At 49.4% G+C, this 57,671-nt stretch carries 49 protein-coding genes, 1 pseudogene and 2 riboswitches (2 of these 52 cut by a window edge); of the genes and pseudogenes, 26 read left to right on the top strand and 24 right to left on the bottom strand.

All coding sequences use genetic code 11. The features are described 5' to 3' along the window. Together ligD and ku are read right to left on the bottom strand one after the other, a co-directional pair. A protein-coding gene (ligD, locus tag B160_RS0117010) for a DNA ligase D (RefSeq protein ID WP_018629128.1) crosses the window boundary here: on the bottom strand, positions 1-1,854 show its 5' portion. 693 nt of this gene lie to the left of the window's left edge; the window shows 1,854 of its 2,547 coding nt (coding positions 1-1,854); its start codon is at positions 1,852-1,854; its stop codon lies beyond the left edge, outside the window. Between the two features lie 28 nt (positions 1,855-1,882). Further along, positions 1,883-2,659: a non-homologous end joining protein Ku gene (gene ku / locus B160_RS0117005; RefSeq protein WP_018629127.1), complete on the bottom strand. Its 777-nt coding sequence runs from the start codon at positions 2,657-2,659 to the stop codon at positions 1,883-1,885. A gap of 159 nt (positions 2,660-2,818) precedes the next feature. Between ku and B160_RS0117000 the strand changes: the two genes are divergently transcribed. After that, positions 2,819-2,998: a hypothetical protein gene (locus B160_RS0117000; RefSeq protein WP_018629126.1), complete on the top strand. Its 180-nt coding sequence runs from the start codon at positions 2,819-2,821 to the stop codon at positions 2,996-2,998. Between the two features lie 141 nt (positions 2,999-3,139). Here the strand turns inward: B160_RS0117000 and B160_RS0116995 are convergent, their stop codons facing one another. Next, on the bottom strand, positions 3,140-3,523 hold the full coding sequence (locus B160_RS0116995) for a YciE/YciF ferroxidase family protein (RefSeq protein WP_018629125.1): 384 nt from the start codon (positions 3,521-3,523) through the stop codon (positions 3,140-3,142). Between the two features lie 156 nt (positions 3,524-3,679). Here B160_RS0116995 and B160_RS0116990 point away from each other — a divergent pair, with 156 nt between their 5' ends. Together B160_RS0116990 and B160_RS29445 are read left to right on the top strand one after the other, a co-directional pair. After that, complete coding sequence (locus tag B160_RS0116990) at positions 3,680-4,165, top strand: CinA family protein (RefSeq protein WP_018629123.1); 486 nt, start codon at positions 3,680-3,682, stop codon at positions 4,163-4,165. A gap of 48 nt (positions 4,166-4,213) precedes the next feature. Next, positions 4,214-4,684 carry a low affinity iron permease family protein gene (locus tag B160_RS29445; protein ID WP_018629122.1) on the top strand — a complete coding sequence of 157 codons (471 nt, stop codon included), beginning with the start codon at positions 4,214-4,216 and terminating at the stop codon, positions 4,682-4,684. Between the two features lie 17 nt (positions 4,685-4,701). Here the strand turns inward: B160_RS29445 and B160_RS0116980 are convergent, their stop codons facing one another. Next, positions 4,702-4,899: a DUF6496 domain-containing protein gene (locus tag B160_RS0116980; protein WP_018629121.1), complete on the bottom strand. Its 198-nt coding sequence runs from the start codon at positions 4,897-4,899 to the stop codon at positions 4,702-4,704. Positions 4,900-5,381: 482 nt separating this feature from the next. Between B160_RS0116980 and B160_RS30750 the strand changes: the two genes are divergently transcribed. Next, positions 5,382-6,776, top strand: coding sequence for an ATP-binding protein (locus tag B160_RS30750; protein WP_018629119.1), 1,395 nt, complete (start codon positions 5,382-5,384; stop codon positions 6,774-6,776). Positions 6,777-6,790: 14 nt separating this feature from the next. On the opposite strand, the gene B160_RS0116965 is transcribed toward B160_RS30750, so the two are convergent. Further along, on the bottom strand, positions 6,791-7,210 hold the full coding sequence (locus B160_RS0116965; RefSeq protein ID WP_245562237.1) for a response regulator: 420 nt from the start codon (positions 7,208-7,210) through the stop codon (positions 6,791-6,793). Positions 7,211-7,330: 120 nt separating this feature from the next. Here B160_RS0116965 and B160_RS0116960 point away from each other — a divergent pair, with 120 nt between their 5' ends. Then, complete coding sequence (locus B160_RS0116960; protein WP_018629117.1) at positions 7,331-8,707, top strand: sigma-54-dependent transcriptional regulator; 1,377 nt, start codon at positions 7,331-7,333, stop codon at positions 8,705-8,707. Positions 8,708-8,717: 10 nt separating this feature from the next. On the opposite strand, the gene B160_RS0116955 is transcribed toward B160_RS0116960, so the two are convergent. Both B160_RS0116955 and B160_RS0116950 read right to left on the bottom strand, forming a co-directional pair. Then, the gene (locus B160_RS0116955) at positions 8,718-11,063 is read right to left on the bottom strand and encodes a phosphoketolase family protein (protein ID WP_018629116.1); all 2,346 of its coding nucleotides are present in this window, start codon (positions 11,061-11,063) and stop codon (positions 8,718-8,720) included. 1 nt (position 11,064) lies between these two features. Continuing rightward, positions 11,065-12,312: an acetate/propionate family kinase gene (locus B160_RS0116950; RefSeq protein WP_157558119.1), complete on the bottom strand. Its 1,248-nt coding sequence runs from the start codon at positions 12,310-12,312 to the stop codon at positions 11,065-11,067. A 211-nt stretch (positions 12,313-12,523) separates the two neighbouring features. Between B160_RS0116950 and B160_RS0116940 the strand changes: the two genes are divergently transcribed. Continuing rightward, positions 12,524-13,420, top strand: coding sequence for an alpha/beta fold hydrolase (locus B160_RS0116940; protein WP_018629113.1), 897 nt, complete (start codon positions 12,524-12,526; stop codon positions 13,418-13,420). 14 nt (positions 13,421-13,434) lie between these two features. Beyond that, complete coding sequence (locus B160_RS29435) at positions 13,435-13,614, top strand: hypothetical protein (RefSeq protein WP_018629112.1); 180 nt, start codon at positions 13,435-13,437, stop codon at positions 13,612-13,614. A 113-nt stretch (positions 13,615-13,727) separates the two neighbouring features. Here B160_RS29435 and B160_RS0116930 read toward each other — a convergent pair whose 3' ends face one another. After that, the gene (locus tag B160_RS0116930; protein WP_018629111.1) at positions 13,728-14,297 is read right to left on the bottom strand and encodes a DUF4142 domain-containing protein; all 570 of its coding nucleotides are present in this window, start codon (positions 14,295-14,297) and stop codon (positions 13,728-13,730) included. A gap of 438 nt (positions 14,298-14,735) precedes the next feature. On the opposite strand from B160_RS0116930, the gene B160_RS0116920 reads away from it, so the two are divergent. Beyond that, positions 14,736-14,939 (top strand): dodecin family protein, encoded by a 204-nt coding sequence (locus tag B160_RS0116920; protein WP_018629109.1) that lies wholly within the window; start codon positions 14,736-14,738, stop codon positions 14,937-14,939. A gap of 304 nt (positions 14,940-15,243) precedes the next feature. Here B160_RS0116920 and B160_RS0116915 read toward each other — a convergent pair whose 3' ends face one another. The 4 genes from B160_RS0116915 to B160_RS0116890 all read right to left on the bottom strand — a co-directional run bounded on the left by B160_RS0116915 (position 15,244) and on the right by B160_RS0116890 (position 17,206). Beyond that, entirely contained in the window at positions 15,244-15,699 is a 456-nt protein-coding gene (locus tag B160_RS0116915) for a PA2169 family four-helix-bundle protein (protein WP_018629108.1), read from the bottom strand. A 452-nt stretch (positions 15,700-16,151) separates the two neighbouring features. Continuing rightward, positions 16,152-16,589 (bottom strand): cold-shock protein, encoded by a 438-nt coding sequence (locus B160_RS0116900; RefSeq protein ID WP_018629105.1) that lies wholly within the window; start codon positions 16,587-16,589, stop codon positions 16,152-16,154. A 44-nt stretch (positions 16,590-16,633) separates the two neighbouring features. Then, complete coding sequence (locus tag B160_RS0116895) at positions 16,634-16,891, bottom strand: hypothetical protein (protein ID WP_018629104.1); 258 nt, start codon at positions 16,889-16,891, stop codon at positions 16,634-16,636. Between the two features lie 42 nt (positions 16,892-16,933). Continuing rightward, on the bottom strand, positions 16,934-17,206 hold the full coding sequence (locus B160_RS0116890) for an RNA recognition motif domain-containing protein (protein ID WP_018629103.1): 273 nt from the start codon (positions 17,204-17,206) through the stop codon (positions 16,934-16,936). Positions 17,207-17,546: 340 nt separating this feature from the next. Here B160_RS0116890 and B160_RS0116880 point away from each other — a divergent pair, with 340 nt between their 5' ends. After that, a complete protein-coding gene (locus B160_RS0116880) occupies positions 17,547-17,822 on the top strand; it encodes a hypothetical protein (protein WP_018629101.1) in 276 nt (91 codons plus the stop codon). A 26-nt stretch (positions 17,823-17,848) separates the two neighbouring features. Then, entirely contained in the window at positions 17,849-18,097 is a 249-nt protein-coding gene (locus B160_RS0116875; protein WP_018629100.1) for a hypothetical protein, read from the top strand. Positions 18,098-18,263: 166 nt separating this feature from the next. On the opposite strand, the gene B160_RS0116870 is transcribed toward B160_RS0116875, so the two are convergent. Further along, the gene (locus B160_RS0116870) at positions 18,264-19,334 is read right to left on the bottom strand and encodes a 3-oxoacyl-ACP synthase III family protein (RefSeq protein WP_018629099.1); all 1,071 of its coding nucleotides are present in this window, start codon (positions 19,332-19,334) and stop codon (positions 18,264-18,266) included. 647 nt (positions 19,335-19,981) lie between these two features. On the opposite strand from B160_RS0116870, the gene B160_RS0116860 reads away from it, so the two are divergent. Together B160_RS0116860 and B160_RS0116855 are read left to right on the top strand one after the other, a co-directional pair. Further along, positions 19,982-21,037 carry a fatty acid desaturase family protein gene (locus tag B160_RS0116860; protein ID WP_018629097.1) on the top strand — a complete coding sequence of 352 codons (1,056 nt, stop codon included), beginning with the start codon at positions 19,982-19,984 and terminating at the stop codon, positions 21,035-21,037. 309 nt (positions 21,038-21,346) lie between these two features. Beyond that, positions 21,347-21,604, top strand: coding sequence for a hypothetical protein (locus B160_RS0116855; protein WP_018629096.1), 258 nt, complete (start codon positions 21,347-21,349; stop codon positions 21,602-21,604). Positions 21,605-21,641: 37 nt separating this feature from the next. On the opposite strand, the gene B160_RS0116850 is transcribed toward B160_RS0116855, so the two are convergent. Both B160_RS0116850 and B160_RS0116835 read right to left on the bottom strand, forming a co-directional pair. After that, positions 21,642-22,880: a DEAD/DEAH box helicase gene (locus tag B160_RS0116850; protein WP_018629095.1), complete on the bottom strand. Its 1,239-nt coding sequence runs from the start codon at positions 22,878-22,880 to the stop codon at positions 21,642-21,644. Positions 22,881-23,610: 730 nt separating this feature from the next. Further along, positions 23,611-23,796, bottom strand: coding sequence for a hypothetical protein (locus B160_RS0116835; RefSeq protein WP_018629092.1), 186 nt, complete (start codon positions 23,794-23,796; stop codon positions 23,611-23,613). A 170-nt stretch (positions 23,797-23,966) separates the two neighbouring features. Here B160_RS0116835 and B160_RS31745 point away from each other — a divergent pair, with 170 nt between their 5' ends. The 4 genes from B160_RS31745 to B160_RS29420 all read left to right on the top strand — a co-directional run bounded on the left by B160_RS31745 (position 23,967) and on the right by B160_RS29420 (position 27,418). Next, the gene (locus B160_RS31745; protein ID WP_157558118.1) at positions 23,967-24,152 is read left to right on the top strand and encodes an SRPBCC family protein; all 186 of its coding nucleotides are present in this window, start codon (positions 23,967-23,969) and stop codon (positions 24,150-24,152) included. A gap of 565 nt (positions 24,153-24,717) precedes the next feature. Then, entirely contained in the window at positions 24,718-25,815 is a 1,098-nt protein-coding gene (locus B160_RS0116825) for a class I SAM-dependent methyltransferase (RefSeq protein ID WP_018629090.1), read from the top strand. 306 nt (positions 25,816-26,121) lie between these two features. After that, entirely contained in the window at positions 26,122-26,355 is a 234-nt protein-coding gene (locus tag B160_RS29425) for a hypothetical protein (RefSeq protein ID WP_018629089.1), read from the top strand. A gap of 616 nt (positions 26,356-26,971) precedes the next feature. Next, a complete protein-coding gene (locus B160_RS29420) occupies positions 26,972-27,418 on the top strand; it encodes a hypothetical protein (protein WP_018629087.1) in 447 nt (148 codons plus the stop codon). Between the two features lie 313 nt (positions 27,419-27,731). Then, positions 27,732-27,835, top strand: a riboswitch (TPP riboswitch). A 101-nt stretch (positions 27,836-27,936) separates the two neighbouring features. On the opposite strand, the gene B160_RS0116800 is transcribed toward B160_RS29420, so the two are convergent. Continuing rightward, positions 27,937-28,428 (bottom strand): hypothetical protein, encoded by a 492-nt coding sequence (locus B160_RS0116800; RefSeq protein WP_018629085.1) that lies wholly within the window; start codon positions 28,426-28,428, stop codon positions 27,937-27,939. Positions 28,429-29,043: 615 nt separating this feature from the next. Here B160_RS0116800 and B160_RS0116790 point away from each other — a divergent pair. Next, positions 29,044-29,904 (top strand): AraC family transcriptional regulator, encoded by an 861-nt coding sequence (locus tag B160_RS0116790; RefSeq protein WP_071597057.1) that lies wholly within the window; start codon positions 29,044-29,046, stop codon positions 29,902-29,904. A gap of 300 nt (positions 29,905-30,204) precedes the next feature. Here the strand turns inward: B160_RS0116790 and B160_RS32275 are convergent. Next, positions 30,205-30,510: pseudogene (locus tag B160_RS32275) on the bottom strand (DUF6266 family protein); the annotation flags it as partial. Positions 30,511-31,088: 578 nt separating this feature from the next. On the opposite strand from B160_RS32275, the gene B160_RS0116775 reads away from it, so the two are divergent. Next, positions 31,089-32,540 carry an alpha-L-fucosidase gene (locus B160_RS0116775; RefSeq protein ID WP_018629080.1) on the top strand — a complete coding sequence of 484 codons (1,452 nt, stop codon included), beginning with the start codon at positions 31,089-31,091 and terminating at the stop codon, positions 32,538-32,540. A 270-nt stretch (positions 32,541-32,810) separates the two neighbouring features. Here B160_RS0116775 and B160_RS0116765 read toward each other — a convergent pair whose 3' ends face one another. The 5 genes from B160_RS0116765 to B160_RS0116735 all read right to left on the bottom strand — a co-directional run bounded on the left by B160_RS0116765 (position 32,811) and on the right by B160_RS0116735 (position 37,534). After that, complete coding sequence (locus B160_RS0116765; RefSeq protein WP_157558117.1) at positions 32,811-35,168, bottom strand: PDZ domain-containing protein; 2,358 nt, start codon at positions 35,166-35,168, stop codon at positions 32,811-32,813. A gap of 141 nt (positions 35,169-35,309) precedes the next feature. Further along, complete coding sequence (locus B160_RS0116755) at positions 35,310-35,921, bottom strand: MarR family winged helix-turn-helix transcriptional regulator (protein ID WP_018629076.1); 612 nt, start codon at positions 35,919-35,921, stop codon at positions 35,310-35,312. A gap of 87 nt (positions 35,922-36,008) precedes the next feature. Further along, positions 36,009-36,593, bottom strand: coding sequence for a TVP38/TMEM64 family protein (locus B160_RS0116750; RefSeq protein WP_018629075.1), 585 nt, complete (start codon positions 36,591-36,593; stop codon positions 36,009-36,011). Further along, positions 36,580-37,116: a class I SAM-dependent methyltransferase gene (locus tag B160_RS0116745; protein WP_018629074.1), complete on the bottom strand. Its 537-nt coding sequence runs from the start codon at positions 37,114-37,116 to the stop codon at positions 36,580-36,582. The genes B160_RS0116750 and B160_RS0116745 overlap by 14 nt, the downstream gene beginning before the upstream one ends. A 157-nt stretch (positions 37,117-37,273) precedes the next feature. Next, entirely contained in the window at positions 37,274-37,534 is a 261-nt protein-coding gene (locus tag B160_RS0116735; protein ID WP_018629072.1) for a hypothetical protein, read from the bottom strand. Between the two features lie 403 nt (positions 37,535-37,937). Here B160_RS0116735 and B160_RS29415 point away from each other — a divergent pair, with 403 nt between their 5' ends. After that, the gene (locus B160_RS29415) at positions 37,938-39,476 is read left to right on the top strand and encodes a DNA recombination protein RmuC (protein ID WP_018629069.1); all 1,539 of its coding nucleotides are present in this window, start codon (positions 37,938-37,940) and stop codon (positions 39,474-39,476) included. A 250-nt stretch (positions 39,477-39,726) separates the two neighbouring features. Here the strand turns inward: B160_RS29415 and B160_RS0116715 are convergent, their stop codons facing one another. Then, positions 39,727-40,572 (bottom strand): universal stress protein, encoded by an 846-nt coding sequence (locus tag B160_RS0116715; RefSeq protein WP_018629068.1) that lies wholly within the window; start codon positions 40,570-40,572, stop codon positions 39,727-39,729. A 502-nt stretch (positions 40,573-41,074) separates the two neighbouring features. Between B160_RS0116715 and B160_RS0116705 the strand changes: the two genes are divergently transcribed. The 3 genes from B160_RS0116705 to B160_RS0116695 all read left to right on the top strand — a co-directional run bounded on the left by B160_RS0116705 (position 41,075) and on the right by B160_RS0116695 (position 45,707). Further along, a complete protein-coding gene (locus B160_RS0116705) occupies positions 41,075-42,100 on the top strand; it encodes a dipeptide epimerase (protein ID WP_018629066.1) in 1,026 nt (341 codons plus the stop codon). A 176-nt stretch (positions 42,101-42,276) separates the two neighbouring features. Continuing rightward, positions 42,277-44,241 (top strand): menaquinone biosynthesis decarboxylase, encoded by a 1,965-nt coding sequence (locus tag B160_RS0116700; protein ID WP_018629065.1) that lies wholly within the window; start codon positions 42,277-42,279, stop codon positions 44,239-44,241. Positions 44,242-44,315: 74 nt separating this feature from the next. Next, positions 44,316-44,390: riboswitch (Fluoride riboswitch) on the top strand. A 33-nt stretch (positions 44,391-44,423) separates the two neighbouring features. Further along, complete coding sequence (locus B160_RS0116695; RefSeq protein ID WP_018629064.1) at positions 44,424-45,707, top strand: voltage-gated chloride channel family protein; 1,284 nt, start codon at positions 44,424-44,426, stop codon at positions 45,705-45,707. A 171-nt stretch (positions 45,708-45,878) separates the two neighbouring features. Here the strand turns inward: B160_RS0116695 and B160_RS29410 are convergent, their stop codons facing one another. Continuing rightward, positions 45,879-49,859: a two-component regulator propeller domain-containing protein gene (locus B160_RS29410; protein ID WP_018629063.1), complete on the bottom strand. Its 3,981-nt coding sequence runs from the start codon at positions 49,857-49,859 to the stop codon at positions 45,879-45,881. Between the two features lie 421 nt (positions 49,860-50,280). Here B160_RS29410 and B160_RS0116680 point away from each other — a divergent pair, with 421 nt between their 5' ends. The 4 genes from B160_RS0116680 to B160_RS0116660 form a co-directional block, all read left to right on the top strand. Then, complete coding sequence (locus B160_RS0116680; RefSeq protein WP_018629061.1) at positions 50,281-53,619, top strand: SusC/RagA family TonB-linked outer membrane protein; 3,339 nt, start codon at positions 50,281-50,283, stop codon at positions 53,617-53,619. 129 nt (positions 53,620-53,748) lie between these two features. Continuing rightward, positions 53,749-55,533, top strand: a complete 1,785-nt coding sequence (locus tag B160_RS0116675) for a RagB/SusD family nutrient uptake outer membrane protein (RefSeq protein ID WP_211218088.1) — start codon at positions 53,749-53,751, stop codon at positions 55,531-55,533. A 428-nt stretch (positions 55,534-55,961) separates the two neighbouring features. Beyond that, complete coding sequence (locus B160_RS0116665; protein WP_018629058.1) at positions 55,962-57,560, top strand: right-handed parallel beta-helix repeat-containing protein; 1,599 nt, start codon at positions 55,962-55,964, stop codon at positions 57,558-57,560. Positions 57,561-57,594: 34 nt separating this feature from the next. Next, positions 57,595-57,671 carry the beginning of a glycoside hydrolase family 88 protein gene (locus tag B160_RS0116660; protein ID WP_018629057.1) on the top strand. 1,216 nt of this gene lie beyond the right edge of the window, so the window shows 77 of its 1,293 coding nt (coding positions 1-77); it begins with the start codon at positions 57,595-57,597; its stop codon lies off the right edge, out of view.

The following is a 57,671-nucleotide window of genomic DNA, read 5'->3' as shown; positions in this document are numbered from 1 at the left end:
TCCCGCGTCCTTTTGATAAAAGCTTTCTCCGGAAATACCATCCGGATAACGGTTCAGGCTTTCCGGCCGGTCTTTAAGGAAAGGCAGTATGACCGGTGCTATTTTATTGTAATAGTCGACCAGGTCGCCTTTGGTATATCCTTCCTCCGGCCAGTAGCGCTTTTGCTGATTGGTGAGCTTCACTTCCTTGCCATCTGCTTTTATCCGGTATTCGTTCGCTCCCGGGGCGGCTGCTTCCGGGTTTTCTTTTTGCTTTTTTGTGGTGGTTCTTGTCATCGCTTCTTCTTTTGGGGCGATCATGACTTCCGCTGCTGTTTTATCTTCCCGGAGCCCCTGGAAAACAGGCTGGCGAAAAATATGATCTTTTGTCAGTTCGGAAAACTTGATATTGCAAACAAGCTTTGGGCGTACCCATACGGCGGGCATATTGGTCCTGGGTGTTGTTTCAAAGGGCGACCGCGGAATGATAAGGGGCTGCATCCGCTCATACAGTTCCGTTAGTGATTGATCATCAAAGCCGGTACCCGTATGACCGGCATAGATCAGCTGGTCGCCTTTGTATCGCCCCAGGATCAGTGCACCGAATTTTTTGCGCCCGCCCCTCGGTTCGGTATAACCGGCAATAATGACCTCTTCAGTATGGTGGTGTTTTATCTTAAGCCAGGCGCCGCTTCTTCTTCCTTCGGTATAGGCACTTGCGGCCCGTTTGGCGATCATGCCTTCCAGGTTTTTCTTTTGGATGGCTTTAAAAAAACCTTTTCCGTCGGCTTCCACATGATCGCAATATTGTATCAGGCCGTTCTCCGTCAGCGCTTCTTTCAGCAATTCCTTTCTTTGCAGCAGCGGCAGCTCTTCGATATTGTGCCCGTTCAGGAATAACAGGTCAAACACATAATAGACCATCGGCGCTCCGGGATGGTCTCCATAGTGCTGGAGCGTCTGAAAATCAGGAGCCCCGGCCTCATTATAAGCTACAATTTCCCCGTCGAGGATCATCTCCTGTTCCTGCTGTTGCAATGCAGCTGCTATTTCCGGATATTTTCCGGCAAAATTGAGCCCGTTGCGCGAATAAAAGCGGAACTGCCCCCCGGTTTCGGCAATGGCGCGGTAACCGTCCCATTTGATCTCAAATATCCAGCCCCCGTCTGTAAAGGGCCGGGCGGCAAGGGTGGCCAGCATGGGTTTGATAAAATGTGCATATTTTTTTTCCGCGGCCAGGAAAGGTGCTCTTTTGCGGGAAACGGCTTTCTGCCGGCTGTTGTTCTTTGATCGTTTTTCAAGAACGGCGGTGGTTACCTTTGATTTTTTTTTTACATGCAGCTCTGCGTCATAAGGCGTATCGACTGCATGGGCATCTTTGTGTTTTATCAAAAGCCAGGCGTTATCTTCCGGGGTGTTTTTCATACGGACCAATGCAAATTCCCCTTTCAGCTTTCTGCCATGAAGGATGAATTTTACAGAACCGTTCTTTACGGCTTCCATTAAAACGGTCTTCTCTTTTTTTCGCGGCTGTTTTTCCAGTGCTTCGTAGGTGCCCTTGTCCCAGATCTCTACTTCGCCGGCCCCGTAATTCCCTTTGGGAATGCTGCCTTCAAAGAACTGGTAGTCGTAGGGATGGTCTTCAACCATCATGGCCAGCCGTTTATCTGCGGGATTCAGTGAGGGGCCTTTGGGCACCGCCCAGCTTTTGAGCACGCCCTTTATTTCCAGCCGGAGATCATAATGCAAACGGGTTGCGGCATGCCGCTGAATGACGAAATGTAACGCGTGTTTATCCGGAAGACGTTGTTTTCCCTCCGGTTCGGGCGTTTCTTTAAAGTTCCTTTTTTGCTGGTATTTTTTTAACGGTGCCACGTTTGCAGGGGTTAATGTTACAGGCCTTTCAGGAGACCTTTTTTGTTTTTGAGGCGGCCAGGCTGGCTTTCAGCTGCTCCATAAGATCCTTGGATTTGTTATACACTACTTTCATTTTTGGCTGACTGATCTTTTTGCCTTTTGCTTTTGCCTGGATGATCTTCATGAGCGCTGCAGTATAATGATCTTTGTACGCGCTGATATCAAATGTTTGTGACAGCTGGTTGATCAGCGCAGTGGCCATCTTTAGTTCCGATGGTTTGATGGTCCTGTGCGAAATGTTCAGGTCGCCGGTATCCCGGATCTCCTGTGCGTATCGGATGCGCTGAAAAAGCAGCAGGCCCTCATAAAAACGAAGCACACCCAGGGCTTCTTTGGTGCGCAGCACAAACGTTCCAACACCTGCCATCCCGGTTTTTTTCAGGGCTTCTGCTAATAACGTATAAGCGGCCTCACCGCCTTTCTGCGGCTCCAGGTAATAGGGGGTCTCAAAAAGGATACTATCGATCTCTTCCGTTTTTACAAACTGGTCTATTGTCAGCAACTTCGTTTTCTCGGGCATTGCCTTTTCAAAATCGGCCTTCTCCAGCACAATATATTTTCCCTCGTAGTCGTAGGCTTTTACAATATGCTCCCAGTCCACTTCCTTACCGGTGTTTTCATTTACCCTTTTGAACCGGATATTGCTGAGATCTTTTTTATCCAGCATGTCCAGGTCAAGACTGCTTTCTTCTGTGGCGGCATATAATTTTACGGGGATGTTTACAAGGCCAAAACCAATAGCGCCGGTCCATATTGCTTTCATATATTCTTGTTTTTAGATGATACGTATTTATCCGGATCTTCCTGCCCGGTACAAATAAATGATGCTGCGTTAAGAAGACTTCAAAAATCATGCACATCACAACCGGGCCTTATTGGCATCATTTTCCGTTTATTATAAAGTTCATCAAAAAGAAAGATCATGGAAAAAAAGCAGAAAAAAAAGGAAGAAACAATAAAGCCCGATCCGGAAACCCTGCACAATACCGATCCGCAGGAGCATATGGAAGGGCCGGTTTCCACACCCATGCAAAAGCTGGAAGAGGTATTTGAACCGGAACAAAAGAAAAAAGTGAAAAAACGCGCAAAAAAAAATCCATAGTGCTTTTCCGAAAAAGAGTGGGGCGTTTTTTCTACAGTTCCGTGTCAGTATTTCCGCAACGGCGCTGCCGGTACTCCGGTGTTGATCAATAGGCGGGGCTGATCAAAAAGTCTGTTTTACCGTGAATTGTGAAACCGGCATCTATTCGGCCATGGCTTGTTCGTTAACAAAGCTTTCTGCTATTTTAGTGAGGGCCAGGTCTGTTGCTTTTTCATTATCCAGCGTTTGTTGCAGCAGCTTTGCCACATCGGCATGACCCATCTGCTCGGCAAAGGCGTGCAGGGTTCCGTACGTTGCAATTTCATAGTGCTCTGCTTTTTGCGCTGCCAGGTCCTCGCTGTTGCTCGCCCTTTGCATTTTTGGAAGCGATTTTGCTAAATGTTTTTCGGCCCAGTAAATGTCTTTAAGCTCGTCTACAAAGAACCGGTGGAACTCGCTGTTCTTCATTTCGGGGGAAATGGCGGCGGAGTTCCTTTCTCTGCGTTTTTCAGTGGTCATTGCCTTACCTGATTTTGTTTGTGTCATGATCTTTGTTTTTTGGGAATGAGAAAATTTTATAAGACCGTATTGGTGGAGGCGATGAATGCCTCCCTGTTTTTATGAACGGCTGTTGTATGAATCAGAAAAAAATCAAGCCAAAGAGTGCCGGGCAACCGGTTGCTGGTTCAAATCTTTTATTTTATGATGAAGCAAGATCTTATCGAATGTGCGGCGCTTTTGCTGAAAGAAAAGCAAACGATCGCATTTGCCGAAAGCGCCACGGCGGGACGGCTCACTGCCGAATTTGCCCTATTGCCGGATGCAGGCAGTTTTTTGAAAGGCGGGTTTGTATGTTATGATGCATCAGTGAAAGAGGAGGTTTTAAGCGTGACGCCGGAGCTTGTGAAGCGATATACGCCCGAATCGGCCGAGGTAACTGCGGCCATCACCCGGGGGCTGATGCCGTTGATCCCCGCTGATATTCATGTGGGGGTCACCGGCCTAACCGCACCGGGAGGAAGCGAAACCCCGGAAAAACCGGTCGGTACAATGTTTGTTTGTGGAATGATGGCCGGTGTTACTGTTTTCTCTGAGCGGGTCGTATTTTCCGGGTCGCCGGAAAAGATCATCCTTCAAACCATTGCCTGTGTCGCAAAAAAGATCACGGACGCATTGCGCAACAGGTAAGGATACCGGACCCGGCCGCGCCGGTGGATTGTACTAAAAAACGGAATTATGAAAAAGAATAAAACGAATGTTTTTGAGCGGGTTGCGGCCCGCATTACCTTGTGGTCCGGAAGCTTTGTTGCCTTTGGATGTGCATGTGCCCTCGTATTGGTGTGGCTGATACTGGGCCCGGTGTTTCACTATTCCGACACCTGGCAGCTGGTGATCAACACAGGTACCACCATCATCACCTTCCTGATGGTGTTCCTCATTCAAAAGACCCAGAACAAAGATGGCCGGGCCATACAACTGAAACTGGATGAGCTGATCGCTGCCAGTCAGCAGGCGAGTAACCGGATGGTGGACATCGAAGATCTTACGGAAGATGAACTGGAGGTATTGCACCGGTATTACCAGCGGCTGTCCCTTAAGATAAAGCGAAGCAAAAACAACAAAAGCTCCCGATCCATTGATGACGCCGGTCACCCGCAAAACAATTCCGGGGCTCCGGGGGATGCCAGCCGTCAAACAGAGGCCTGAAAGGCAGTATTGCCGGTTTAGGCCTTTGCTGCTTTTTTTCGGGAAGCCTTTTTAGGTACTTTGGCGCCGGCATCGCGGGCTTCGGATAAGCCGATCGCAATGGCCTGTTTCCGGCTGGTAACTTTTTTACCACTGCCGCTTTTTAAATCGCCGTGTTTCATTTCATGCATGGCTTTTTCTACCTTATCGCCTGCTTTTTTTGAATACTTTGCCATAACGTAAAATTTTATTTGTTACGGACAAAACCCTTGCCAGTTATAGCTGCTGCTACAACTGCATACATTCCGCGCGGCAGCTGCGGGAACGTTTTTTTGGGCGCGGACAGCGTGGTGTCAGCCAGGTGGCTCCCGGCGAGGCACAGCTTTGGATATGCGGATGTGGAATTATTTCCCCACCGCAGAAGTTGGCGGATTTCCCTGAAGGATGCCGTTCAGATTTCCGGATGTTCGGACTAAAGGCATACAGGTGTCTGTCTGACCCACCCCGGATTCGTCCTGAGGGATGATATTAAAAAAGTTATGTACTTTTACGGAACCTGATCTTGTGTACGGCCCTCCGGAGATTCAGGAACATCACGGGTGTAAAGATCAATGAAGTGATGTGAGGGTCTTCATTATTTTCTTGTTTTGGGATCTGCCTTTTGTAAACCCCGTGTCCGCTGTGCTGTTCTTCCGGCGGTTTATTTCAATGTTTTATTATGATATTGTCCTTAAATAAAATCAGGCTTGGCTATGCGCTTTCGTCGCTGCTGCTGCTCGTGTCCTATATCCTGATCCTGTCTACCAACCGCCGGTTACAGCGGGAAAAGAACTGGATCGTAAATAACTATACACTGATCAATAAGATGGGGGATATAAAAATGGCAATGGGCGAGGCCGAATCCAATGTGCGCGGCTATATCATCAACGGGTTGCCCCAGTTCCTGAACGGATTTTACACGGCCCGGTCCAACCTCGTGACGCTGCACGGTGAAGTAAAGCAACTTACCAATACCGATCCTGTACAATCGGCAAATGAAAAGCGGTTGTATACCATGACGGACCGGCGGCTGTCGGAGCTGTCTGCAGCGGTGCTGGCGCATCAGAAAGCACCGGTTACATTGAAGCGGACAACGGTAGGGTCGGCACAGTTGGCGCAAGCCGACAGCATCTATGAGCAGATCCAGAAAATGACCGGTATCGAGGAGCGGCTGATGAAAAAAAGCATCACAAAGCTCAATAATTTTTATACCAGCACCGAGGCCATGACGATCCTGTCGCTGTGCATGGCTTTGATAGCTGCCCTGTATGCGATCTTTACCTTTAACAGTCAGTACCGGCAAAAAAAGAAGGCAAACAGCATTGCTGACCAGTACCGGAAAGAGCTGGAGAGCAATGTAAAGGAACTAAGTGATAAGAATACAATACTGAGCGAGCTCAAGGGTATTGAAAAACTGGCAAGCATCGGCAGGGTATCGCGGGTGGTGGCCCATGAAGTTCGGAACCCGCTGACCAATATAGCCCTGGCAACGGAGCAGCTGCAGGATATTTCCTGCATCGACCAGGATCCGGAAGGGAAGCTCCTGATCAGTATCATCAGCCGGAACTCGGCCCGCATCAGCCAGATGGTGGCCGACCTGCTGAATGCGACTAAATTCATACAGCTGGACAAACAAAAAGAAGATGTCAACAAGATCCTGGATGAAAGCCTTGATATGGCGAAGGACCGGCTGCTGCTGCGCAAAGTGCAGGTTATTAAAAGCTATTCGCCCGATCTTTGTGATGTAATGGTGGACAAGGAGCGGATAAAGCTGGCTTTCCTGAACATTATTATGAACGCAATTGAGGCCATGGACGGGCGGGACGGTATCCTGGAGCTGGTCACCAGAAAAGAGGGGGAGCGGTGCATTGTGGAGATCAGGGATAATGGAAGCGGCATGGATGAGAGCACCCTGCAAAACCTCTTTGAACCTTATTTTACATTGAAGAAAAAAGGAAACGGGCTCGGACTGACCAATACACAGAATATCATCCTGAATCATAAAGGGAGTATCCGGGTGAAGAGCGAAAAGGATAAGGGAAGCACGTTTACGGTTTCACTGAACCTGCTGTAACCACAGAAGGTTCTTCAGGTATTGTCTGCAGAAGGGGCCTGGTCTACGATCGACAGGATGGCCTCCCTGGTAAAGGGTTTGCCGATAAAATCGTCGGCGCCGTTGTTTTTCGCCATCTTCCGGTCATAACTGGTATCATAGGCGGTCATCATGACCACGGTAACATCTGCAATGGCCTTGAGCTGCTGTATGTACTGAAAACCCAGGCCGTCAGGCAGGCGATTGTCAAGGAAGATCAAAAAAACGTCCGGGTTCTGTTTCAGAACCTTCAGCCCTTCACCAATGGACCCGGCAAACACCGTTTGGATATTACGTTGTTTCAGAATATTCCTGAGGAGGTAATACATATCATCTTCATCGTCGATGATCAACGTTTTTAACGGCTGTTCCGGTGGCGCGTGTACGGATTGATATTCGGTAAAACTACCTTCCACGTCTACAAACAGACAATTATGCTGCCAAAAAAAACGTTATTGCCGGCTCCGTTATTTGTTCGTAAAAAAAAGCGGCACGATTTGCGCTGTACATTGTGTGTGTAAAAAAAACCTCAATATATGCCCCATAAACTTCTAATCATTGATGATGATGCCGATTTATGCCAATTACTGACGCGTTACCTTTTAAAGAACGGTTATGAGGTAGAAACGGCTTACTCCGGTAATAAAGGAATTGCCAAATACAAGACCGGCCGGTTTGATGCGGTGATCGCCGATTACCGGTTAGGGGATATGGATGGCGCCCAGCTGGTGCGGGAGTTGAAATATTTGAACAATCAGGCTGCCATTCTGATCATTACCGGCTATTCAGACATCCGGCCGGCGATCGAAGTGACGCGTTTGGGCGCTTTTGATTACATCCCCAAGCCCCTGGTTCCGGAAGAAGTGCTGGAGTTGCTGAAAAAAATGATCACCCGGAGTGAGGGCAGCGGGCCGGCACCGGTGTCGCAAAGCAGTACCGGTGCTTTTTCGGAGGAATATTATATTGGCAAGGCAAAGGCCACCCATGCGCTGTACCAGCAGGTGAATGTAGTAGCGCCCACTAATTACAGTGTTATTTTATATGGCGAGAGCGGCACCGGCAAAGAAGTGATCGCCCGGACCATACACGACAACAGCAAGCGCTCCGGAAAGCCTTTTGTTGCCCTCGATTGCGGTACGCTTTCCAGGGAGCTGGCGGGCAGTGAGCTCTTCGGGCATGTAAAAGGCGCTTTTACGGGCGCCCTGCAGGATAAGGAAGGGCATTTTGAAATGGCCAACAGCGGTACGCTCTTTCTTGATGAGATCGCCAATTTGTCGCCCGATATCCAGGCCATTCTGCTCCGGATCATCCAGGAGCGGAAATTTAAACGGGTGGGAGGCAATCGGGAGATCGGAGCGGATGTACGGATCATTGTGGCATCGAATGAGGATCTGAAGATCGCCTGTCAAAAGGGCCGGTTCCGCGAAGACCTGTACCACCGGCTCAACGAATTTGCCATTCACCTGCCGGCCCTGCGCGACCGGCGGGATGATATCCGGCCATTGGCTGCATTCTTTTTGACAAATGCCTGCGCAGAAAGCGAAAAACAGGTGAACGGCTTTTCTGATGAGGTGCTGGAAGCTTTTCAGGCATACGACTGGCCGGGCAACCTCCGGGAGATGCGCAATGTAGTGCGCCGGGCAGTGTTGCTGACACCGGCCGGCGGCGTGGTGGAAGAGGAGGTGCTGGCCCCCGAGATCATGGATTTTTATAAGCAGGCCGGTCCGGAAACGGAAATGCCGGCGGGGCCGCCCCGGGACCTGTTGAAGGAAGTGGCCGGCCGCGCGGAATACCAGGCGATCATGGCTGTTTTGCAAAAAGTGAATTTCAATAAGAAAAAGGCTGCGGAGCTGCTGAAAATAGACCGGAAAACATTGTACAATAAACTAAAACTATTCCAGGAGCCGGAATAACGCCCCCTGGTCAGGACCACTGCCATTCTTTGATCTCGGGCAGGTCATCCAGGTGCTGACGGATGTAAAGGTGATGTTGCTTAAGCTTTTCTTCAAACAGGCGGATCACATAGCCTGCATCGCCACCGGCGCCTGCTTTTGTAAGGGCGTCCATTGCCAGCTGATAGCGGCTGATGCCGTTCAGTACAGTCATATCAAAAGGAGTGGTGGTCGTCCCTTCTTCATTGTAGCCACGCACATGAAAACGCGTCGGATGGGATCTCCCGTGGATCAGGTCATGAATGATCCGCCGGTAGCCGTGGAAGGCAAAAATAACCGGCCTGTCATCTGTAAAGAGCGACGAAAAAAGTGCTTCCGGCAAACCATGCGGATGATAGCCTGCGGGGGAAAGGGCCATAAGGTCGGTTACATTGACCACCCGTACCTTAAAACGCGGGAGATGCTTTTTTAACAACCACGCCGCTGCCACGGTTTCGGTGGTAGGCACATCGCCGGCGCAGGCGAGAACGATATCCGGTTGCTCTTTGGCAGCACTGCCCGCCCATTTCCAAACGGATATGCCCACCCTGCAATGTTCGGCTGCTTCCTTTAAGCTGAGCCACTGTAATGCGGATTGCTTCCCGGCAATGACCAGGTTGATCTTGTCTTTTGACCGGAAACAATGTTCCATCGTGCATAAGAGACAGTTGGCGTCAGGCGGTAAATAAATGCGGACGATATCGCTTTTTTTATTGATCACGGTTTCAATAAACCCGGGCCCCTGGTGGCTGTAGCCATTGTGGTCCTGTCGCCAGGTATGGGAGGTTAGCAGGTAATTAAAAGATGGAAGGGGCTTCCGCCAGGGTACTTCCCTGCATTGCTTCAGCCACTTTGCATACTGGTTAAACATGGAATCGATAAGGGTAATGAAGGCCTCATAACACACAAACAGGCCATGCCGGCCGGTTAAGGTGTAACCTTCCATCCATTCCTGGCAAAGATGCTCGCTCAATACTTCCATAACCCTTCCCTTGCCGGAAAGATATTCGTCGGCATCCTGCCGGCTGCCCAGGTAAAAGCGGCCCGTTGCTTCAAATACGGCCTCGAGTTTGTTAGACAGTGCTTCGTCGGGACAGAAAAGCCGGAAATTCTGTTGCGCCCGGTTCAGCCGGAAAACATCGCGGATATAGCTTCCCAGCTCTTTGGTAGCTTGCGCCCTTTCCTTACCGGGGGCGGTAATAGTAACGGCATAAGCGATCTTGTCCGGCAATATCAGCTCCCTGCTCCGGCTGCCGCCGTTGGCATAGGGCGACATTCCTATTTTCTTCTTCCCCGGTGGTATCAGCGCCGCCAACGGACCTGCCAGGGTGCCCCTCCCTGTAAACAGGGTTTCCGGATGGTAGCTGCGCAGCCATTGCTCCAGCAACAGCCGCTGGCCCCCGTCGGTCCGCACATCTTCCAGCGGCACCTGGTGTGCATGAAAGCTGCCTTCGATCTTTGTGCCGTCCCATGCAGCCGGTCCCGTCCATCCTTTTGGCGTACGCAGGATAATAAGGGGATACGCCATCAGCGGGCCATTCTCTTTTTTTAACGCGTTTTGCTTCAGAGCAATGATCTGTGCATAGGCCTCATCCAATATACGGGCAAAAACCCGGTGTACCTGCATGGGGTCCTTGCCTTCCACAATGCGTACGGTATATCCGCGTGCCTCAAATAGTTTTACAAGGTCCGGATCGTCCATGCGCGCCATCAGGGCAGGGCTGGAGATCTTATACCCGTTGAGGTGCAATATGGGAAGTACAATGCCGTCCCGGGCAGGATTCAGGAACCGGGTAAGTTTCCAGCTCCCTTCCAGCGGACCGGTTTCGGCCTCGCCATCGCCAATGATACAGGCGGCAATCAGATCCGGGTTATCAAAAACGGCTCCTGTAGCGTGCGCCAGGCAGTAACCCAGCTCACCGCCCTCGTGCAGGGCGCCTGGCGTAACGGCGTTTACATGGCTGGCCACACCACCGGGCGTGGAGAACTGGTGTACCATTTTGGCCATGCCTGCTTCATCGCGGGAGATAGCGGGATAGACGGCGGAGTAACTGCCTTCGAGATAAGTATTGGCATAAATGGCGGGCGCCCCGTGTCCCGGACCGGCGATCAGCATTATGGAGGCTCCGGTCTTGCGGATCAGCCGGTTCAGGTGCACATATATCAGGTTGAGGCCCGGGCAGGTGCCCCAATGTCCCAGTAAGCGAGGCTTGATGTGCTCCGGCAGCAGCGGCTTTTTCAGCAGGATATTGTCTTTCAGGTATAGCTGCGCAGCCGCAAGATAATTGGCGGCCTGCCAGTAACGATGTATAGCTTCCAGCTCTTTTTCTGTGGTCATTTTAAGATCTTTTGAGTGTGCGTTGTTTTGCAAGATGGTCGCTTATTTGCCGGGCAATAATCCACTCCTCGTCCGCCGGCACGACATAAACTCCCGTCCGCGCCGAAATACGGCAGAGGCCGGTGGCGGGGCTGTTATTGCGCTCCTGATCGACCTGGATACCGAGGAATTGCAATCCTTCGCAGATCCGCTCTCTTACCTCGGGCACGTGCTCGCCAATCCCGCCCGTAAAGACCAGCAGGTCTACACCACTCAGTACAGCAGCCATTGCGCCGATCTGCTTTCTTACCTGGTAGCAATACATGCTGATGGCCTCTGCCGCACGCTGGTCAGACCCCTCCCGTTCCAGCAATGCGGAAATGCTGCTGTCGCTTTCCGAAAGCGCTTTTAATCCCGCAGCCTTGTTCAGCAGCAGGTCCAGTCCCTTGCCCGTAAGCTTTTTTTGCGCCAGCAGGTACACCGCCACACCGGGGTCAATGTCACCGCACCGGGTATTCATAATGAGCCCGCCGGCGGGTGTGAAGCCCATGGTGGTGTCTGCGCTTTTTCCGTATTGAACGGCTGTGACGCTGGAACCGCTTCCCAGGTGCGCTATGATGATCTTGTATTTGCGGATATCCATTCCTGTGCTTTTTAATTGCAGCAAAACCGAGAGGCAGGAGAGCCCGTGAAATCCATAACGGATCAGCCCGCTTTTCCACAAATACCGCGGAAGCGCATAATGACGGGCCTCAAAGTGCATGTCTTTATGAAAGGTGGTGTCGAAACAGGCAACCTGCAGCACCCGGGGGAAAATAGCGCGAAAGGCGGCAATGGTGGTCAGCGCGCCGGGCAGGTGCAGGGGCGCCAGAACCTTTACGCTTTCCAGTTTCTTCAAAAAGAAGTCATTGATTTCTTCCGTATTGGCGATATTGTTTCCTCCATGCACGATGCGATGCCCGATGGCGGCGATCTTCCAGCCCCGGCAATACGCAACCAGCAAGCGGGTCATAAAGAGGACTATTTCCTGGACCGTCTCCAGTTGCAACGTTCTTTCGATATGCTGCTGATTGAAGCGGTCTTCCAGCTTTAGCCGGCAGCGGCCGGATCCGGCGCCGGTAATGCTTGCTTTCATAACGAGGCGCAGACGCTCTTTTAATACGTACACAGAACATTTGAGGGAGGAAGATCCGGGGTTTACAGAGATCAGCAATTCCTTTTTAACCGGATTGCCTGTTGTTGCAGAAGTGCCCATGCTGTAAAAGGGCAAAAAGTCCGCCAGCTGTTTTTATCAGGGACCGGCTGCTAAAAGTTGCCGGATCCTCTTTGCCGGTCCTGATCCTGTGGTATTTTTTCTTCAGGAGTGTAAAAAAATCCACACAGCCGCGGCAGGGTGCTTTGCCGGTGGCCCTGTTCCGGCTACGGGGCTTTGGGCCTGTTTCTTGAGGCGTTTAAAAGGGTATCTGAATAAAAAAAAGCGTATGAAAAAGATTTCGTATAAAGATCCGATGCAGGAAGAAGTACTGGAGATCGCTTACTGTGATTATGGGAAAGGTCAGCCCGTGCTGCTCATCCATGGCTGGCCGCTAAGTATGGAAATGTGGGAGTACCAGCTGCCGGATCTTGTAGAGAACGGGAACCGGGTCATCGCATACGACCGGCGGGGTTTTGGAGAAAGCAGCAAACCCTGGCAGGGATACGGTTATGATGCGCTGGCAGCCGATCTGAATGAGCTGATCCTTCAGCTTGATCTGAGGGAGATCATATTGGTGGGATTTTCAATGGGCAGCGGGGAAGTGGCCCGGTATCTGAAAAAATATGGCCGGAGCCGCGTCAGCAGCGCCGTATTCATCAGCCCGGTATTGCCCTTCCTGATGAAAACGGACGGGAACCCTTATGGCATGGACGCGGAAGTCTTTGCAGATATGGTCTCCGGGGTACGCACCGACCGGATCGGTTTCCTGGAGGCATTTGTGAAGCAGTTCTTCGGTACATCGCTGCTGAACAGGTCGGCAGGCAAAGCCTTGCAGGAATATTATGTGCACCTGGCATCCCGGGCGGCCATGCATGCTACCGTAAATTGCATTACCAGTTTTTCCGCTACCGATTTCCGGGGCGATCTGGATGCGTTGGATCTTCCGGTTCTTTTGATACACGGGGATGAAGATACGATCGTACCGAAAGAGGTCAGTGCCGACCGGCTTGCGGAGTTGCTGCCCCAGATTCAGTATGGCGTTTACGCAGGTGCGCCCCATGGACTGTTCTACACACACCGGGGACGCCTGAACAGAGATCTTGTCCATTTTGTCAACGGGGTGCCTTATGAGGAGGTCAATGACGAATTGCTGCCTCCGATCGTTCCCCCGTTTCTTTTTTAATAAAATACAGATCCATGAAAGCAACGTTGAAAGCCGCGCCGAAAACAAACCGGCAGCAGGCAAAAATGACCGGGCGACGTCAGAATAAAGATGACATCGACAGCAGGGAGGGAGAGGAGCAGCTCTTTAAGGGGGACGATGTTACCCATAACCGGAAAGAAAAAAAACATGCCCGGAAACAAAGAAAAACCTGATCCCGGGCATCTTGTTCTTGCGCTACACCAATCCCTTCGGCGCGCTGGCACACCCGGCAACCCCGGACGGCTGTTGTTGTATCAACAGGGGCTGCCATCAAAGGGCCTTCATTTTATTTCCAATACCGTTCTTTTATACTTTTAGCTGAGTCCAGGTGCTGCTGAAGTTCCGGAAGCACTTTATCTGCAAAAGCCTTTACATCCGGGTCCTGAGCGTGTTTTACGGCGTCTTCAAATTTGGAAACCGCGCTTTTATGCCCATCGATCACTTCGTTGATATATGCTTTGTCAAAAGCGCTGCCCTGCCGTTCCGTCAACCTGCTCATGGTCCTTTCGTCATTGGAAGTGGGCGGGATGGTAATATTTTTCTGCACTGCCAGTGCTTTGATCGCTTCATTCAGCTGTTTGTGCGCCTGCGACAGCATGCCGGCAAAATCTTTTACCGTGGGGATGCTGGCTTTTTCTCCGGCCAGTGCAGCCAGATCGCCTTGCCTTAACTCGTTATCTGCGGCTCTTACAAGGAACGCAGCACTGGCGCTGTCGGCCGTTACCGCAAGCCCACCGGCAGAACTGTCCTGTTTTGCTTCATTGGTGGAATCTGCCCGGGCAACCGGCGTTTTCGGGCTGTTTGTACAGGATAAAAGAAAGATTGCTGCGATCCATGCGGTACTTATCGTTTTCATTTTTTATAAATTTAAGAATGATCAATAATTGGTAACCGGTCCGGTGTGTCTTCATGCCTGAGATCAGCCGCCGTTTTACATGGTAAAAAATGATGCCGGGTTTCCCGTTATACCGTTACGCGTTGGCATTGTTTTTTCATCTCTTTATCCGGAGTTTCTTTTTAAACTGAGCCCAAACGGACAGGTTCCTGCGGGCCAGCAGAAAACCGGGTTCTGTTCAATCAGAAAGGTTAAAAAATGGAACTTCTGGTTCCGGCCTGCCGGCCGGAACTTTTTTTGCGTTGCCATCGCAATCATTTCCCCGGTTTGTGGTAATAATTCCCCCGGGGCCTTATTTTGCCTGTTTTTTTGGCATTTTATTTTCTTATTTTTGGAAGTAACCGAATCAGTCACCGGTTTAAAGGCGAAAAACTATTTTTTAATCTTAATCTATTTCTTATGCCCATTGTAAAAGTTATTGAAGTGATCGCTTCTGCGCCGGAGGGATTTGAAGCCGCTATTCAGAATGCTGTAACCGAAGTTTCAAAGACCATCCGGAACATCGACTCGGTTTACGTAAAGGATTTTAAGGTGCATGTCAGCGATGGTGCGATCCATTCCTACGGCGTGATCTGTAAGGTTTCGTTCCGGGTGGATGAATGATGGTTATAGGGAAGTATCTCTTTTAAGAAGGGACCATACGCGCTCCAGTTGTAGTGCCGGACTCCCGCCTGCGGCGGCCTGGTGGAAATTGCTTATGGCAGACTTCATTATACATCAGGGAATATTGGTGCTTTTGCCGGCTGCCGCGCCAGGCCGCACCGGTCGATGTTGCCGGCGTGGATCCGGCTTCAGCCGGACAGGGAGTTGAGAGCACTCTTACAGAGCGTTGTCCTGCAAATTAAAAATTCAGGGCAGCAATCCTTTGCGTCCATAGCTCTTTAATCACCCCGGGGATGAGCGCGCCTTACCGGTTATCCCGCAACGCTTTTATCTGGTTATGTGATTCAGACAGGGCGGTTTTTTGCGCCGAGAGCAATGAAAAAAGTTCATCGGGCAGCCCGGGCTCGTTTAATGCGGTCTTATAGGCGCTCTGCACAGCATCCTCAATTTGTTCACAGTGGATCAGGATGCTTCCTCTATCGGAAATATCAATAAATACAGACTTTACATCCAGCCAGAGGCGATATAATTTCCCCGATCCGGTGGTACCGGTTGCAGGCTCTCCGCCTATAAAACTTACCATTTTTGAGAGATCGGTATTGTGGTCATGACTGGTGGTGATCATTTTGCTGAATAACGCCCTCAGATCCTGGTCCTGGCCGCTCTTTAATGCTGCGATTGCTTTTTCGTAGCCCGCAATACGGTCGTTATTAATGCGGATCAGATCGTTTAACAATGCACTGTGGTCCTGATAATTCATAACGTAAAATTTTAATTGTTGCAGCAGGCAGGCATGCCGCCGTCCGGCCTCCCCGGTGTTTTGCTCCGGAGCCGTATTGATCAGGACTCAATTATTACGCCAGACAGCGACCGGCAGCGGATGGAAGATCCATGCTCCCTGAAAATAATATATCCGCCGGAGGGGATTAAAAAGCCTGATTATGGAAGATTGTGTTTCTGAACCTGTTTCAGGATCTATTGGCAATCGGGTGTATGAAAGAAGAGAATAGTTATGAAAGGGCAGGCCTGGGAAGCCGCCGGTTTATGATTGCCGCAGCTTGTTGCAGCATACGGCTGCCGTGAAAACCGGGCATTCGAATTGTTTTGGTAGTAAAGATCTCTGCGATCCGGTACACTTGTGCCGGGATCATGGGTAATGCCCCGGTATTTTCAGGCGCGCCTGGGGTTGCCCTGAAAAGGGGCGGCAGGCCTTTATACGTCGGCCATAACATTTACGGCCACCAGGCCCTTGGGACCTTTTTGTACATCAAAAGCTACCTTTAAATTTTCTTTTAATTCAATGGGTGAGGCATTGACGTGTACAAAAATGCTTTCCCGGGTATCGGTGTCCCTGATGAATCCATATCCTTTTTTGCTGTCAAAAAAAGTGATCACTCCTTTTCTGGGTTCATTAACAGCATTCAGGGCCCTGCTGTTTGCCACAACAGGCGGTATATAGTCGTTTGTCCTGGCTTTCTTATCGGGCGGGGTTTCCGACAGGTTGCCATACTCGTCTACATAGGCAAGCATGTCATTCAGACTTTTGCCTTTACCGGAGTTTTCCTTCCGCTCCTGTTTCTTTTCTTCTTTCTGTTTTTTTGCGTTTCGTTTTTTTTGTTCTCTTTCTCGTTTGTTCCAGGTTTCCCCCATGAAATTGTTTTAAAGATCAAATAATAAATACTGCGGTGCCGGCCCTATTTTGTTGCCGCGCTGAGCCGGGTGAAGCCGGTGCCGCTGAATAAGCGGGAAAGGTTGATGTCTCTGGTCCGTTCCCACTGCTGTAAATTTTTTGAGTGCACGACCCGCCAGAAGTTTTTCGCTTTCAGTTCATCATAATCGCGTGCACTGATGAAGGAGCCGGTCACCGTAGACCGGTCCTTAAAATGTATGTTTACAACTCCCGATCGCTTTGCATTGGTAGTTAAAAATTTTTCTATTGATTCTGCATCCATACGATTTCTTTTAATTCTGTAAATAGCTGAACGGGTGCCGGTTTACCAGCGACCGGAAGTACCCGGCTTTTCTTCTCTCGGACGGGCTTCGCTTACCTTAACGGGGCGGCCATCCTGCATGGAGCCGTTCAGTTCCCTGATGGCTTTTGCAGCGGCCGTGTCATCTGACATTTCAACAAATCCGAAGCCTCTGCTTTGCTTGGTGAACTTATCGGTTATAATCCTTGCGCTATCTACCTGTCCGTAGCTGGTAAATAATTTGGTAAGATCTTCTGTACTGAAACTGTACCCAAGATTGGACACAAAAATGTTCATGAGTAATAATTATTAATTTGATAAATGATTCGAGAAAGGCAAATATATAAAGCAGAGAAGCTGAAAAGCAGGTGCTTATTATAGAGCAGTAACTCAAACTAACCCGGCAAAGATAGGCAAAAATACCACATGAGGCCGTTTTTTCTTTTTTGGAGGTCTGCCGCAAATACGTTATCTTTATGCGAAACAGCAGTCGTTCCGCATTCATTCATTATTATTCCCGCCTGCGGTCCCGTTTTTATTTATTTTTCTTTCCGGTGATGCAACCCGGTTTACAGGGTTTTAATGAGGAGCCAGTACTCCGTTGCTTTTCTGTATTGATCATTTTAAATTAGTCAACATGCATTTTCAAAAGCAGGATCTTGTACATCAGCATTATGTTTGGGCCAGTGACGGGCGCATCTTCGAGGGCCAGCCCAGCCGGAGGGCCTTTGATAAAAACAACGGGGATCAGGTATTGTTCCTGATCAATTTTTATGGCTCCCTGTCTGAAAGGTTTACCCTGAAGGAGGGAAAGATCATTGAGCAAAAGATCTTTTCTGACGTACCGCAGGAAGCAAGGAGTGAGCTGTCTGTGTTCAACTGGTTGCGCTGGCACGTGTTTATATCTGAGTAGGTTTCCCGATTTAAATCCGTCATATAATGACTTACGAACAAATAGCCGGAACGGTGCAAAAGCAGGACCGCCCTTTATTTGAGATCCGGTTTAAAGGCCGTGCATCCATAAAAGGGCTTTTTATAAAAACGGCTGATTACAACGAACTGAGGAAGAAAAACTTTTGGCGTATCGTGCACGAAAGCCGGATCGCAGAATATGACCGGACCGGTGATGAAGATCTGGCCCGTGTTTTTTATGGCGACGGGTTTATTAAACTGGTAACAACAAACTGATGCCGGTGTTAAAGATTGCCGGCTTTTATCCTTCTGCCGGTCTGATTTCTGACACTGTTGCCTGAATTGATTGAAATGGGTCCGGAAGATTTCAAAAGCAGTATTCCGGAACATTGTCAGGATTAAGAAGGGATCATTTTCCATATTGGGTGCCTCCTGCGCATGTTTACACGCGGTAACATACAGCATTGATGTTCATGCCGGCGCCAACCGATGCAAAAAGCAGGACCGAACCTTCTGAAATTTCCTGCGCTGCTATTTTATTATTGCGTATCAAATGATATAATGTGGGGATGGTGGCCACGGAGCTGTTCCCCAACCACTGGATGCTCATAGGCATGACCCCGGGCGGAGGTACTGCATCATATAACGCATACAGCCGCTTTACGATCTCCTCATCCATTTTTTCGTTTGCCTGGTGGATCAGGATCTTGCTCACCTCACGGATGTGCACGCCGCTTTTTTCCAGGCATTCCTTCATCGCCAGCGGCACGTGTTTCAGCGCATATTCATATACTTTTCGTCCTTTCATTTTAATGAAGAGGGTAGGGCTCCCGTTTTGCTGATACCCCCTGCCCATATTGATATAATCCAGTTCTTCGATGCTATGGGTTTGTGCGCTCCATCCCAATATCCCCCGGCTCCCGGCTTCTGCGGCTTTGTATTCCATGACCACGGCACCGGCTCCGTCAGAAAAGATCATGCTGTCGCGGTCTGCCGGATCAATCACGCGTGATAGTGTTTCGGCGCCGATCAACAGTACTTTCCGGGCCATCCCCGCGCTGAACCATGCGTGCGACTGGATCACGGCATGCAGCCATCCCGGACAACCCACCAGCACATCACAGGCAATACACTCCGGGCGGCTGATGCCGAGTATATGCTTTACCCGGTTGGCGAGGGCCGGTACGTTTTGCGACTGGATATTGTGGTAGGTTACATCTCCAAAATTATGGGCTACAACGATCTGATCGAGGTGCTCCGGGTCGATTCCGCTGTCTTCCAACGCCTGCCAGCCGGCCGCTGCCGCCATATCCGAAGCATTGATGTGGCCGGGGGCATACCGCCTTTCGGAGATGCCGGTGATGCTTTTGAATTTATCAATGAGCACATCGGTATCTGTTGTGATGGGGGCTCCCGTTGGCGCAAAAAACGTATGATCCATAAAGGCCGCATTTTTACGTATTTCGTGGGGTATATAGGCTCCGGTACCTGTAATGAGTGAAGCAAATTTCATGTGTTGTTGTTTTTACTAAAGCGGAAGGAAGTATCGTTACTATACGGTTGGCTTACCAAGACAGTAGAACAATCAGTGAAGTAATGAACAGATGATGAATATACCGATTTTTTTCAACATTTTTTGTTAAACAGGAAGAATATCGGGGCAAACGCATCTAAATTGCAGAAGGAGCGGCACCACCCGATATTATCGGATAAGTGGTTGTATCCAAAGCCGTTTTTATAGCAGGTTGTCGTTCTGAATACAACCTCTGTAACAACAACGACGCGCCGGATGGCGCTTATAGGGAGCATCAAAATGTTGTTTTTAAACAGCTTCTTATAAATATCCTGCTATGGCCTTGCTGCTTATAATTTTAATGTGTTGCTCCGGAAAGAATCTCTTGCGCTCCGGGAAATGTTCACAACCCCGTATCCGGGCGATGATGAAACCCGGCTGCCGAATAAATTCGGACAATACGGGTTTATATGGTTATCTTACGCGCAGTTCAACAACAGTTCTTTAAAAAGTTTGCATGAAATGCAGCATGAGAAATATTTTCACAGAGAAATACACACGTGCAGAGTTCCATCAGACCATTCAACGACCCGCTGCGGGTGATACCGGATCTTTCCGGATGATCTGCGGGCATAAAAAATCTACTGATGAAAATTTTATCCGTACTGACCGATCCCATTTATACAACGAAAGCAAAATTTAACGTTTATGAAAAATTCTGGCTTCGTTTTATGAATGATAAGAGAGACCTGCCTTTCCTGTATCTGCTTTCGAAGATCCATATTTTTATATTGCCGGTAGCGCTGTTGCTGTTTACCCCCGTGTTGCAGGGATGGAGCTGGTGGCTTACGGCGGTAGTATATTTTTATTTTTCACAGTTTTATTTTAAAGGACGGTTTGGATTGATGTTTCACTGCATCTGTCACCGGAAAATGTTCAAGCCGGCCTGGCAGCAGCGGATCCATGCATACATCAGCTGGGTCATCTGCCCGTTGTTCGGACATACTCCGGAAAGTTATTTCAGTCATCATATGGGAATGCACCATGTTGAAAACAATAACGAAGAAGATACCAGCAGCACCATGCACTATCAGCGTGACAGTTTCAGAAGCTTCCTGCTGTATTTTTTCCGGTTTCTTTTTAAGGGTGTTCCCGAAACATTCCTGTATCTGTACCGGCGTAAACGAAAAAAGCTGTATACCCGGCTGACCCTCGGGGAGTGGGTTTATATCACCCTCTGTGCCGTGCTCTGTTTTGTGAACCTGAAAGCCACGTTAGTAGTGTGTGTGTTTCCGCTGCTTTTTGCAAGATTTGTAATGATGCTGGGCAACTGGACACAACATTCATTTATTGACAATTCGGATCCGGAAAATTTATATACCAATTCGATCAACTGCATCAATACTTCTTATAATCATACCTGCTGGAATGATGGCTATCATATCATTCATCATCTGAGACCCGGCATCCATTATACGGAAATGCCGCAGGAGTTCCTCAGGAAGAAAGACGACTTTGCCCGCCAGAAGGCCATTGTATTTGACGGCATTCATTATCTGCATATCTTTTATTACCTGATGACCAAACAGTACCAGAAGCTGGCAGACAATTTAGTGAACATTAACAACATGTTCGAAAGCCGGGAGCAGGCCATCCGGTTAATGAAGAGCCGCACAAAACGCATACCTGTAAAACCGGCGTAGCCATTGCATCCGGGCAGATGATCCATTGGGAAGAACGGTAGCGCCGGGTTATTTATTTTTTAATGCCGCTGATAAAGCGTATCTTTAAACGGTTACAGATACCGTTCAACATTTTTTAAGAGCCTGTCCCTTTCCTTCTCTTAATTCCTTCGGGCTTTTATACGACGTTTCTGCATTCTTGTTTTACGCATCCATATTGCCGGTTGTTCTTCATTATACAGGCGCTCCGGCAGGACCAGGCATGTGGGTGCTCTACCTGCATCCGGGGTAAAGCATTGTGTTATTGTGTACCTTTAAAAATCATTGAACATGCCTAAAGATCTATACAACGCAGGCGACATTCTAAAGATATTGCTCAAAGACGTGGAAGTGATGTCAACCAGCGTTTGCTTTACGGGAAATGCCATTGCATTATTGAATGCTTATGCGAAAAGTGGTGCTGCGATCCATTTGGATGATTGGGACTGGTATAAAGAAATAAGAGGCGGATCTTCTTATTATATTGTTACCGATGTTAAAAAAGAAGTGACGCAACCAAACGTCACGTCACGTAAAACACCTGCCTGACCGGCAACTGCGCGGATCCTTTAACACGGGCCCCGGTTTATGCAGTTGGTGCCGGGCGTTTTCCTTTTCTTTTATTAAATCCGTTTTTCCGGTGATTACCGGCGGCGGGCTGCATCTTCACCGGTTCCTGCTGATCCGTTGCCGATACTTCAAATCCATGATCGCGGATGACGGGTATGGTTTTGCGTATCAGTTTTTGAATGTCCTGTAAGTAAGGCTTTTCTTCCTGGTCACAAAACGAGATGGCGATGCCGCTGGCACCGGCTCTTCCGGTACGGCCGATGCGGTGCACATAAGTTTCGGGTACATTGGGCAGGTCATAGTTGATGACATGTCCCATTTCTTCGATGTCAATGCCCCGGGCAGCAATATCCGTAGCTACCAGCACCCGTATATGGCCTGTTCTGAAATGCAGCAGGGAAGTTTGCCTCGCAGACTGGGATTTGTTGCCATGTATGGCGGCCGCTTTTATTCCCGACCGTACAAGATTCCTTGCGATCTTTTCAGCACCATACTTTGTTCTGGCAAATACCAGCGCGGTCTTGATACCGTCGTTGTTCAGCAAGTGCAGTAATAGCGGGGTCTTATGCTGCTTCTCTGTATAATATAATGATTGCAGGATCCGGTCAACGGTGGTAGCCGATGGCGTTATCGTGATCTTTTCCGGTTGTTTCAGCAATGTGGCGGATAGTTTTAAGATCTCCGGGGGCAGGGTGGCGGAGAACAGCAGGGTCTGCCGTTCTGAAGGCAACTGGGCCAGGATCTTTTTTACGTCATGGATAAAACCCATATCCAGCATCCGGTCTGCTTCATCCAGCACGAGGTGCCGGATATCCCTGAGCGAAAGGCAACCCTGGTGAAGCAGGTCGAGCAGGCGGCCGGGTGTGGCAATAAGAATGTCTACCCGTTGCTGCAGGGCCTTTACCTGGCTGTGCTGAGACACTCCTCCAAATATAGCGAGATGCTTTAAGGATAGGAATTTGCCATACACTGTGAAGTTTTCGGCGATCTGCAGCGCCAGCTCCCTTGTAGGAACCAGGATCAGCGCCTGGCCTTCAGACCGTGGGTCCTGCTGTTTTTGCTGATGCAGCAGCTGTAATAATGGAATGGCAAAGGAAGCCGTTTTTCCGGTGCCTGTCTGAGCGCAGGCCAGCAGGTCTTTTTTTTGCAGTACAGCAGGTATGGAATGTTCCTGGATAGGGGTGGGGCTTGTATAGCCCGTTTCACTTATGGCCCTGAGTAAAGGTGCAACAAGCGACAAATTATTAAAGGACAATTAAATTAAATTTTAAATGAATAAATAAAAGCAGCGCTATCAACAGACTGACCGGTGATACGATACCTGTTTACGTTAAGCAATCACTATATTTGAATGGAGGAAATGAAAACAAATTCAGTGTAAGGATAACATATAAGGCAGCGAAGGTAAGCTATTTAATCCATAGCGCCACAGCTTTCTTTAACCGGGCTCCGGACAAACACGCATTTACCGGGGTGAAGCTGAAGGTCCGCAGGAATTGCATCGGAACCTCCCGGTGGCGACGGCGGCCGGCACCTTTGGGTAAACAGATCCGGGAGAAAACAGGAGTGCATAACGTGAACTCCTTATGAAGGAAAGGGATTGCGTGTCAGCACATAACAACAATGCGCAAAACGCAGGTTCCCGCCGGGCGGAGGTCCTGCACGACAAACAGGGATTTTTAGCCGGCCCCTGGAGTAAAAGCGCACATGCAAAAAAGATAGACCCCTGTAGAAACAGGGGTCGCAACCAAAACTAACTGCTTATGAGAAAATTGAAAATCTTTATTAAATATCCATCCAAAGTCAGTGATATTTTTAACTAAAACGTTTTTGTTGGTTAATTATTGTCACAAAGACATTTTTTAGCATTTTTTTTATGAGAGTTGTTTCAACTTTTCGGATTGCAGCAAACAGGCCGCCCCGATGGGGCTTTATGCTGCTTCCTTTATCCATGCTACCGGCATAACGTCCTTACAGGGCGGTCCCTACGGGTAATCCGCTGGTAAAAGACCGGTAGTACGATTTTTAAGCTCACCGGGGCGACCTGTTGAGAAAGTTTGAACGACTTCATTGACAAAAGGACGTTCTGAAAGCGCGTGGTATTTCGCAAGCAGCAAAATCATCGCTGCCGCCCGGGAGTGGAGAAGGTGCAGAAAAATAAAGCGGTACATATTCCGTTTTTTGATCTGCTGCTTCCCGTTTATTGTAACGGCCATGGAAATAATACCCGGAGGTGCTCCGGAGTTGGCTGGTGGTATAGTCTTTGTGATTTTTTAAAAGGTCACAACTTAGAGGCCTCAGCGGCGCGTATTGTCGTGCCGCTGAGCCGGACCGGGCCAGTGTGGTGTCGATAAACTTCCGGGACACAGGCAGGGGTGGCACCGTGGTGGAGCTCTGCCATACCGGGTTTGAGAACCACGGGGAGGAAGCTGCCAGTTATGCCCGGGCCATGGATGCCGGTATGGGATGGGAATACATCCTGAGAATGTTTGCCGACTATGCGGTGAACTGTTTACCCCCCGCATGATCTGTGAAAATACATGAGGCTTTTGGTGGCACCCGGGTGAAACGACCGGTTTTGGCGGCCAGCTTTCCTTTTCCCGGCATTTGGGCGAAAAAAAAGGACCATTCATCGAATTTCATCATTTTGACAATAATCCCTGAAATATTTTTGGCGGGCATCCGATATGAAGATGTACCCCGACCGGAATGTTGCTTTCAATTGTAAACAAAACGCACTTCCAAATTTGACATAAGGGAAAACGCCGCCGTTTTTGAGATAGATAACAGGTATCGAAGGGTCTGGTGGATGGATCACATTTTCCGGTTCATAAAACAGGAACCGGGGTCTTCCGATGGCGAAGACGGGCTGCATCCCAACTGCAACAATGTGTGACACGACCGGTCCGGTTTCGCAAAGGAATTATATGCGTATGGGCATCCCATAGCATTCAAGATAGGTTTATAATGCAACTCAACCCCCGGGTAATTCTTTACATTGGGGGTTTTGCTATTCATAACGGGGCCGGTTTTTTATCCTGCCTGCTTTACCGGCAGACCGGAAATGGTTCCATTTTTGGCCTGTTATCGATATGGAACTTTCGGAACAGATCATACAAAAAATAAAAAGGGAGGGACCGATCCGCTTTCAGGAGTTTATGGAGTGCTGCCTGTACGATCCCGGCCAGGGCTACTATGCATCCTCCAAAGACCATATTGGTGTGGGCGGCGACTATTATACCTGCGCAACACTTACGCCTGCATTTGGGGCAACCATTGCCAGACAACTGGAGGAAATGTGGCGCCATCTCGATGCCGGAACCTTCACCATCGTGGAATACGGGGCCGGCGACGGCACCCTGTGCCGCGATATCCTGTCCGCACTAAGGCATAACAAACCAATGTATGAACACCTGCAATACTGTATCATTGAAAAAGGGGAGCCCGGTGGCCTGCCCGTATTGGATGAAAAAGTAAGCTGGCATCAATCCATCGGGGAAATTGCGCCCATACAGGGGTGCGTCCTGTCAAATGAACTGCTCGACAATTTTCCGGTTCACCAGGTGTGGATGGAAGCAGAGCTGATGGAGCTTTTTATCGGCTTCCGGAACGGGTTTGTGGAAACCTGGCGCCCTGCGGCGCAGGGACTTAAAGATTATTTTTCGGAGTTAGGAATTGAGCTGCCCCGCGGGTTCCGGACAGAGATCAATCTTCAGGCGGTCGGGTGGATCGCTGAAGTGGCAAATGCGATTGACAAAGGGTATGTGCTAACGATCGATTACGGGTATCCTTCAGAAGAACTTTATAAATCCTGCCGGAGCTCCGGAACGCTGCTCGGGTATTACAGGCACGCCGTTACGGATGCATTGTATGACCATATCGGGCAGCAGGATATGACCGCGCATGTGAATTTTTCGGCTCTGAACCATTGGGGAAATAAAAACGGATTGAATACTTGCGGGTTCACCGATCAATGTCATTTCCTGTTATCCCTGGATGTTCCGGAAGTGATCCGGGAGATGCTTTCCGGAGAAAAGGATGTAGCCCGGGCTGCTCAGAAAGCATCGTTGTTACGCTATCTGCTGCTGGCGGATATGGGTATAAAATGTAAAGTGCTGATCCAGGAAAAGGGTGGTTGCAGTAAGACCCTGTCCGGGCTCAGTATCCTGCCCCGGATCGGGGCATTATAAACCAGGCGGTCTGTTTTCTTTGAAAGTGTAGAAAAAAGATCCCATACCGTGTAAGACGATACCCATATAAACGGCAGGCAGCTGTTGTTGTTTTTTTACAGACAGGCATTCTTTGCCGGTGGGGGATCGCCTGCCGCATCCGATCCTCATTAAGGGTCATCTGTCCGCAGGTTTTACCGCCTCTGGCAGACCTTTTGCTTTTCTATTTATACGTTTGTTCACTTTTTCATTCAGAAAGGTTGCAGGTGCTGTATGAAGCAATGACCTCCGGATTTGGCTGTTATCTAAACTATTCAAAATAATTATATGAGACCGCCCATAAAAACCAATAGCGACAGGATGCTGTTCCAGGATCTTTGTCACGCGCTTCCCGTAAGTTTTACCGGAGATGCCATCAACCAACTGTCTTTATTTGAGCACGCCTGTTTTGACATAAAAGACTGGATCTGGCATATCGAGGTCATCAATGGTGAAAAGTATTGCATCGTTACGGGCCGGCAGCAATTGCAGGCGAACGGTGCCGCTGAACGGCTGAAATAGCGGGGTGATCTTCCTGTGATCTCTTTTATTTTCCAATTTGAAAAGCACCCGTTTTTAACCCGGATGCCGGGATGTTTTTATTGACCCGGCAAATCGATGCGTACATAAGGCAACAGCAGTGTAATATTTTTCCCTTACGGTACCCGTAAAGACGTCCGGATGGATCCTATTCGGGAGATGTGTTTTTTTGGCGCGTTGATTGCCCTGATGATCCTTGAAGAAGCAGTTTTCGGTAACACGGTAATTCGAGGTTATTCAAAGAGCCGGAAATTTAGGGGAGTACCAGCGTGTGCTTCCCTTTTTGGTTGATTCCTGTATTGGACGCTGTGAAAAGCAGCCCCGTTTTGGAAGCTCCATGCAGACCGGCCGGCGGCGTTGCGCAAAGCTTTCACCGGAATACCATTCGGGCTTTGGACTTCGGCCATACCAGTTACGCCCCCCGGGCTGCAGTTTGTTGAAAAAGCGTCTTTGTGCCTGTTGTATCCGCCAGCTCAACGGGCATCTTTCTCCGTCGGGGTCACGACCGGTTTTTGGATATGTCCGGCTTCAGGCAAAGAGAAATATAAAAGCGTGAATGAGGGCTTCATTTTTGCGGCAATACCTGTAAATAACGATCATGATGAAAAAAGAGACTTCATCGGAAAAGATGAGCACGATTTCGGAATGCATTCAGAAGGCCGTTGCAACGGGATATGATAAAGACTTTTTTATCGTGGATGGCGTGCTTTCTTATAAAAACGCACGCCGGGTGTACCTGCCGGAGGAAGTCAGCATCCGGAATTTTTACCGGTTCGAAGGAGAAAGCGATCCTGCCGACAGCTCGATCCTGTATCTTTTGAGGACCGATGACGGAGTGAAGGGCGTATTGCTCGATGCGTACGGGATCTACTCCGATAAAAGCATTACCGGTTTTGTAAAAGGGATCAGCGATATAAATAAACAGCAACCCCGCAAGAAAGCCGGGATCCGGGAATTACTGATGACGGTAGCAATTGTTTGCACTGCGTGGTGGCTGGGAAAGCGCCTGTTGAGCAGGAGACAAAAGGCCGCATCTGCTGCTTAGCCGGAAGCATACGGGGCTTGTGGACAATGTGCCCCTTATGTAGAAAGATCTGCAACAATAATAAGGACCCGCGGGGGCGGGGTGGTTTATTTGCTGCATTGCGATGCCTCTTTTTTTATTTTATTATTTTAGCCCCCTCTGTACTTTCCATTCATGTATTGTGCTCATTGTCTGCCCGGTATGCCGCAGAAATTAAAGCGGACCGGCCGCTGATACGGCGGCTTCCTGCTCCGGCAGCTGCCGGAGGATCGCTTCTGCTCTGACGGCTGCAGGCGAAAAAAAGTTTGGCACTATAATTTGATCTCTATTAGTAAGTTTTCTTCCGGGGTGTGTAATATTGAAAGGTATTCGCTGAGAAATAAACCCGCTGAACCTGAACCGGACAATGCCGGCGTAGGAAGAAAGAAAATTTGTCCCCGGCATTGCCGGGGGCTTTTTGTATATTTTTCTCCTATGGATAACCGGTATATGAAGAAACATGGCTTTTTTTACCGGAACGGCTTAAGCCTTACTTTACTCTATTTTTTGATAACAGTGTTAATGATGCCTTTATATTTTTTGCTCACCACCAGCAATAGAAAAGGGCGGGTGGTGAATGTTTGTTCCGGCCCTCTTCGCTCGTTGTATGATAACGTAATATAGGCGCCCTCCTGTTGCAGCACCGGATCCTCCAGTGTAACGGCACTGTCGGAAACCGGCAGGATCACTGCAACGGCGTCCTGCACTCCAAAATTGATGGGTGTGGGTTTTCCGTTGCTGCCCATTGTGGCAGCGGCACCAAAGATGGCATCAAAGTCTTGCTGTGTAGTGATCCGGTTATTTTCCAGCTGTCCATCAGTGTAGTCGTTGCGGACGAAGTAATTTGCGGCGCGGGTAAACGGTATCAGTGTCCCTTCCGGCACGGGAATGCCTTCGCCGCCTGTTCCGGCCTCTGACCGCGAAGTCGGTGTGTGGCACCCGGTAGTTACAAGAAGGCTGCATACAAAAACGGAAAGCAAGATGCGTTTCATAACAATATCTCTTTTTAATGATTGAAAAATAAGCCGGCGGAAAGATAGGCAATGGTCGCTACAAAGGCAGCCGCCTGTCTGATTTTTATTCCCGAAAGACTCATGAAAGCCTGTACCATCGCTCCGCGCCGGGGGCGATTCGAAATCCGCAAATGAAAGCGAAGATCTGAAAAGACGGAAAAGTTCTGCCTGTCGATCGCTTAACAATGAACGGGTATCAAAATGATCTTTACAAATTGATGCGACCCATGGTTGGTGTTTCCCAAACCATTTAGGAGCAGGCACATTTTAATAGCATTGATACCGGGTTATTACAGGACTTTCCCTCGCCGTATTACCAGCCAAAATACTTTTTGATCCGCCCCCGGAAAAATACCGGGCCTTCTGTTTTTGGTAATGTATTTGATAATATCTGGTAAAATAGTTTATATAAATGTTAAGAATCAATATGGGAGGGACAGCTCAATCGTCTATTTTTGAACCCAGAGAATTTTATGGAACCGGATAATAGAACGAATTGCAGCACATCATCTCGGGCCGCTGGTTCCGGCCGGGCAGTGGTTCCCGGATTTTGGCGGCTTTATTACACAGAATTTGATTTATTTTGTTAACTGCGTGAAACCACAGTTTGTTGATATCATATTTTCAAAGGCCGGGAAGATCCAGGTTAAGAAGACTGCCAAGTCCAGGTTTGACGGGCCCTTCCATTTTCACCATCTCTGTGAGCTGGTATGGGTGGAAGAAGGGGTGGGCACCCGGATCATCGGGGACTCAGTCTCCAATTTTAAAAAGAATGACCTGGTACTGATGGCGCCCAACCTGCCCCATATCTGGAGGAGCGACGCCAAAATTGATTTTGTAAAATCCACCACGATCTATTTTGATCCGGATTTTCTTACACATCTTACCGATGAGGAAGCAACGCTGGACCGGGTTAGAGAAATGATCCGGAAATCGCGCAGGGGCATGCAGTTTCATGGCGAAACCCGGAAAAAGGCGGTCCGGCTGCTGTCGAAGATCACGGAGACCGAAGGCATTCCAAGGATCATTGATTTCCTGAAAGTGATCGACCTGCTGACGGCCACTGCAGAGTTTGATGCCCTGGCTACCGCACTGTATCATAACCGGTACGACGAAAAGGATGCTGGTCGTATTTATACGGTTTACCAGTACCTGTTGAAAAATTTCAAGAGAGATATAACCTTAGGGGAAGTGGCGGATCTCTGTCATATGACCACCAATTCATTTTGCCGTTTTTTTAAAAGCCGGACCAATAAACCCTTTACGCGCTTTTTGAATGAGCTGAGGATCGGGTATGCCTGCGAGCTTTTGCATGACGAACAATATTCGGTATCCGCGATCTGTTATGAATGCGGGTATAACACAACGGCAAATTTTCATAAATTTTTTAAACAGATCCAGCATATTACGCCTGCGGGTTACCGGAAAAAAATACAACAGGGACAAACGGTCTGAGCGTTGTTCTTCATAGGACCGCATTGTTGAACGGAAACGTATGTGGGATAAAAAACTATTTGTAAAACCCATGTATCTCGAGTTACAGGCCGCAGTGGCTGCCTCATCGGTAAAGGTGGCCCATACATGCACTTCTTCACCCGCGTAAAAGGGCAGCATGTTTACCGTGGCGCTGCCGGCCTGGCGCGCTGCCACCCCGCTAAAGAACTGTCCGTCCCTGCGCGATGGCATGTACACAAAACTGGAGCTAATACTTTCGGGGATCATTTCCAGCAGGTTCCCCTTCGAAATAAGCACCTGGCTGTAGTTGATGATCACCTCGTCGCCGGCAAGCTGAATGTTTTCCAGTACATTAGCCTGTGCCTGGTTATAGGGTGTTACCAGCCCTTTACGCTTGCCAAAGAACAGGCGTGCAAAGGACTTGTACAAACCCAGGAAGGCTGCTGCAAAACGGAACAGCTCGCGGTGAGCGGTTTGCGGTTCGGTGGAGCTGCTGCGCATGACGGGCCGCGCGCGGCTTACTTCCACCCCATGAATGTTGGCGATAACAACACGCCCGGTGCGGCCGGAGGTGCCGCTTAAAATGGAATTGGTCACGCTGCCCATAGCTTTAATTTTTAAAAATGAATAAATAAATGTTTGCTTGCGTAAAATTGGGGTATTAAAGGGCCGGGTTATTTTTTTGATCCCTAATGAACCCTTCTGATCCCTAATGACCCCTTCTGACCACTGATGATCCCTAATGACCCCTCCTGATCTCAAAATGCCTGTTTTCTGTATCCTTTCTGTATCCTTTCTGTATCGCTTCTGTATCGTTTGTATATCCTTTCTGTATCGTTCCTGTATCCTTCGTATATCGTTGCTGTATCGGTAAGGGAAGTGGCTTTATGCTGTTTTGGCAAAACGCCGATGCGGACTTTTTGCTGATTCCCTTAACTTAGCAAAACAAAAAATGTTCAATGAAATCGGATCGGTAGCTTAAATTTTTAATCCAAACCCCTTTTGAAAATTTGAAGAATCATTCCTTACTATCGGATCAGATCGTGACTTTTACAAATAAAAAAACAAGGGGCACCCCCCCTGATTTAAAATATATATTTTTAAGCTGCAGGCCTCTGCAGATATGGATTACAACGGGTTTAACCCGATTTTATCCGGACAACAATGATTAAAAATGTAAAGAAATGAAAAAAAGAAGCCTGCTTTTTTTAATGGTCCTGATGAGCTGTACCGTTGCTGCGCAAAAGTATGCGCCTAACTGGGCCTCTCTCAATACGCGGAAGATACCCGCCTGGTTCCGGCAGGATAAATTCGGCATTTTTATCCACTGGGGATTGTATGCCGTACCGGCATATGCACCGGTGATCCCCAATAGCGGGGAAAGCTATGCCGAATGGTATTGGTACCGGCTGATGGAAAAAAATAAAAATTTCATTCCTTTTCATAACAAGAACTATGGCGCCGGCTTCCGCTATCCGCAATTTGAGCCCATGTTCAGGGCAGAGCTGTTTGACCCCACCCAGTGGGCCGGTATTTTTAAAGCATCGGGCGCCCGTTATGTAGTGCTTACTTCCAAGCACCATGAAGGGTACTGCCTTTGGAACAGCCCTGAAGCCGACCGCAGCTGGGGCCACCCCTGGAATGCAGTGACCGGCACACCCAAACGGGACCTGCTCGGAGATCTTACCGGTGCTGTAAAAGCCGCCGGGTTAAAGATGGGTTATTATTATTCTCTTTACGAATGGTATAACCCTCTCTGGCAAAAGGACCGTAAGCGGTATGTAACGGAGCATATGATCCCGCAGCTGAAAGACCTTGTGAACAGGTACAAGCCATCGCTCATCTTTTCGGATGGGGAATGGGACCTTCCGGACACGGCCTGGCATAGTCCGGAGCTGCTGGCCTGGCTGTTCAATGAATCACCTGTTGCGGATGAGGTAGTGGTCAATGACCGTTGGGGTAACAATACACGGGAAAAAAATACCGGTGCCACTTATACGACTTCCGAATATGGCGGCGGGATGGATGCCAGCAGGGTTTGGGAGGAGAGTCAGGGCATCGGCCACTCATACGGGTATAACCGCAACGAAAAGCTGACCGATTATAAGACCGGGCGGGAACTGATCCTGATGCTGACAGACATTGTTTCGAGAGGAGGGAACCTGTTGCTGGACATCGGCCCCACTGCCGACGGGCGGATACCGGTGATCATGCAGCAGCGGTTAACGGCCATCGGGAACTGGCTAAAGATAAACGGGGAAGCGATCTATGGCACCCGTGCCTATACACGGCCGGCCCAGTGGAGCGGTGGCAGGATCCCCCGGAAAAGTGATAAAAGCTATATGGCGGGTTATAACGTGGCAGAACTGGTAAAGCCCAGGAAAGATACGGCCCATATAGAACTGTTCTTTACACGGAAAGAAAAAGACCTGTATTGTATCCTGCCGGATTACCAAAGCAAATTGCTGATCCGGGAGCTGAACGTGCCGGCAAATACAACGGCTCTTTTGCTGGCCAATAATAAGACCGTTAAAGTAAAGAATATAGGGAAGGATTGCCTGGTGGACCTCTCCGGGTTCAAGCCGGGGGAACTGCCCGGAGAGCTGCTGGTTTTAAAGCTGAAGGATGTGTTGTAGGGTGCCGTATAGAACAGCGTGGATGGGGCTCACAGGAATTACGGATGTTCACAGAATTCCTGTGTTATTCTCTGGCATCCGTGCGCAAACCATACCCCCAAAAAACATTTCAACAGGACCGGGGCATAAAAACCCGGTACCGGGCTTTGGACAAAGCGGATACCGGGTTCGATAACGAATTGCTTGAAGATGTAAAGTAAAAACGAATATCCGGTCAATCCGTCAAATATCTTACCCTTTTTATAAACAAAAAAAAACAGGTCCGATGGCCTACCGGGTTTTGAGCTCCAGTTGCATCGGTTGCTGGTTGCGGATGATGCTGATGGGGATATGCCCCTTCCAGTTGCCACTGCTGTATACTTCCATCAGGTCCTTCAGGTCTTTTACGGGTGTGCCATTAGCGCTGCGCAGCACATCTCTTTCCTGCAGTCCAGAGCGGCCAAGCAGGCTTTTGCTATCTGCAGCAATGATGATCACACCCGTTTCGTCCGCCAGTCCGTATGCCGACCGGTCGCCCAGGCCTTCAACTGATTTGACCTTGCCGCCGAGGAAATCCATGATCATGGACGGATCAGCGGATCCCGCCATATCCAGCAATGCCGGTATGGGAGGTTGTTGTGCTATTTTCCGGAGCGCAGGTTTTTGCACGCCAAACTTCATAGGAAAATTCCGGAACCCGATCTTTAATGCAGGAGCGCCGGTAGCTACCGTAAAATCGCCGGCAGCCGGATTTACGAACAGGGGTTTTCCAAAAATGCTGTGCAGGTCGGTACCATTATCCCGGGCCAGCTGCAGGGCGCTGCTATCCGGGAAAAAATTCGAATCGACGGAAGTTCCCCAGTAGCGGACCTGTATAGGGAAATATTTCTTCATTACAATATTATGTTGAAACACATCACCGCTGTTGCGGAACCATACGTGCGGATGAAATGAATTGTTGACCATAATATTGTTTTCGACGATCCGGTAAAAACCTTCCCTCAGTTTGATCCCCCCGTTCAGGCAAACGTTATTATAGATATGATAATTGGAGGAGCCGTCGTCCAGATCAATATCCCATCCATGATCGCAGCGGAAGCGGTTGTTGCGGATAATGGTCTGTTTCCGGGCATCCAGTAAGATCAGTTCGGGATGCAGGGCCACAAGACTATCCATGTACCGCCTGTTGGCCGACCAGTACCGGTCTCTTCCCCAGGAATTAAAAGCACCATGATCGCCGGTTTCCAGCACGGTATTGAAAACGTCGTTGTGCTCCAGCAGGTGCCCGCCAAAGGCGCCATCACCGATATTCAAACCGGCACGCGGAGTATTGTAAATGTTGTTATAGCTTACGGTAATGGCCTCCGCCATCTCAATCTGTACGCCGGTCGCCTGTTTTTCGATCTGCCCCAGGTCGTGCAGCAGGTTATTGGTCACCATACATTGCTGCGGGTAATTATTGGTGCGCGGTCCCGGCGTCTTGTCCAGCTCGTCGTAGGGAATATAATCCTGGTAGCGGAAGGAGGGCGAGCGCAATGCATGGGGATCGCCGATAAAGCTTACGGCATTTGCTCCGATGAATGAAATATGGCACCCGCTGATGGTGTCTTTTTTATTGTAATTGCTGAGCATGATCGCATTGCCGCCGATCCCGGTAAAATTACAATCGCTTACCGTGCATTGCTCCGTTCCGTCCAGCAGCAGGGCCCCGCCACGGTAGATCGTCCAATCGCTGCGCACCAGGGGCTCCCTGGTTTCCATAAAGCTGCGCTCATTGTGTAAAAAGGTAAGTCCTTTCAGGTGAACATTCCGCAGCGGCTTCTCCGGACCTCCCTTCAGGACGATGCTGTTCTTTAGTGCCGATACCACGATGGTGGCATGAGCGAGGTCAATATCATTGGGGGGGTAGTAGTATAACTCGTTTTGTGAACGGTCCAGGAACCATTCTCCGGGGGCATCCAGCTCCTCAAAAATATTTTCAACAAAACGGTATTGACGGTGCATGGGCGCCGGCCGGTTGTTTTGCCACCCGCCATCCAGCAGCAGCGTACTGTCGGCGCCAATGCCTGTGATCCGGTAATGGAAACCACCCCATTCATGGGCGTGCAGGGCATGTACATAGCCTCCCTCCGGGTGCTTCCACCGGCGGATCCTTTCCGGGAGGAGGGCATCGGCTGCGGTGCCGTGAAATACCCGTGCAGTGGAATCATAATTGGGATACCGTGCCAGTACCTGCAGGCGGCCGTTAACGAAGAGTTGCTCAAATACGATGCCCGCCGGCACCGACGCCTTATAGATCCCTTTATGAAAGGGCAGCCAGTGCGGCTGTAACTGCTTGCCGGCGCTGATCGTTACCGATTCATCTTTGTAACGGCTAATGGTCAGCGAAGCCGCCCGGAGCTGGTCTGCACGGATGATCACCGTAGTATCGAGGTAGTAGGTGCCCCCTCTGAGATATACGGTTGCATCACCCTTCCCTGCGGAAGCCACGGACAGGGCTTTGTGAAGGCTTTTGAAAGGCGCCCGTACCGTTCCGGTATTCCGGTCGCTTCCGGCAGGGGCCACAAAGATCTTTGTTTGCGCAAATGCCGCGTGCACGAGGCTCCACATGGTCAGTAAGAAAATAGCTGCGGTTCGTTTTTTATTCATCAGTTTTCCGGGCATGCGATCGGTTCGTTTAAGGGATGAAGATACAGCAGTTTTTCTCCGTAATGCAAAATCAGCCGGCCATTATCTTACCCGTTTTATAAACAAAATCCGCATTGATAGCGGCACCTGCGGGCAGATGTTCTAATGGAGGGGGGCATGTTCGGGGCAGTCGATCCTCAGGTCCTGTGTTCTTAGCGGAATGTTCATCAGTTTACAAAAATGAGGGGTGCCATCCCGGTCCTGCGCGTAATAGGCACAGGTAAAGCACATCCGCTGGATGCCAATGACCCCTGCCTGGTTCAAATGATGAACAATACCGGTCAGGCTCTTAAAAAGCGTTTCTTTATCGGCATCTTCAAGCCGTCCGATGGGTTTTTCTATATGACCGGCAAAGAATCCCGTTTGTTTTGCGATCTTTTTCCCCTCCGGTGTAAGCCGGATGACAAAGCTCCTCGAATCCTGCGGGTCGTATTCTTTCCCGATCAGTGCCTTCTCCAGCAATGTTTTTACGGTTTCGCTGATGGTTGCCTTGGTAACGCCCAGCTCTGTGGCGAGGTAGCTGATCTTCCTTTTTTCTACACTATGGTGCCGCAGGAAGATCAGGGTTTGTATCTGGATCGGCGTCAGTCCCAGCTCCTTGCTCTCGTTCCATAGCAATACCCGGAATGCCTGGGAAATGCGCTCCAGTGCGGCGATGATCTTATGGTCCATGCTTTTATTTTGCATGGTCAGGTCGAAAGGAGATCGGTTCATGTCTGGATGTAATATCCGTCAAAGTTAAATTGTGCCGCCCTGAACAACAAAAAAAGCACTGCAACCCCTTAACAGCGCCCGGGCCCGTTACCAGGAAAAGATCAGACGTCCGTTCATAATATAGAGCGCGCAGATCAGGGCTTCCCCCAACAGCAGCGGCAGCATAAACCGCCCGAACCGGATCCTGAGCAGGCCCGCGGCATAACAGACCAGGTCGGTTGGTGTAAATGGCATAAGGGCCCAACCCAGGATGAACCAGAACCCCCGTTTGCTGTTCAGTCCCCGCTGGATCCGCTCCAGCCTTGATGCCGGTGCGCCGGATAAGCGGGGAATGCTTATATACCGGGCTGTATAAAAGATAAACGTGGCTACAATAAAAATGCTTATCATAAATACCCCGAACAGAAGAAACGGCGTATCCCTGAAAATGAACATCCCCGCGATCAAAAAAGGAGTGGATGGCAGGAGGAACAGCCCCCGTGCCACACAGACGCCCAAATAGGTCAGCCATACCTGCTGCCGGTACTGAAGCAGGAAGGCGGCAATGGTTTCCTGTGTAAAATGCTGCCGGTTATACCAATAAAAGATCCCCCCGCCTGCGATCAGGATGACCCATACGATACGGAGCAGCTTCTTTAGCTTTTGCTCCCCAAAGTTCCTACTTGCGGGCATAATAAATAAAGGCTGGGGGTATATTAATGGGTTCGAAGCCAAGCTGGACCAACGGGAACATTCGCCGCAACAGGGGCCTGTCGTTAAGCGAATACTGGAACTGTATATAAAAACCGCCGGGCTTTAATACGGATCTGACGGCTCCGAGAATGTGCTCCTTTGTCTGCAAAGCCAGGTTGGCCAATGGCAGACCGGAAATGACATAATCAACCGAGGCATTGCAAACGTATTGCTGTAGCCGGCATACGTCATCATTAACGGGAACCAGCTGTGGCTGTTGCAGGGAGGATAGCTTATAAAAAAGCTGCCGGTTGATCTCAAATGCAGTGAGGCGCGACCCGGTCTTCATCTGGCCCAGGAGATGTCGGGTGATGCTGCCCGTACCGGCACCCAGCTCTACGATGTGCACGGGTCGGTTAAAGTTTACGATGCGTGTCATCCGGGCCGCAAGCCGGGACGAGCTTTCTACAAGAGATCCTGTTTGTGCCAGGTTTTCATATGCGGCTTTGAAAAAGGTGAGCATGGCTTTTGTTTTTTCTGTAAAATAAACAGGGTAATCGCGCGCAGGAAAATGAAATCGATCAGCGCGCGTTCCCGTCCCGCCGGCTGCGGATTGCGGCGGACCAATGGAAAAGGACCCGGCAAAACCTGCCAGGGAAGCTTTTACCGCAGGTAGGGCTTTAATGCATGCCGGCTAGCCGGTCAGCCTCCTGTTTTAATGAATCCAGTATATGGGATACGAGCGAATCCTGCTGTTTTTGGGGCATCTTCCCGACAGGAAATTTTTGATCATAATCCATTAGGGTTTCCCGGTTCTTCCTGATGCTTACCCGGATCCGCAGTTCCCCGCTATGCTTTGTAACAATGATGGTTGAGCCCTCATTCGCACCGCAGGAAAGAGCGATGATGAGGATCAGTGCAGGTATGATTTTTATATTCATAAATGACAATGCATATTTAACAGCAATATTACAGGGGTTAAGGCCCGCCCTGCAAAAAATGGGATCAATGCGGCAGGAAATGGGGCCAATGCAGGCAGCTGGCGCCGAAGCATTTTTGTTTCAGGCGGATCTGACGAAGGTGAAAAATATAACCCGGCTTTTAATCAATGGAGATTTAGCAGAACCGGGGTGATGATCAACGGGGCCGTAACCCTGCTTGCCGCATTGCTGATCCTTTTTCCCAAAACATTTGTTTGGGGGAACTTTCTCATGGCAGCGGGAATACTACTGATCATCTGCTTTCTAAAAAATGTTGTGCATTTCCATGCCGGAATCTCGGAAAAAAGATGAATTTTGTACCTGAATTGATAAGACAGGATTTATTAACGCAACGGATCTGGCTATGGAAGCATTATACCTTCTCTTTGGAATCATCATCGGTGTGCCTGCGGGCTATATGATCGCCCGGAAGCTGCTGGCGGCCGCCTCGGTGCCGCAATCGCGGGTGGAAGAGCTGCAAAAAAAGATCGGACTGCTGGAACAGTCGAACGCTTCCCGTTTGTCGCGGGAAGAAATACAACAGCAATATATTTCCCGCGAAGCGGGGTACTTGTTGCAGGAAAACGTTCGCGTATTGCAGGAAGAACTGAGCAATGAAAAACGGGCAGCGCAGGAGCAGCAAAAGGAGATCCTGGAACTGACCCGGGAATCGGAGCAGAAATTTTCCAGGACAGAAGTGGAGGAGCGCGACCGGCAGATCCTGCAGCTGAGCAATGAGCTGGGGACCGTGAAAGAGCGGGAAACCGCGTTGAAGGAAAAGCTGGAGCTGTTTGCTGCTGAGCTGGAAAAGCTGCATCAGCTTTCACAGGAGCGGTTTAAAACGCTTGCAGTGGATGTGCTGGAGGAAAAGAAGAAAAGCTTTGCCGACACCAACAAAAGGGAACTGGCAACCATCCTGGAGCCGCTGAAGGCCAACCTGGATCAGTTCCGGGAGAAGGTGGAAGCCACCCGCAAGGAAGACATCCGGGAGCTGACCTCGCTGAAAAAAGAGATCGGGTTGCTGCAGCAATTAAATGTACAGCTGGGTGAAGAAGCCAGGAGCCTGGCCACTGCGCTCAAAGCCGAGGTAAAGATGCAGGGGAACTGGGGGGAGGACCGGCTGAACATGATCCTGGAAACAGAAGGGTTGCAAAAATATATCGATTTCACCCGGGAGGAAGTGTACCGGGATGCCGCCGAACAGCGGATACGGCGCCCAGATTTTATCCTGAAACTGCCCTACGACAAACATATCGTGATCGATAGTAAGGTTTCCCTGACGGCTTATGTGAATTATTTTAACACAGCAGATCCGCATACAAAACAACAATACCTCAAACAGCATACAAGAAGCATTACCGAACATATCGAAAAGCTCGCTGAAAAAAGCTATCAATCGCTTGCGGGGCTGAATACCCCCGATTATGTTTTTCTTTTTATGCCCGTGGAATCTGCGCTTACGCTGGCACTGAACCAGAACCCGGAGATCTTTAACCAGGCATTAAAAAGAAAGATCGTTTTGATCACACCGACAACGCTGGTAGCCACGCTTAAAGTGGTGAAGCTTTTATGGCAGAAGGAGAACCAGGTAAAGAACGTGGAAGAGATCTTTCGCCAGTGCGGCGAATTGTACAATAAATTTGTTTCCTTTCTTGAGGAAATGGACCGGATGGAAAACGCCTTGTCGTTGGCATCAAAAGCCCACCGCGATGCCATGAATCATTTAACCAGCGGAACAAAAAGAGGACATACGATCATCGGCCGTTTTGAGCGGATCCGGAACCTGGAGGCAAAGACCAGTAAACAGATCCCCGGAAAATACCTGGCGGAACTGGATCTGCTGCCGGATGAGGATAAGGAAGACATGGCGGATAGTCCTGAAGGGGATAATCGTGAAGCGTGAACGGGCAATGGCCGATGGAATTTCAGGTATGAAAACGGATTTAAACGATTTGATGATTTGGGAATATGGAAATGGGAGTTCCGGATCTTCGGAGAGGAACTGGAATCCTGGCAGGGGCCATAGTCAATGGTCAATAGGAGCTCCGGGCAGGAGATGGATCTTCCGAAGGTTCGGAGCGGGAAATTCAAAACTCAAACTTAAAACATAAGAGTGATCTGTGAGCGGTGAAACACGGATCCAACGTTAAACTTCACTCCATGTGCAACACGAGCACGGGAACCTCGCTGCGCCAGGCCAGGCTTTTGGTAACACTTCTATGAAACAGGCCCGCTAAAAAACTCCGCATTTTGTGGATAGAGATGATAAGGGACGCGTTGTCTTTTTTTGCAAAATCACTTACGATCGTGGGCAGGTCTTCCACATTTTCGGCCAGGTGCAGCCGGAAATGGTAATCCTGTAGCTGCAGCTGCAGATCACTGGCCAGGCGGGTCTCTTTTTCATTCATGGCCTTTTCGGGGCAGCGGTGCACCGCGGTTACCCGGGCATTGAATTTCTGAAGGAATTTATGCAGCTTTAGCTGAATGGATTTGTTGAGCGGTTCTTTAAAATCTAAGGCCAGTATGATATGACGCGGAACGGAGATGGGGGCATACTTGGGCAGGAGCAGTACCGGGAAACGGATCTTATCCACTGCTTTTTGAACGTTGTCGCCTACGAGCCAGGTTTCCAGTTCATCCCTGGGTTTAAAACCCATGACCACGAGGTCAACGGATGCTTCTTCGCAAAGCTGGTTGACCGCGGCCGGCAGGGCATTATTGATGATCAGGGTGGTCAACCGAACGGCAGGGTTCAGCTGCAGCATCAGCCGTTCCTTCAGCAACCGCAGTTCTTCGTTTCTCCCTTCTTCCAGCGCATCTGCTTCCTGCATGCTTAACGCAAGCGATCCCGCTTCGCCGGAGTCGTAAATGGGAACACTTTCATAGGTGTTCAAAATGAAAAGATGCTCCATGTTCAGCTGGTTGGCCAGGTTACAGGCATAGTCCACTGCATGACCAGCCGCTGCTGAAAAATCGGTGACAACCAAGATCCGTTTCATACCGTTTCTTTTTCCTATAAATTTACGGAAAACGAAATAAATTTCCCTGTATCGTTTCGGGAGAATACGACTCCGGTTTTCTTTGCGGCCCGCGATCAAAAAACAGCCTGTTCCACTGGCTGATCTCAGGACCGTGCAGGAGTAAAGGAGGGAATATAGGTATGGACAGAGCCGGCGCTTGCGGCCCTCAAAAAAAACCGGAAATACGACCCTGTCGCGCACGTGAATGCGATGATCTGCATTCAATATATTTGAAGTTGTTCCAGCTTTTTCAACGTATCGCCCCGATGGGATCCAAAATTGTATGACAGGTTTTACCGGCAGGCGCCTCTATGGCCAGCGCTGTAAGGGTGTTGTGCGGTAACAAAGATCAGCGAAGCGGCATAAAGCGCTATCAGGGTGGCCTGTTCGCTACAGTCCGAAAAGTTGAAACAATCCTTTATTTTACCTTTTCGCGTCTTACATTTGCCAAAACCCGGCCGGGGGATCCGGCAATTGAACCGTGAAGTGTACGTATTATCCGTTTGATTTAAAATTCAGGCATCCGTTTACGATCTCCAAAGGAACAAAAACACACCAGCCAACGTTGATCGTGGAGCTGGAGCATTTTGGAGTAAAAGGATATGGTGAGGCCCCGGCCATTACCTATTATCATATTACGGTGGCAGATATGATGCGGGACCTGGAGGCAAAAAAAACAATGATCGAAAAATTTGCTTTTACAGAGCCGGACCGGTACTGGCATTTTTTACATCACCTGCTGCCGGAGAATCCGTTCCTGGTTTGCGCGCTGGACATGGCTGCCTGGGATATTTGGGCGCGTATGAGCGGCAGGCCTTTATATAAAGTGCTTCGGGGAGACCCGGCAAACAGTCCGGTCACAGATTTTACGATCGGTATCGATACCATTGAAAAAATGGTGGCAAAGCTCAGGGAACGTCCCTGGCCCGTATATAAAGTGAAAGTGGGTACAGCTGACGATCTGGCCGTTGTAAAAGCGCTGCGGGCGGCAACAGATGTGCCCCTGCGGGTGGATGCGAACGCCGGCTGGGATCTGGAAACGGCATTAAAACTGATCCCGGAACTGGAGGCCCTGGGCGTGGAGTACGTGGAGCAGCCTCTGGCAAAGGATGACTGGGAAGGCATGAAGGTGCTGTACGAGCGGTCTCCCTTGCCGTTGTATGCAGACGAATCCTGTGTTTTTGAGCGGGATGTGGAGCGGTGCGTCAATCATTTTCATGGCATTAATATCAAACTGACCAAGTGCAGCGGCATCACACCCGCCTTGCGGATGATCCGGCAGGCGCGCAGGCTGGGACTAAAGATCATGATGGGCTGTATGAATGAAAGCACGGTAGGATCTGCCGCCATCGCCCATCTGGCACCGTTCATCGATCACGCGGATGTAGACGGGCCATTGCTGCTGGAAGAAGATGTGGCCACCGGGCTTGGGTTTGACTATGGTAAACTCATCTATAACAACGAACCCGGGTTGGGGATTGAGTATAAAGGATTGTTCAAGGGTTAAGAATAAGTTTAAAGTTTGAGGGTTTGCGGGTTGGCAGGAATGAAGATCCGGGCCTGAAACCAGGGACCGGGCAAAGGGAAATGATACGATGGCCGATTGAACCCGGAACAAACATCCCGCATCGAGCGTCTAACGTCTAAAATCTAAGGTCTAACATCTAAAGTCTGATATCAGAAATGGCATATAAAAATCAACAGGAGTTTATTGAAGCAATTGAAAAAGCAGGTGAGCTGGTACGGGTGAAAACTTATGTAGATCCCCGCCTGGAAATGGCAGAGATCACCGACCGGATGAGCAAAGAACCAGGCGGCGGAAAAGCTATCCTGTTTGAGAACACAGGATATGCGTTCCCGGTATTGATGAACGCCTATGGAAGTGAAAAGCGGATGTGCCTGGCCCTGGGTGTAAAAGAGCTGGATGATGTGGCCCGTGATATTGAAACCCTGTTCCGGTTATTATCGGCACCCAAAGAAGGGATTATAGATAAACTTAAGTTGCTGCCCAAGCTCAGCACTTTTGCATCCTGGATGCCCAAAGTAAAAAAGGGCAGGGGTGCCTGCCAGGAAGTGATCTGCACAGAAAAGCCCCTCACCCCCGGAGGGGTTTGGGGAGGCCTTCCGGATATTACACAGCTGCCGGTGATCACCTGCTGGCCGCAGGATGGGGGACCGTTCATTACACTGCCCATCATTAATACCCGGGATCCTCATAGCCATATCCGGAATGTGGGTATGTATCGCATGCAGGTATTTGGCCCGCAGCTTACGGCCATGCACTGGCACAAACATAAAGTTTCGGCAAAGCATTTTAATGAGTATAAGAAGCTGAACAAAAAGATGCCGGTGGCTGTGGCGCTGGGCGGAGATCCGGTGTATGCCTATTCCGCCACCGCACCGCTGCCCGAAAATGTAGATGAATACATGCTGGCGGGTTTTCTGAGGAAGAAGAAGGTGGAGCTGGTGAAATGCATCACCCAACCGGAGATAGAAGTACCGGCAGATGCAGATTTTGTGATCGAAGGCTATGTAGATCCCAATGATGAACTATTGTGGGAGGGCCCCTTTGGCGATCATACCGGATATTATTCGTTGCCCGACTGGTATCCAAAATTTCACATCACCGCCATCACGCATAAAAAGAACCCGGTGTACCCGGCAACGATCGTGGGCATACCACCACAGGAAGACGCATGGCTGGGAAAGGCTACCGAGCGCATTTTCCTGGCGCCGATCAAGATGACCCTCGTGCCGGAGATCGAGGATATGGAAATGCCTGTGGAAGGTGTGTTCCACAACCTGGTGATCACAAAGATCCGAAAAGATTATGCGGGCCAGGGACAAAAAGTAATGAATGCGATGTGGGGTGCAGGTCAGATGATGTTTAACAAGATCCTGGTGCTGGTTTCGCAAACTGCTGATGGGAGCGCACTGAGATTGAGCGATTATAAAGCCTGTGCCCGGGAAGTATTTAAGAACCTGAATCCCGCAACCGACGTGGCTTTTAGCCAGGGGCCAATGGATGTGCTGGATCACAGCTGCAGCAAAATGGGCTTTGGCGGAAAAATGTGCATCGACGGTACGCTGAAATTTGAAGAAGAGACCCGGGATGATTATACCCCCCTGGCCCCGGGAAAGGAAGTGGATCATGCCGGTCTTTTGACGGGGCGTTTTCATGAGATCAAGGGGGTTAATGAGGCATTGCTGAAAGAGCAGATCCCCTGTCTGATCGTTTCCGTTCAAAAGAACCGGAAGGGGCATATAAAAGAGCTGCACCGGCAAATTGCCGTATTGCCGGGTATGGAACCCGTAAAAATGGTCCTGTATGTGGAGCATACGGTGAATGCTTCGGACCTGGCATTGGCGCTTTGGCGGTTCTGTAATAACCTGGATCCGGTGCGGGACCATGTGCTGGCGCCTACCTTAAAGGAAGGTCACGACTGTCTGGGGCTGGATGGCACTATTAAAACAAAAGCATTTGATCATTTTCAGCGGGACTGGCCCAATATCATTGTGGCGGATGACGCCACCATTAAAGCAGTAGACGAAAAATGGGAGTTATTGAAGATCGGGCCCTTTATTCCTTCTCCTTCGCTGAAATATAAAGACCAGATGTACGGACAGGAAGCAGTAGCATCGGTTTGAGGGTGGGGCATTGAAACCGGCCCTCCGCGTATAGATGTAAGATGCAAATCTGAATAACTCCTATCTTTGCAACATACAAAACAGGAAATGGTGTCTTCCTGACCCAACCGCTCACGCATTTTGCGGGATCTGATGGCGCCTACAAATAGTAATATTTTATTACACGGTAATCTATTTGTAGGATGTATCAATTTAAAACAGAACAGGGAAAGATCTTTTACCAGCTCGCCCACTGGACGGTTCGCCTGGTGCCGCTTTCCTTCGTTGTAGGGTCGCTTGTAGCATTGTTTTTATGGTTGCTGGATTGGGCCACCCATACCCGTTGGGAACATCTGTGGTTGCTTTTTTTGCTGCCCGCGGCCGGTATTTTTATCTGGTGGCTGTATCGTTATTTTGGCAGGAATTCGGAGGCCGGCAATAATCTTGTTATGGACGAGATCCATGAGCCCGGAGGTGGTGTGCCCGTTCGCATGACCCCGCTGGTGCTTGCCGGCACGATCATTACCCATTTGTTTGGCGGTTCGGCCGGCAGGGAAGGCACAGCAGTACAGATGGGAGGCAGCATTGCCGATCTTTTTGCAAAATGGTACCGCATCAAAAAAGAAGACCGCAGCATTTTGCTGATGTGCGGAATGGCTGCGGGTTTTGGCGCGGTGTTCGGTACTCCGGTAACCGGCGCACTGTTTGCAATGGAAGTGCTGTTCATTGGCCGTATCAAATACCATGCGCTGATCCCCTGTTTGATCTCGAGCGTACTCGCGCACCTTGTTTGCACCAGCTATGGCATTAGCCATACACATTATGCCATCGATACCCAGATCTCCCAGGTCATGACCACCTGGATCCCCGGTTTTTCTTTTGATCTGTTTCTTTTATTAAAAGTGATTGCCGCCGGGATCGCCTTCGGATTGGCCGGTATGGCCTTTGCCCGGTGTACGCATTTGCTGAAGCGGGTCTGGGTGCGAGTGATCCCGGTAAAATGGCTGATACCGGTGGCCGGCGGGATCCTGATCATTGGCGGCAGTTACGCGCTGGGGAATTTTGATTACCTGGGGCTGGGTGTGGTAAACCCCCGGGACCACAACAGCGTTGTGAGCGCTTTTGCTGCGGGTGGAGTGGATACCTGGAGCTGGCTTTGGAAATTATTGTTTACTGCGGTTACGTTAAGCGCCGGGTTTAAAGGGGGCGAGGTGACCCCGTTATTCTTTATTGGTGCGGCCCTCGGCAATACCATCGCTGCACTGAGCGGCGCGCCTGCGGATCTCTTTGCGGGGCTGGGGTTCATTGCCGTATTTGCAGCCGCTACTAACACGCCTGTTGCCTGCATGGTGATGGGAGTGGAGCTGTTTGGCGGAGAGAATATCCTGTATTTTGCCGTTGCCTGTTTTACTGCATATTACTTCAGTGGTCATTCAGGCATTTACAGGGCACAGCGGATCGCTGTTCCCAAAGTTGATGCGAAATAAGATGGTATTTCACGCAACGACGCAAAGGTATAGCGAAAGCAGCGGCTTGGGCCCACGCAGTAATGCAGGGAGCCGCAAAGATCATAAAGGGAATCTCCGCATAATATCCTTAGCAGCACTTTGCATCTCCGGCACTTTCATAGTTCCGTACCGGAATGATACGCCTCCCGGTCAGGCGTCGTCCTGCTCATCCTTACCGGCAGTTTGCCGGTGCTCATCCAGGGTCGTTTGGTTAAAATCGCTCGGCGCTACCCCAAAGTGTTTTTTAAACTCTTTACTGAAATATTTTCGGTCGTCATAACCCACGGCGTAGGAGATCTCATTAATGGTCAGGTTTTTCTGCAGGATCAGTTCCGCTGCTTTTTTAAAACGCCGGGTCTTGATGAATTCGTTTACAGACATATTGGTCAGTGCCCGGATCTTTTTGTAAAGGACCGGCGCGCTCATAGCTACTTTTCTGGATAGCTTGTCAACTCCGAAATCCGGATCTTCCAGGTGGCTGTCGATGATCCCCGTTACCTTTAGCAGATAGTCGGTGTCTATGGTAAGCGCGGCCTCCTTTCCCGTATGGGCCCGGGCATCTGCTGAGAGACGCGTAAATTCCCTCATGTTCTTTTGCTGCAGTTTCCTGCGTGTTTCCAGCAGGTTGCGGATATTCAGCTCCAGCACTTTGGTGCTGAACGGTTTGGTTATGTAAACATCGGCGCCGTTCTCCAGCCCTTCGATCTGGTCGGTCTGGGTATTTCTCGCTGTCAGTAATATTACGGGTATATGGCTGGTGCGCTGATCGGTTTTGAGCCGGTTGCACAATTCCATGCCGCTCAGGCCGGGCATGGTCACATCACTGATGATCAGGTCCGGGATCCCCTCTGCTGCGGCATCCCAGCCCTGCAGGCCATCTACCGCTTCCTGTACCCGGTAGTGCCCTTCCAGGTGCTGTTTGATAAGGGTACGCAGGTCCGGGTTGTCTTCCACGATCAGCACCGTGTGGCTGCGGCCTGCAGGCAGTGGCTCCTGGAGCGGCCCGGTTTCCCCGCGCGCCACCGGGGAACCGGTACCTGCTGTATGACCATCGGTTGGTTGCTTCAGGAGGCTTACATTCGGGGCCTTTTCAAAATGGCGGCTCCCGTTCAGGAGCGTCACAAAAAAGCAGGTATGACCATTTGCTGCCGCTGTGGCCGGCGTACTTTCCACCCGGATGGTGCCTCCGTGCAGTTCGGTGATCTTTTTTGAAAGCGCCAGGCCCAGGCCATAGCCGGTGTTCTGCATGCCATGATCGGCTACCTGGTAATAATTGGTGAACAGTTTAGAGAGGTAGGCCGCTGCAATGCCCCTGCCGGTATCGGCCACGGTAACTTCTGTAAATGTTTTGTGCGTAGTAACCGTTACGGCAATGCGTCCGCCCTCCGGCGTAAATTTGAATGCATTGGCAAGCAGGTTAAAAAAGACTTTTTCCAGCTGTTTTTCGTCGAAGTACAGCCGTGCCTGAGGGGTAGTGTGGGTATAGGAGATCTGTATGTTCTTCGCCAGCGATAACTCACGGAAGCTAATGTATATTTCCTGCAGAAAGATGATCAGGTCCTGTTCCTTCACCTGTAATTTCAGATGATCGGATTCCGCCTTACGGAAGTCCATCAGCTCGCTGACGAGTTTCAGCAGCCGGTTGGAATTGTTCTTGATCTGTTTGATCTGCTGCGTAGTGAAGTGGTCGGCACGGTTGATGTCCAGCAGCTTCTCAATGGGGGCCATGATCAACGACAGGTGGGTCCGTAGCTCGTGCGAAACATTGGTGAAAAAATTGAGCTTGACCTGGTGCAGCTCGTCTTCCTTTTTCAGTAATGCACGGAGAAAGAAGAAACGTGTGATCAGGAACAGGATACCGATAAAGATGAGGGTATAGAGGGTATAGGCCCACCAGGTACGCCAGAATGGAGGCAGCACGGTTATTTTTAATGTGATGGGCTCCGTCCAGATGCCGTCATTATTGGCGCCTTTAACGGAAAAAATATAGTTTCCGGGAGGCAGGTTCGTGTACGTGGCTGCAGGAACGCGGGCAGTTTTCCAGTCTTTATCGAACCCTTCCAGCCGATAGGAGTACCGGTTCTTATTGCTCTTTATAAAATTGAGCAATGCAAAATTGATGGTGAACAGGTTTTGATCGTGCTGAAAGGTAAGCCGCCGGGTATGGCTGATATTGCGGCTGAGCAAACCATCTGAAGCGCCGATCTTTACCTCGTTGTTGTTGAGCCGGAGGTTGGTAAAGATCAGCGGGGCGTGGTATTGATTGACCCTGATCCGGTCCGGGAAAAAATGCGTAATGCCCCGGTAGCCCCCAAAGTAAAATTCGCCCTTGCTGTCTTTCAAATAAGAATTGTAATTGAACTCCTTTCCGGCCAAACCGTCAGCGACGGCATAGGCGATCACCGTTTTCAGGGCCGGGTCAAATTTCAGCAATCCTTCATCGGTGCTCAGCCACAGGTAACCCTGATCATCCTGCAGGATGCCGACGATATTTTTGGTGCCGCCTGCCGGAATGCGGTATTGGGTCAGCTGTTGCGTTTTTTTATGATACCATGCCAGTATGCCGTTGCGCCCGCCCGCCCAGATGTCGCCGTTGGCATCTTCCAGGAAGGTATTCACCGAAATACCGGTGCTGATGGTCCTGAATTGATGGCCCTGTACCGTATAAAGACCGGATATGCCGCCGATCCAGACGGTACCTTTACTGTCTTCGTAGATCTTGCTGGCGGTTAGCCTGCTGATCTTTTCTTCAATGGCCGAAACCGGGATCTCCGTCAGCCGTGTCCCTGATTTCCGGAACACGCGGATCCCTGCATTGGTTGCCAGCCAGAACCGGCCTTCACCATCTTCCTGGATCGACTGGATCTCCATTCCGGCGCTTTCCGCATCGTCTGCTTTATACAGATAGCGTTCAAAGGTTCCGGTGCTCCTGTTGAGCAGGTTCAGGCCGCCCCCATGCGTGCCGCACCAGACATTGCCCTGCTTGTCGAGATACACCACTTTTACCAGGTTGGAGCCGATGCTTGAAGGGTTGCTGATGTCGTTCTTAAACGTTTGATACCGCGCATTCCGGCGGTCAAAAAGGACGAGCCCGCCGCCTTCCGTTCCGATCCACAGATCGGAATTTTTGTCTTCCAGGATACTGCTGACCACATTATTAACGATCGTGTTCTGACTGCCGTCATTATGGATGGTATTGAATTCGGTAATGTATGCGTCTGCCCGGTTGGCCCCGCCAAAATAAGTGCCTACCCATACCGAACCGTTGGCATCTTTATACAGGCTGTAGATCGAGTTTTGGCTCAGGCTTTTATTGTTCCTGCCATCGTTCTGGTAAGAAACGACCTCCCTTGTGGCGGTATTTAAAATGCTCAGTCCTTCCTGTGTGCCGATCCAAAGCTCGTTCCGGTTCTTGACCAGGAGGGTGCGGATATTATTGTGGATCAGCCCGGGCGTCTGTGTCTTGGAAAAACGGAGAAATCTGCCCTGGGACGGCTGGTAAAGATTAAGCCCCGAGCTTTGGGTACCAATCCACAGGTTATGCGATTCGTCTTCGCAGATGCTGGTGATATTATCGCTACTAAGGCTTCCCGGGTCTGCAGGGTGGTGATAATATGCCTCATAGTGGTATTGCCTGTCCTGCCGCCACATCCGGATCAGTTTTGTGCTGGCCCCGATCCATATATTTCCGGCATGATCTTCAAAGACGCTCTTTACAGTTGTCTCCGGCAGGTGGTTACCGCCGGTTGTTTTAAAGCGGACCGCCCGGAAGCGGTTTTCCCCGGATGAAGTAAAAAGCCCTCTTGTGGTGCCGATCCAGAGGGTGCCTTTCCGGTCTTCATAAATACAATTAACACCGGTCACCGCAGTTACGGGGAGGTGGATCCTTTCGAAATCGTCCGTTTTATCGTTGTACCGGTTCAATCCTCCGCTGGAACCTACCCAAAGCTGTTTTTTTGAGTCGTGGAAAAGCGAAAGGATATTGTCGGAATAAAGTCCTGAACCCGGTCTGGTACCGGCAGTATATATTTTGATCTGGAATCCGTCGTACCGGTTCAGCCCGTCTGCGGTGCCCAGCCATATAAATCCCTGTCCGTCCTGTGCTATGGAGAGCACCGAATTATTGGACAAGCCATTTTCTGAGGTGAGGTGGGTAAAGCTAAGAGGCTGTGCCTTGCAAACGACTGTTAGGGTAAGGATATTTAAAAATAAAAACTTCCTTGCTATTTTAAATATAGTCCCTCTTTGCCAACGGAAACGATCCCTATCCATTTTTGAAACGCTTTTGAACACCCGGTGCCGGTCCGGTTCTAAAAACTCCTTAACGATCAGCAGCGGAAGAAGTCTTGATAAACAAAATAGTTTATTGACTGTCAATTTCTTATGTATATGTTAAAGAAAACACCCCTATTCATTTAGGATTTTCATCCCACCCCAAGCCACGGTGTAAAGATATTGCATCCGGAAATATGTACATGAGAGAAAAGCTTGCAGTATTGCTGTCCATCATTACATCTGCCATTATTAATCATTTTTTAAAAAGTTTGTGCTTATGCCATTAAAGGATTCAAGCCATTGGCTTCGTCACCGCGGTTCCTGGGTGATTGTCGTACTCTTCCTGCTATCGCCCATGTTGCTGCGGGCGCAGTCAAAACAGATCGGGGGTACCGTAACGGATATGAATAATGCGCCGGTACCCGGTGCTACAGTAGCAGTCAAAGGCACCCAGCTGGGAACCGTTACCGGTAATGACGGCGGGTTCCGGATCAATGCCGCTGCGGATGATGTACTGGAAATCTCCGCGATCAATTATGAAGCGACCACGATTGCTGTGGGATCGCAAACATCGCTGACCATTGCCCTCAAGGCAAGTGCCACGAGTTTAGAAGATGTTGTGGTGGTGGGGTATGGTACTCAAAAGAGGATCAATCTGACCGGTTCAGTTTCGACAGTAGGGGCTGATAAACTAACCAATCGCCCGATAATGAACCTTGCTGCAGCCCTGGGCGGCACTGCTCCGGGGGTTCGGGTAACCCAAAGTGCCGGAAACCCGGGCAGTGAAGGCGTGTCGATACGGATCCGTGGCACCGGATCGTTCAATAACAGCGATCCGTTGATTTTGGTGGACGGGGTCATCGCTGATATGGTACCTGTAAATACAGATGACATTGAAAGCATTTCGATCCTGAAAGACGCTTCTTCAGCAGCTATTTACGGATCAAGGGCCGCCAACGGGGTTATTTTAGTAACCACCAAGAAAGGAAGGAAGAATCAGGCTCCTAAAGTTACTTTTAATACTTTGTTTGCACAGGAGCAGGCTATGACGGATCTGAAATTCATGTCGAGTACTGCCGATTGGATGGAATTGCACAATATCGCAAAGCTCAATGCCAACCCAACGTCCACCTCCCCGGACTATGCATATGCTACAATAGATGCATGGCGTGCAGCCAATGCGGATCCGAATGGTGTTTATACGGATCAGGTAACGGGACAAACGATTCCAAACTGGTTGGCCTATCCGAATACCGACTGGGCACAGATTCTTTTTCAACCGGAATATTACCAGCGATACGGGGCATCTGTTTCAGGAGGCAGCAAGAACTCATCATACCTGATGTCACTGGGATATCAGAATAATCCCGGTACATTAAAAAACACGGGTATGCAGCGTTACAATGTGCGTGTAAACCTGGAGACGAAAATTGCTGATCTCATCAATTTTGGAACTCAAACATATGCTACTAAAGAGTTTAAGGAACCGGGTAGCACCTCCATGACCTATCTTCTCCAGGCCTTTCCGGGAATGACACCTATTTACCAGGGTAAATATGGTGCCAGTGAAGATCCTAACACTACGCAAAAAGATAATATCCTTCAGCAGGTAGCCTCAAACGGGGGAATGAATAACTATACACGCATTAACACTTCCTGGTATGCCAATGCTGAACTTTACAAAGGCCTTGTTGCCGAGGCCAGGTTTAATTACAGTGAATATACACGGGGAGATGAGCACTATTCCCAGGACCTCCCCCGGTATAGCTTCCGCGAAAGTTTTGATACGCCCAAAGAAGGGATCGGCAATCTGGACCAGGCAACCACCTACCGGTATTCCTATAATTCTACCAGCTATACAGCGGATCTTTTGCTGCGTTATAACCGCAGTTTCGGCAAGCATGATATCGGAGGATTATTGGGCTATGAACAGTATCGTGCAGAGAATAGCGGCTTTAGCGCAACGAAGAAAGGATTACTGGACTGGAGTATTACGGATATTACTTCCGGCGCTGTTATGGAGTCTATTGGTGGATCTGCAAAAGAGGAGTATGCCATGTTATCTTATTTTGGACGCCTGAACTACGCATATGACAGTAAGTACCTGTTTGAAGCCAATCTCCGTTCCGATGCTTCATCCAAATTTGCCCCGGGCCATCGCAGCGGCCTGTTTCCCTCGTTTTCTGCCGGATGGGTTGTCAGCAATGAGCCGTTCTTTGTCTCTAATACCATCAACTATTTAAAACTGAGAGCTTCTTATGGTACAGTAGGAAACACAGTGAGTGGTAATTACGATTGGCAGACCTTATATCAAAAAGTCAATAGTGTATTCAATGAACAGGTGGCCAATGGGGTGATCCAGCAAACCATTCAAAACCTGGCGTTATCCTGGGAAAAATTAACTACTTATAACTTAGGTCTGGAAGCCCGGTTTTTGCAACATCGTCTGAGTACAGAGTTAGATCTTTACTATCGTCATACATCGGATATTCTTACTCCTGCTATTATTTACCTCACCATGGGTAATATCGGCGCGCCGATGTCCAACACCGCCTCCCTGGGCAATAAAGGGATAGAGCTTACCCTGGGATGGCATGACCGGGTAGGTGAATTCAAGTACGGGGTCAATGCGAATGTCAGTTACAACGACAATAAAGTCACCAAATTTAAGGGCTCATTAGCATACCAGCAAGATGCGTCCACACTTGATACCTGGGGCAATCCTACCTGGCGCTATACCAACCTCGCCGATGTTTCTACCGGGGGCGATACCCGTCGTGTAGAAGGGCATATGATCGACGAATGGTTTCTGCGCAGACCTTATGCCGGAAACGGTATGTACACAAATGCAGACGGAACGGTAAACCCGAATGGCGGACCCAAAGATGGGATGATCCGCACCAAGGCCGACCTGGAATGGGTAAAATCCATGATCGCCGCAGGTTATTCTTTCAATAACAATACCGTGGGTTCCGGAGCTGCTAATATATGGTACGGGCAGAAACTTATGGCTGATGTGAATGGTGACGGAAAATATGGGAACGACGACGACCGGGAGTTTACCGGCAAATCCTCCGTTCCCAAATGGATTTTTGGTTTGAATCTGACGGCCGCATGGAAAGGCCTTGATCTGAATATGCTTTGGGCCGGACGTCTGGGTTCTTATCATTACATCAACGACCGTGGGGCGAATGGTTCGATCTTAGCAAATACCGGTGACCAGGTGCCAGCAGATGCATGGAGCAAATATTATTTTTATGATGCCGTTAAAGCAAATACCGATTATGATAACTACGATCCGGCAACCGATCCCAACGCCAATATAAATGGCAAATACCCGCGCTTATTGTCTGCGAGTTCCATCATGACTTCAAATACATTTTACCTGTATAATACTTCTTATCTGAAGCTGAAATCATTGCAGATTGGTTACACATTGCCAAGTAAATGGCTGAACGGGGCAAGAATAAGTGACCTTCGCGTATTTGCATCAGGAGAGAACCTGCTGACATTTAAGAATAAAGATTTCGAAGGTGTAGACCCGGAATTGGGAAGCTCTTTGATCGTTTATCCTATCGCAAGATTATTCTCTGCCGGACTATCTCTTACTTTTTAATCAATCTAAACAAATAAGCAGATGAAAATATATATATATACGTTAGCAATGATTTGCATGTTGGGCAGTTTGCCGGCATGTAAAAGGTTATTGGAAACGGCTCCAAATGATAAGATATCTTCTTCCACAATGTGGACAACGGAAAGCCTGGTGGATCAGGGTGTGATCGGGGTTTATTATTCGTTGCAGCGGCCCGTACGGAGCAACGGTCTGATCGGCACCGCCACGAACATCGGATATTACGGGTATGAAGCATTTGGAATGACGGGCCAGGGAGAGTATAACCTGGATAATTTGTTTTCCTCGGCGGTAAAACCCAGTTCCGCATATTTTTCTCACCATTGGAAATGGTGTTATGACGGCATTCATCGGGCAAATGATGCCATTGCCCATATTCCCGAAGCTCCAATGAATGCGGAAAAGAAAAATCGCCTGGTGGCCGAATGCAAAGTACTGCGTGCATTTTTCTATATGCGCCTGAATGAATTGTATGGAAGGGAAGGACTGGGTGTGCCTATTTACACCGAACCGATTGACCCTTCGGAAGGCAACCGGGGCCAGAGCCCGGAGGCAGATGTTTGGGCGTTGATCATCCAGGATCTTACGGATGCGATCAATGAATCTTCTTTGCCCGATAATCAGATCGGCGGTGAAGGACGTGCCAGCAAGGGCACTGCCTATGCATTGAGAGGAAGGGCCTACCTGCTTTCAAAAAAATATGATCTTGCCGCGGCCGACTTTGCAAAAGTGGGAGAGATGGGCTATAGCCTCTATCCGGACTACAAGCAATTGTTTAAGGTAGGCCAGGAGCGTTGTCAGGAAATGATCATGAGCGTTCAATATATTGAGGATCCTACCGGTTATGGCACCGCACTGCAAAAATTTTGTGCTGCATATCAGCAGGGAGCAAAAGATGCCGCCGGCTGCTGGACTGATTTGCAGGTGACGCCTGCATTGGTGAATCTGTATGAAGAAAAAATAGATGCCAATACGGTAAAATCTTTCAATTGGTTAGACTTTTTCCCCGAATGGAATGCCATCAGCGCATTGGGCACTGCCAACAGAAAGGCCTTCTTTATCCGCGATCAAAAGGTCAATGGTTTGGAAGTACATTCCACGATCACTACTATTATCAACAGCGAATTAAATAAATTGAATCCGGCCGCCAAAGCTTTGTACCTGCCGGAAGGAAATGAAGCCCGCTTGAAAGCAGCGTATCAAAACCGGGATCCTCGATTGGCATACAACGTCGTAACGCCCTACTCCGACTTTAAAGGAGTAAATAATCCAAAAACGGCAGAAGGTATGTACACCTACAGGTTCCCGGTAACCGGAAAATATTACTTTGATCAGTCCGGGGCGGAGCCAAATTTAAACAAAGGTCTGCCAGCTACGTATTACACTTCGGGAACCTGTAATGCACAGGCTGAATTCAAGTACATTCACCGGAAATTTGTAGGTGAAGGTCTGGATTATGCCCGCCGTGAACAAAACCCTGTAGATGAGCCCATCATTCGTTACGCCGATGTGCTATTGATGTGGGCGGAAGCCCTGGTAGAGATGGATGATCTCAGTGGTGCTATGGCCAAGGTAAAGCAGGTAAGGGATCGCGTAAGCATGCCAACAATGGCTTCCTCTTTTTCCGATAAAACAACCGCGCGCAATTATGTGCGTGATGAGCGTCGCCGCGAATTGATTGGGGAAGGGGTGAACTTCTTTGATGAAATGCGTTGGAAAACTCTTAAAGAAACAAAATTCAGCGAGAAAGTGGCTCAACACGCCTGGGGGGGCACAGAAAGTACAGGCGGTACCACTTATGAATGGATTGGTGATTATTGGTACACATGGCCGGTTCCCAAAGCTGAAATAGAACTCAATAAGAACCTGAAACCTACACCGGGCTGGATATATTAGGTCCTTTTTAGTATTTTCCGGGAATGGTTCAGACTGTTCCCGGAAATTTTAACGAGCTGCAATTGCCGATTGTATGGTCATTCTGCAAGTTGCTCCCTGAACATACCCGTAAAGATGTATCGATGAAGTCAATTCAAATGATGTCGAAGCAATACTTCAAAAGCTTAATAACAATATTATGTATGTGGGGTTTGAGTACCAATCTCTTTACCATTTTTTGATCGAGGGTAATTATGCGGAACGAAAATTACGTATTATAACCAATAATGGAGCCAGGGGGAAGCGCGCGAAGGTATGGAGACTGATAAAATGCTTCAGGCTTCTCTCTTCCGGCCCAAGCAGGCAAAAGATCCACCGTGCCGTTGGATCCGGCGGCCTACAGGTTAGACATACGGCCTGTGTCAAGAAATAAAATTAAAAGTACACACATGAAAAAGACCCTGTTACTGTTCTTATTTTTTTTCACTTGCTTTTGGGCCTGTAAGAAGTCAAGAGAAACGGCCGGACAACTGCCCGGATCGGGCCTTCTTAGGGTGCACCCCACGGTATATTATGTAGACCCCAATGGAGATGATGCCAATACCGGCGCGAGCGCTACCACGGCATGGAAAACGCTGTCCAAAGTAAATTCCGTAACATTTTTGCCGGGTGACCGGATTCTGTTAAAGAGCGGGGGCATATGGAATGAAACCCTGCAACCGAAAGGTTCCGGAAAAACCGGCGCATTCATTACTATTGATAAATATGGCGGAGACAAAAGACCGGTGATTCATGGCGGAGGTAAAACAAACGGATCCAGCACACTACTTTTAAACGGAGTATCCTACTGGGAGGTGAACAACCTGGAAATAACCAATAAGGTTCCGGACGGTATGAGCTACGCCGCCACTGGGGTCCGGGTAAACGGCGGGAGCCGGTCAGGCCCCTTTTGTACCAACATCCGTATTAAGAATTGTTATATACATGATGTAAATGCAGCCACGGCAAAACAGCCCAATTATGTAAAAGGAACTGGAGGCATCATTGTCAATGGTAAATTGAGCGACGTATGGATCCAAAACTGCCATATTGCTGATTGTTCTGTAGAGGGGCTACGTACAACGGGTTTTTCAGATATGGCGAACCGGTCAAAAAATATCGTATTCGACAATAACCTTATTGAAAATATCTACGGCGATGGCATTGTTATGGCACAGGTAAGTGGTGGCAGCAGGGTCACTAATAATACGGTCTATAATGCCTGTATGACCAATGATATTAACTTTGCCGGTATCTGGACGGTGGCCAGTGTTAATACGGTAGTTGCGCACAACGAGGTATATGGAATGAAAGGCGGCGGCCCTAATGATGGTATGGCCTTTGACGCTGATGGCTGGGATGAGCCTTCTGCTACCGATGGCGATGTTTTTGAGTACAATTATTCACACGATAACAATGGCGGCTTTTTCCTGTTTATGTCCCGGGCCAATAATATCACCGTGAGGTATAATGTAAGTGTAAATGATGTTGGTAAAACAGGTGCAAAAAAGCTCTTCCTTGTCCAGAATAGCCCAAATAAAGATCGCTTCGTGTATAACAATGTGTTTGTTATTAGAAACCCGGTAGACAAAATGTTTTGGGAGGGATCTGGTGCTATCTTCTCCAATAATATATTTTACACGGAGTCTACGATTGCCATGCTGGCCGATAAGATTCCGGATACAAGAGCCCGATTCCATAACAATTGTTTTTATCCTCAAGCTACTTTCGCCGCGCTCGAGTGGGGCAAGGCTGTGCGAAGCGATAATTTTTACGAAGATCCTTTATTTGTCGATCCTGCACCTGGCGCTGGTTTTGAAAAGGCGAAGGGATTCGGGATACTTCCCAGCTCTTCCTGTCGGAACGCGGGTATGTTCATCAAGAATAATGGGGGAGTGGACTTCTCAGGAAATGGCCTTCCAGCCGGGAACCCGGACGTAGGAGCTTTTCAGTATGTGATTGTATCCGGAGCCGGCAGCTCTTTAAAGAAAACTCCGGACCAACGGTGACTGCTTGTAAATAACTTTAATTTTATATTTGAAAATGCTCAGAAAAAACATTTTTACGGTACCATTATTTATGGCGTTGCTGGCTTCCTGTGTAACATCAAAGGAAAATAA

The sequence above is a fragment of the Niabella aurantiaca DSM 17617 genome (assembly GCF_000374125.1).
GTDB classification, from domain to species: Bacteria; Bacteroidota; Bacteroidia; order Chitinophagales; family Chitinophagaceae; genus Niabella; species Niabella aurantiaca.
The sequence above is the reverse complement of the archived record's forward strand: the minus strand, read 5'-3'. Positions and strand labels throughout refer to the sequence as shown.

Bases quoted from the DNA above. Each gene is read 5' to 3' on its own strand.
- ku (WP_018629127.1), bottom strand. From the start codon at position 2,659: ATGAAAGCAATATGGACCGGCGCTATTGGTTTTGGCCTTGTAAACATC.
- B160_RS0117000 (WP_018629126.1), top strand. From the start codon at position 2,819: ATGGAAAAAAAGCAGAAAAAAAAGGAAGAAACAATAAAGCCCGATCCG.
- B160_RS0116995 (WP_018629125.1), bottom strand. From the start codon at position 3,523: ATGACACAAACAAAATCAGGTAAGGCAATGACCACTGAAAAACGCAGA.
- B160_RS0116990 (WP_018629123.1), top strand. From the start codon at position 3,680: ATGATGAAGCAAGATCTTATCGAATGTGCGGCGCTTTTGCTGAAAGAA.
- B160_RS29445 (WP_018629122.1), top strand. From the start codon at position 4,214: ATGAAAAAGAATAAAACGAATGTTTTTGAGCGGGTTGCGGCCCGCATT.
- B160_RS0116980 (WP_018629121.1), bottom strand. From the start codon at position 4,899: ATGGCAAAGTATTCAAAAAAAGCAGGCGATAAGGTAGAAAAAGCCATG.
- B160_RS30750 (WP_018629119.1), top strand. From the start codon at position 5,382: ATGATATTGTCCTTAAATAAAATCAGGCTTGGCTATGCGCTTTCGTCG.
- B160_RS0116960 (WP_018629117.1), top strand. From the start codon at position 7,331: ATGCCCCATAAACTTCTAATCATTGATGATGATGCCGATTTATGCCAA.
- B160_RS0116955 (WP_018629116.1), bottom strand. From the start codon at position 11,063: ATGACCACAGAAAAAGAGCTGGAAGCTATACATCGTTACTGGCAGGCC.
- B160_RS0116940 (WP_018629113.1), top strand. From the start codon at position 12,524: ATGAAAAAGATTTCGTATAAAGATCCGATGCAGGAAGAAGTACTGGAG.
- B160_RS29435 (WP_018629112.1), top strand. From the start codon at position 13,435: ATGAAAGCAACGTTGAAAGCCGCGCCGAAAACAAACCGGCAGCAGGCA.
- B160_RS0116930 (WP_018629111.1), bottom strand. From the start codon at position 14,297: ATGAAAACGATAAGTACCGCATGGATCGCAGCAATCTTTCTTTTATCC.
- B160_RS0116920 (WP_018629109.1), top strand. From the start codon at position 14,736: ATGCCCATTGTAAAAGTTATTGAAGTGATCGCTTCTGCGCCGGAGGGA.
- B160_RS0116915 (WP_018629108.1), bottom strand. From the start codon at position 15,699: ATGAATTATCAGGACCACAGTGCATTGTTAAACGATCTGATCCGCATT.
- B160_RS0116900 (WP_018629105.1), bottom strand. From the start codon at position 16,589: ATGGGGGAAACCTGGAACAAACGAGAAAGAGAACAAAAAAAACGAAAC.
- B160_RS0116895 (WP_018629104.1), bottom strand. From the start codon at position 16,891: ATGGATGCAGAATCAATAGAAAAATTTTTAACTACCAATGCAAAGCGA.
- B160_RS0116890 (WP_018629103.1), bottom strand. From the start codon at position 17,206: ATGAACATTTTTGTGTCCAATCTTGGGTACAGTTTCAGTACAGAAGAT.
- B160_RS0116880 (WP_018629101.1), top strand. From the start codon at position 17,547: ATGCATTTTCAAAAGCAGGATCTTGTACATCAGCATTATGTTTGGGCC.
- B160_RS0116875 (WP_018629100.1), top strand. From the start codon at position 17,849: ATGACTTACGAACAAATAGCCGGAACGGTGCAAAAGCAGGACCGCCCT.
- B160_RS0116870 (WP_018629099.1), bottom strand. From the start codon at position 19,334: ATGAAATTTGCTTCACTCATTACAGGTACCGGAGCCTATATACCCCAC.
- B160_RS0116860 (WP_018629097.1), top strand. From the start codon at position 19,982: ATGAAAATTTTATCCGTACTGACCGATCCCATTTATACAACGAAAGCA.
- B160_RS0116855 (WP_018629096.1), top strand. From the start codon at position 21,347: ATGCCTAAAGATCTATACAACGCAGGCGACATTCTAAAGATATTGCTC.
- B160_RS0116835 (WP_018629092.1), bottom strand. From the start codon at position 23,796: ATGTACCGCTTTATTTTTCTGCACCTTCTCCACTCCCGGGCGGCAGCG.
- B160_RS0116825 (WP_018629090.1), top strand. From the start codon at position 24,718: ATGGAACTTTCGGAACAGATCATACAAAAAATAAAAAGGGAGGGACCG.
- B160_RS29425 (WP_018629089.1), top strand. From the start codon at position 26,122: ATGAGACCGCCCATAAAAACCAATAGCGACAGGATGCTGTTCCAGGAT.
- B160_RS29420 (WP_018629087.1), top strand. From the start codon at position 26,972: ATGATGAAAAAAGAGACTTCATCGGAAAAGATGAGCACGATTTCGGAA.
- B160_RS0116800 (WP_018629085.1), bottom strand. From the start codon at position 28,428: ATGAAACGCATCTTGCTTTCCGTTTTTGTATGCAGCCTTCTTGTAACT.
- B160_RS0116775 (WP_018629080.1), top strand. From the start codon at position 31,089: ATGAAAAAAAGAAGCCTGCTTTTTTTAATGGTCCTGATGAGCTGTACC.
- B160_RS0116765 (WP_157558117.1), bottom strand. From the start codon at position 35,168: ATGAATAAAAAACGAACCGCAGCTATTTTCTTACTGACCATGTGGAGC.
- B160_RS0116755 (WP_018629076.1), bottom strand. From the start codon at position 35,921: ATGAACCGATCTCCTTTCGACCTGACCATGCAAAATAAAAGCATGGAC.
- B160_RS0116750 (WP_018629075.1), bottom strand. From the start codon at position 36,593: ATGCCCGCAAGTAGGAACTTTGGGGAGCAAAAGCTAAAGAAGCTGCTC.
- B160_RS0116745 (WP_018629074.1), bottom strand. From the start codon at position 37,116: ATGCTCACCTTTTTCAAAGCCGCATATGAAAACCTGGCACAAACAGGA.
- B160_RS0116735 (WP_018629072.1), bottom strand. From the start codon at position 37,534: ATGAATATAAAAATCATACCTGCACTGATCCTCATCATCGCTCTTTCC.
- B160_RS29415 (WP_018629069.1), top strand. From the start codon at position 37,938: ATGGAAGCATTATACCTTCTCTTTGGAATCATCATCGGTGTGCCTGCG.
- B160_RS0116715 (WP_018629068.1), bottom strand. From the start codon at position 40,572: ATGAAACGGATCTTGGTTGTCACCGATTTTTCAGCAGCGGCTGGTCAT.
- B160_RS0116700 (WP_018629065.1), top strand. From the start codon at position 42,277: ATGGCATATAAAAATCAACAGGAGTTTATTGAAGCAATTGAAAAAGCA.
- B160_RS0116695 (WP_018629064.1), top strand. From the start codon at position 44,424: ATGTATCAATTTAAAACAGAACAGGGAAAGATCTTTTACCAGCTCGCC.
- B160_RS0116680 (WP_018629061.1), top strand. From the start codon at position 50,281: ATGCCATTAAAGGATTCAAGCCATTGGCTTCGTCACCGCGGTTCCTGG.
- B160_RS0116675 (WP_211218088.1), top strand. From the start codon at position 53,749: ATGTGGACAACGGAAAGCCTGGTGGATCAGGGTGTGATCGGGGTTTAT.
- B160_RS0116665 (WP_018629058.1), top strand. From the start codon at position 55,962: ATGAAAAAGACCCTGTTACTGTTCTTATTTTTTTTCACTTGCTTTTGG.